General features: G+C 71.2%; 56 protein-coding genes, 1 tRNA gene and 1 pseudogene (2 of these 58 cut by a window edge). 34 read left to right on the forward strand and 24 right to left on the reverse strand.

Annotated features, from left to right (window positions below):
- The 10 genes from SOM13_RS04340 to SOM13_RS04385 all read left to right on the forward strand — a co-directional run.
- On the forward strand, nt 1-845 hold the 3' portion of the coding sequence (locus tag SOM13_RS04340) for a TadA family conjugal transfer-associated ATPase (RefSeq protein WP_320478973.1). 283 nt of this gene lie to the left of the window's left edge; only the last 845 of its 1,128 coding nucleotides appear in the window; the start codon falls outside the window, past its left edge; the stop codon is at nt 843-845.
- Nucleotides 835-1,827: a type II secretion system F family protein gene (locus tag SOM13_RS04345; RefSeq protein WP_320478974.1), complete on the forward strand. Its 993-nt coding sequence runs from the start codon at nt 835-837 to the stop codon at nt 1,825-1,827. Before SOM13_RS04340 ends, SOM13_RS04345 begins: the two co-directional genes overlap by 11 nt.
- Nucleotides 1,828-1,930: 103 nt before the next feature.
- Complete coding sequence (locus tag SOM13_RS04350) at nt 1,931-2,173, forward strand: DUF4244 domain-containing protein (protein ID WP_192058658.1); 243 nt, start codon at nt 1,931-1,933, stop codon at nt 2,171-2,173.
- A gap of 1 nt (nt 2,174) precedes the next feature.
- Entirely contained in the window at nt 2,175-2,534 is a 360-nt protein-coding gene (locus SOM13_RS04355) for a TadE family type IV pilus minor pilin (RefSeq protein WP_320478975.1), read from the forward strand.
- Nucleotides 2,531-2,923 carry an Rv3654c family TadE-like protein gene (locus SOM13_RS04360; RefSeq protein ID WP_320478976.1) on the forward strand — a complete coding sequence of 131 codons (393 nt, stop codon included), beginning with the start codon at nt 2,531-2,533 and terminating at the stop codon, nt 2,921-2,923. Before SOM13_RS04355 ends, SOM13_RS04360 begins: the two co-directional genes overlap by 4 nt.
- Before the next feature lie 138 nt (nt 2,924-3,061).
- Complete coding sequence (gene topA, locus SOM13_RS04365; RefSeq protein ID WP_320478977.1) at nt 3,062-5,974, forward strand: type I DNA topoisomerase; 2,913 nt, start codon at nt 3,062-3,064, stop codon at nt 5,972-5,974.
- The gene (tmk, locus tag SOM13_RS04370; protein ID WP_192058650.1) at nt 5,974-6,594 is read left to right on the forward strand and encodes a dTMP kinase; all 621 of its coding nucleotides are present in this window, start codon (nt 5,974-5,976) and stop codon (nt 6,592-6,594) included. Before topA ends, tmk begins: the two co-directional genes overlap by 1 nt.
- Nucleotides 6,591-7,754 (forward strand): DNA polymerase III subunit delta', encoded by a 1,164-nt coding sequence (locus tag SOM13_RS04375; protein WP_243213642.1) that lies wholly within the window; start codon nt 6,591-6,593, stop codon nt 7,752-7,754. Before tmk ends, SOM13_RS04375 begins: the two co-directional genes overlap by 4 nt.
- A 14-nt stretch (nt 7,755-7,768) precedes the next feature.
- On the forward strand, nt 7,769-8,449 hold the full coding sequence (locus tag SOM13_RS04380) for a TetR/AcrR family transcriptional regulator (RefSeq protein ID WP_192058647.1): 681 nt from the start codon (nt 7,769-7,771) through the stop codon (nt 8,447-8,449).
- Nucleotides 8,450-8,510: 61 nt separating this feature from the next.
- A tRNA-Thr gene (locus SOM13_RS04385) sits at nt 8,511-8,586 on the forward strand.
- Nucleotides 8,587-8,648: 62 nt separating this feature from the next.
- Here the strand turns inward: SOM13_RS04385 and SOM13_RS04390 are convergent.
- From SOM13_RS04390 to SOM13_RS04405, 4 genes are all read right to left on the reverse strand, one after another.
- Nucleotides 8,649-8,996: a hypothetical protein gene (locus SOM13_RS04390; RefSeq protein WP_192058646.1), complete on the reverse strand. Its 348-nt coding sequence runs from the start codon at nt 8,994-8,996 to the stop codon at nt 8,649-8,651.
- Nucleotides 8,993-9,673, reverse strand: a complete 681-nt coding sequence (locus tag SOM13_RS04395) for a hypothetical protein (protein ID WP_320478978.1) — start codon at nt 9,671-9,673, stop codon at nt 8,993-8,995. The genes SOM13_RS04390 and SOM13_RS04395 overlap by 4 nt, the downstream gene beginning before the upstream one ends.
- Nucleotides 9,674-9,737: 64 nt before the next feature.
- Complete coding sequence (locus SOM13_RS04400) at nt 9,738-10,550, reverse strand: M23 family metallopeptidase (protein ID WP_320479101.1); 813 nt, start codon at nt 10,548-10,550, stop codon at nt 9,738-9,740.
- A 101-nt stretch (nt 10,551-10,651) separates the two neighbouring features.
- Nucleotides 10,652-10,957 carry a hypothetical protein gene (locus SOM13_RS04405; RefSeq protein ID WP_192058640.1) on the reverse strand — a complete coding sequence of 102 codons (306 nt, stop codon included), beginning with the start codon at nt 10,955-10,957 and terminating at the stop codon, nt 10,652-10,654.
- Between the two features lie 145 nt (nt 10,958-11,102).
- On the opposite strand from SOM13_RS04405, the gene SOM13_RS04410 reads away from it, so the two are divergent.
- The 6 genes from SOM13_RS04410 to SOM13_RS04435 are packed head-to-tail and all read left to right on the forward strand — an operon-like array spanning nt 11,103 to nt 16,147.
- Complete coding sequence (locus SOM13_RS04410) at nt 11,103-11,576, forward strand: helix-turn-helix domain-containing protein (protein WP_192058638.1); 474 nt, start codon at nt 11,103-11,105, stop codon at nt 11,574-11,576.
- Nucleotides 11,573-11,986 carry an ImmA/IrrE family metallo-endopeptidase gene (locus SOM13_RS04415; RefSeq protein ID WP_192058635.1) on the forward strand — a complete coding sequence of 138 codons (414 nt, stop codon included), beginning with the start codon at nt 11,573-11,575 and terminating at the stop codon, nt 11,984-11,986. The genes SOM13_RS04410 and SOM13_RS04415 overlap by 4 nt, the downstream gene beginning before the upstream one ends.
- Nucleotides 11,983-12,963, forward strand: coding sequence for a Gfo/Idh/MocA family oxidoreductase (locus SOM13_RS04420; RefSeq protein WP_320476913.1), 981 nt, complete (start codon nt 11,983-11,985; stop codon nt 12,961-12,963). Before SOM13_RS04415 ends, SOM13_RS04420 begins: the two co-directional genes overlap by 4 nt.
- Nucleotides 12,964-13,009: 46 nt before the next feature.
- Entirely contained in the window at nt 13,010-14,524 is a 1,515-nt protein-coding gene (dacB, locus tag SOM13_RS04425) for a D-alanyl-D-alanine carboxypeptidase/D-alanyl-D-alanine endopeptidase (RefSeq protein ID WP_320478979.1), read from the forward strand.
- Between the two features lie 4 nt (nt 14,525-14,528).
- Complete coding sequence (locus tag SOM13_RS04430) at nt 14,529-15,122, forward strand: isochorismatase family protein (RefSeq protein ID WP_192058628.1); 594 nt, start codon at nt 14,529-14,531, stop codon at nt 15,120-15,122.
- Nucleotides 15,119-16,147 carry a Gfo/Idh/MocA family protein gene (locus tag SOM13_RS04435; protein WP_320478980.1) on the forward strand — a complete coding sequence of 343 codons (1,029 nt, stop codon included), beginning with the start codon at nt 15,119-15,121 and terminating at the stop codon, nt 16,145-16,147. The genes SOM13_RS04430 and SOM13_RS04435 overlap by 4 nt, the downstream gene beginning before the upstream one ends.
- A 48-nt stretch (nt 16,148-16,195) precedes the next feature.
- On the opposite strand, the gene SOM13_RS04440 is transcribed toward SOM13_RS04435, so the two are convergent.
- The 8 genes and pseudogenes from SOM13_RS04440 to SOM13_RS04475 form a co-directional block, all read right to left on the reverse strand.
- Nucleotides 16,196-18,073, reverse strand: a complete 1,878-nt coding sequence (locus SOM13_RS04440) for an ABC transporter ATP-binding protein (RefSeq protein ID WP_320478981.1) — start codon at nt 18,071-18,073, stop codon at nt 16,196-16,198.
- A gap of 114 nt (nt 18,074-18,187) precedes the next feature.
- Entirely contained in the window at nt 18,188-19,534 is a 1,347-nt protein-coding gene (locus SOM13_RS04445; RefSeq protein ID WP_192058621.1) for an MFS transporter, read from the reverse strand.
- Nucleotides 19,535-19,718: 184 nt separating this feature from the next.
- Nucleotides 19,719-20,381, reverse strand: a pseudogene (ribA, locus tag SOM13_RS04450) (GTP cyclohydrolase II); the annotation flags it as partial.
- Nucleotides 20,357-21,394, reverse strand: a complete 1,038-nt coding sequence (gene ribD / locus SOM13_RS04455; protein ID WP_320478982.1) for a bifunctional diaminohydroxyphosphoribosylaminopyrimidine deaminase/5-amino-6-(5-phosphoribosylamino)uracil reductase RibD — start codon at nt 21,392-21,394, stop codon at nt 20,357-20,359. The gene ribD and the pseudogene ribA, both read right to left, overlap by 25 nt.
- A complete protein-coding gene (locus SOM13_RS04460) occupies nt 21,391-22,035 on the reverse strand; it encodes a GNAT family N-acetyltransferase (protein ID WP_320478983.1) in 645 nt (214 codons plus the stop codon). The genes ribD and SOM13_RS04460 overlap by 4 nt, the downstream gene beginning before the upstream one ends.
- 2 nt (nt 22,036-22,037) lie before the next feature.
- The gene (trpS, locus tag SOM13_RS04465; RefSeq protein WP_320478984.1) at nt 22,038-23,105 is read right to left on the reverse strand and encodes a tryptophan--tRNA ligase; all 1,068 of its coding nucleotides are present in this window, start codon (nt 23,103-23,105) and stop codon (nt 22,038-22,040) included.
- 24 nt (nt 23,106-23,129) lie between these two features.
- Nucleotides 23,130-23,975 carry an exodeoxyribonuclease III gene (locus tag SOM13_RS04470; protein WP_320478985.1) on the reverse strand — a complete coding sequence of 282 codons (846 nt, stop codon included), beginning with the start codon at nt 23,973-23,975 and terminating at the stop codon, nt 23,130-23,132.
- A gap of 10 nt (nt 23,976-23,985) precedes the next feature.
- Nucleotides 23,986-25,089, reverse strand: coding sequence for a YihY/virulence factor BrkB family protein (locus tag SOM13_RS04475; RefSeq protein WP_320478986.1), 1,104 nt, complete (start codon nt 25,087-25,089; stop codon nt 23,986-23,988).
- 139 nt (nt 25,090-25,228) lie between these two features.
- On the opposite strand from SOM13_RS04475, the gene ptsP reads away from it, so the two are divergent.
- A complete protein-coding gene (gene ptsP, locus SOM13_RS04480; RefSeq protein WP_320478987.1) occupies nt 25,229-26,884 on the forward strand; it encodes a phosphoenolpyruvate--protein phosphotransferase in 1,656 nt (551 codons plus the stop codon).
- 115 nt (nt 26,885-26,999) lie between these two features.
- Here ptsP and SOM13_RS04485 read toward each other — a convergent pair whose 3' ends face one another.
- Nucleotides 27,000-27,452: a hypothetical protein gene (locus tag SOM13_RS04485; RefSeq protein WP_192058604.1), complete on the reverse strand. Its 453-nt coding sequence runs from the start codon at nt 27,450-27,452 to the stop codon at nt 27,000-27,002.
- Between the two features lie 202 nt (nt 27,453-27,654).
- On the opposite strand from SOM13_RS04485, the gene SOM13_RS04490 reads away from it, so the two are divergent.
- Nucleotides 27,655-28,806 carry a DUF6177 family protein gene (locus SOM13_RS04490; protein WP_320478988.1) on the forward strand — a complete coding sequence of 384 codons (1,152 nt, stop codon included), beginning with the start codon at nt 27,655-27,657 and terminating at the stop codon, nt 28,804-28,806.
- Nucleotides 28,787-29,143 (forward strand): hypothetical protein, encoded by a 357-nt coding sequence (locus tag SOM13_RS04495; RefSeq protein ID WP_192058600.1) that lies wholly within the window; start codon nt 28,787-28,789, stop codon nt 29,141-29,143. Before SOM13_RS04490 ends, SOM13_RS04495 begins: the two co-directional genes overlap by 20 nt.
- Before the next feature lie 102 nt (nt 29,144-29,245).
- Here SOM13_RS04495 and SOM13_RS04500 read toward each other — a convergent pair whose 3' ends face one another.
- The 5 genes from SOM13_RS04500 to SOM13_RS04520 all read right to left on the reverse strand — a co-directional run bounded on the left by SOM13_RS04500 (nt 29,246) and on the right by SOM13_RS04520 (nt 34,093).
- Nucleotides 29,246-30,001: a succinate dehydrogenase iron-sulfur subunit gene (locus SOM13_RS04500; RefSeq protein WP_192058597.1), complete on the reverse strand. Its 756-nt coding sequence runs from the start codon at nt 29,999-30,001 to the stop codon at nt 29,246-29,248.
- A gap of 1 nt (nt 30,002) precedes the next feature.
- Nucleotides 30,003-31,811, reverse strand: a complete 1,809-nt coding sequence (gene sdhA / locus SOM13_RS04505; protein WP_192058595.1) for a succinate dehydrogenase flavoprotein subunit — start codon at nt 31,809-31,811, stop codon at nt 30,003-30,005.
- Between the two features lie 63 nt (nt 31,812-31,874).
- Nucleotides 31,875-32,318, reverse strand: coding sequence for a succinate dehydrogenase, hydrophobic membrane anchor protein (gene sdhD / locus SOM13_RS04510; RefSeq protein WP_192058593.1), 444 nt, complete (start codon nt 32,316-32,318; stop codon nt 31,875-31,877).
- 4 nt (nt 32,319-32,322) lie between these two features.
- The gene (sdhC, locus tag SOM13_RS04515; RefSeq protein WP_192058591.1) at nt 32,323-32,775 is read right to left on the reverse strand and encodes a succinate dehydrogenase, cytochrome b556 subunit; all 453 of its coding nucleotides are present in this window, start codon (nt 32,773-32,775) and stop codon (nt 32,323-32,325) included.
- Between the two features lie 133 nt (nt 32,776-32,908).
- Nucleotides 32,909-34,093 carry a glycosyltransferase family 4 protein gene (locus tag SOM13_RS04520; RefSeq protein WP_243213626.1) on the reverse strand — a complete coding sequence of 395 codons (1,185 nt, stop codon included), beginning with the start codon at nt 34,091-34,093 and terminating at the stop codon, nt 32,909-32,911.
- Nucleotides 34,094-34,271: 178 nt separating this feature from the next.
- On the opposite strand from SOM13_RS04520, the gene SOM13_RS04525 reads away from it, so the two are divergent.
- From SOM13_RS04525 to SOM13_RS04570, 10 genes are all read left to right on the forward strand, one after another.
- Nucleotides 34,272-35,390, forward strand: a complete 1,119-nt coding sequence (locus SOM13_RS04525; RefSeq protein WP_320478989.1) for a mannose-1-phosphate guanylyltransferase — start codon at nt 34,272-34,274, stop codon at nt 35,388-35,390.
- Nucleotides 35,391-35,553: 163 nt separating this feature from the next.
- Nucleotides 35,554-36,642, forward strand: a complete 1,089-nt coding sequence (locus SOM13_RS04530) for a BMP family lipoprotein (RefSeq protein ID WP_192058586.1) — start codon at nt 35,554-35,556, stop codon at nt 36,640-36,642.
- A 155-nt stretch (nt 36,643-36,797) separates the two neighbouring features.
- The gene (locus SOM13_RS04535; protein WP_192058584.1) at nt 36,798-38,318 is read left to right on the forward strand and encodes an ABC transporter ATP-binding protein; all 1,521 of its coding nucleotides are present in this window, start codon (nt 36,798-36,800) and stop codon (nt 38,316-38,318) included.
- Nucleotides 38,315-39,604 (forward strand): ABC transporter permease, encoded by a 1,290-nt coding sequence (locus SOM13_RS04540; RefSeq protein ID WP_243213622.1) that lies wholly within the window; start codon nt 38,315-38,317, stop codon nt 39,602-39,604. The genes SOM13_RS04535 and SOM13_RS04540 overlap by 4 nt, the downstream gene beginning before the upstream one ends.
- Nucleotides 39,601-40,890: an ABC transporter permease gene (locus SOM13_RS04545; protein ID WP_192058579.1), complete on the forward strand. Its 1,290-nt coding sequence runs from the start codon at nt 39,601-39,603 to the stop codon at nt 40,888-40,890. The genes SOM13_RS04540 and SOM13_RS04545 overlap by 4 nt, the downstream gene beginning before the upstream one ends.
- Nucleotides 40,887-41,306 (forward strand): cytidine deaminase, encoded by a 420-nt coding sequence (locus SOM13_RS04550; RefSeq protein ID WP_308196149.1) that lies wholly within the window; start codon nt 40,887-40,889, stop codon nt 41,304-41,306. Before SOM13_RS04545 ends, SOM13_RS04550 begins: the two co-directional genes overlap by 4 nt.
- A gap of 115 nt (nt 41,307-41,421) precedes the next feature.
- Nucleotides 41,422-42,714 (forward strand): thymidine phosphorylase, encoded by a 1,293-nt coding sequence (locus tag SOM13_RS04555; RefSeq protein WP_192058577.1) that lies wholly within the window; start codon nt 41,422-41,424, stop codon nt 42,712-42,714.
- A gap of 48 nt (nt 42,715-42,762) precedes the next feature.
- The gene (locus tag SOM13_RS04560) at nt 42,763-43,887 is read left to right on the forward strand and encodes an adenosine deaminase (RefSeq protein WP_320478990.1); all 1,125 of its coding nucleotides are present in this window, start codon (nt 42,763-42,765) and stop codon (nt 43,885-43,887) included.
- Between the two features lies 1 nt (nt 43,888).
- Nucleotides 43,889-44,335 (forward strand): PTS sugar transporter subunit IIA, encoded by a 447-nt coding sequence (locus SOM13_RS04565; protein ID WP_243213615.1) that lies wholly within the window; start codon nt 43,889-43,891, stop codon nt 44,333-44,335.
- Nucleotides 44,336-44,378: 43 nt separating this feature from the next.
- Nucleotides 44,379-44,651 carry a PTS sugar transporter subunit IIB gene (locus tag SOM13_RS04570; RefSeq protein ID WP_192058570.1) on the forward strand — a complete coding sequence of 91 codons (273 nt, stop codon included), beginning with the start codon at nt 44,379-44,381 and terminating at the stop codon, nt 44,649-44,651.
- 29 nt (nt 44,652-44,680) lie between these two features.
- On the opposite strand, the gene SOM13_RS04575 is transcribed toward SOM13_RS04570, so the two are convergent.
- The 4 genes from SOM13_RS04575 to SOM13_RS04590 all read right to left on the reverse strand — a co-directional run bounded on the left by SOM13_RS04575 (nt 44,681) and on the right by SOM13_RS04590 (nt 49,839).
- Nucleotides 44,681-46,366: a phospho-sugar mutase gene (locus SOM13_RS04575; protein ID WP_320478991.1), complete on the reverse strand. Its 1,686-nt coding sequence runs from the start codon at nt 46,364-46,366 to the stop codon at nt 44,681-44,683.
- Nucleotides 46,363-47,196, reverse strand: a complete 834-nt coding sequence (locus SOM13_RS04580; RefSeq protein WP_320478992.1) for a purine-nucleoside phosphorylase — start codon at nt 47,194-47,196, stop codon at nt 46,363-46,365. Before SOM13_RS04580 ends, SOM13_RS04575 begins: the two co-directional genes overlap by 4 nt.
- A gap of 116 nt (nt 47,197-47,312) precedes the next feature.
- On the reverse strand, nt 47,313-49,070 hold the full coding sequence (locus SOM13_RS04585; RefSeq protein WP_320478993.1) for an acetyl/propionyl/methylcrotonyl-CoA carboxylase subunit alpha: 1,758 nt from the start codon (nt 49,068-49,070) through the stop codon (nt 47,313-47,315).
- 79 nt (nt 49,071-49,149) lie between these two features.
- Nucleotides 49,150-49,839: a Maf family protein gene (locus SOM13_RS04590; protein ID WP_320478994.1), complete on the reverse strand. Its 690-nt coding sequence runs from the start codon at nt 49,837-49,839 to the stop codon at nt 49,150-49,152.
- 26 nt (nt 49,840-49,865) lie between these two features.
- On the opposite strand from SOM13_RS04590, the gene SOM13_RS04595 reads away from it, so the two are divergent.
- The 4 genes from SOM13_RS04595 (at nt 49,866) to SOM13_RS04610 (ending at nt 54,226) form a co-directional block, all read left to right on the forward strand.
- Entirely contained in the window at nt 49,866-51,107 is a 1,242-nt protein-coding gene (locus SOM13_RS04595; RefSeq protein WP_192058560.1) for a class I SAM-dependent RNA methyltransferase, read from the forward strand.
- A 119-nt stretch (nt 51,108-51,226) separates the two neighbouring features.
- Nucleotides 51,227-51,931, forward strand: coding sequence for a response regulator transcription factor (locus SOM13_RS04600; RefSeq protein WP_192058558.1), 705 nt, complete (start codon nt 51,227-51,229; stop codon nt 51,929-51,931).
- Nucleotides 51,921-53,177, forward strand: a complete 1,257-nt coding sequence (locus SOM13_RS04605) for an ATP-binding protein (RefSeq protein WP_320478995.1) — start codon at nt 51,921-51,923, stop codon at nt 53,175-53,177. Before SOM13_RS04600 ends, SOM13_RS04605 begins: the two co-directional genes overlap by 11 nt.
- Before the next feature lie 8 nt (nt 53,178-53,185).
- Nucleotides 53,186-54,226: a hypothetical protein gene (locus tag SOM13_RS04610; protein WP_243213607.1), complete on the forward strand. Its 1,041-nt coding sequence runs from the start codon at nt 53,186-53,188 to the stop codon at nt 54,224-54,226.
- A gap of 343 nt (nt 54,227-54,569) precedes the next feature.
- On the opposite strand, the gene SOM13_RS04615 is transcribed toward SOM13_RS04610, so the two are convergent.
- Together SOM13_RS04615 and SOM13_RS04620 are read right to left on the reverse strand one after the other, a co-directional pair.
- Entirely contained in the window at nt 54,570-54,854 is a 285-nt protein-coding gene (locus tag SOM13_RS04615; RefSeq protein ID WP_243213606.1) for an acyl-CoA carboxylase subunit epsilon, read from the reverse strand.
- The gene (locus SOM13_RS04620; protein ID WP_192058550.1) at nt 54,851-56,476 is read right to left on the reverse strand and encodes an acyl-CoA carboxylase subunit beta; all 1,626 of its coding nucleotides are present in this window, start codon (nt 56,474-56,476) and stop codon (nt 54,851-54,853) included. The genes SOM13_RS04615 and SOM13_RS04620 overlap by 4 nt, the downstream gene beginning before the upstream one ends.
- Nucleotides 56,477-56,591: 115 nt before the next feature.
- Between SOM13_RS04620 and SOM13_RS04625 the strand changes: the two genes are divergently transcribed.
- A protein-coding gene (locus SOM13_RS04625; RefSeq protein WP_320478996.1) for a biotin--[acetyl-CoA-carboxylase] ligase crosses the window boundary here: on the forward strand, nt 56,592-56,597 show its 5' portion. 774 nt of this gene lie beyond the right edge of the window; the window shows 6 of its 780 coding nt (coding positions 1-6); its start codon is at nt 56,592-56,594; its stop codon lies off the right edge, out of view.

A 56,597-nucleotide genomic window follows, 5' to 3' on the forward strand; every position in this document is an offset into this window, starting at 1 on the left:
GCGGCCACGGCCTCCTGCCCGACGGTCGCATCCACCTGTCCGACGACATCGCACGGCATCTCGCGGTACGACTCGTGGCGGCGGGCGGTCGACACGTCGACGAGGCCAGCCCCTGCGTCGACGTGCGCCTCGACGCCGGCATCAGGGTCCATGTCGTCCTGCCGCCCGTGTCGACGGCGGGCACCCTCCTCTCCATCCGCCTGCCGCGCCGGACGCCCCTCACGCTCGACGGGCTCTCCGCGCAGGGGTTCTTCGACGACGTCGACGAGAGCGAGGTCAGGAGGTGCGTGGGCCGGCGCGCGAACATCCTCATCACAGGGGCGGGCGGGGCGGGGAAGACCACTTTCCTGTCGAGTCTCCTCGCCGAAGCGGATCCGACCGATCGGATCGTGACCATCGAGGACGTGGCCGAGCTCCGGATCGATCATCCGCACGTCGTCTCACTCGAGACGCGTCAGCCCAACCTCGAGGGCGTCGGTGGAGTCGATCTCGCCCGTCTGCTGCGCGAGGCGCTGCGCATGCGCCCGGACCGACTCGTGGTGGGGGAGTGCCGTGGAGTGGAGGTGCGCGATCTGCTGTCTGCCCTGAACACCGGGCACGACGGAGGCGCGGGCACTCTGCACGCGAACGGTCTGGCCGACGTCCCCGCCCGTCTCGAGGCGCTGGGCGCGGTCGCCGGGCTCAGCCCCGCGGCGCTGGCGCGACAGGCCGTCAGCGCGTTCGACGCCGTGTTCCATCTGGAGCGGACCGCCGAGGGTCGGCGTCTCGCCCAGATTGGGCACCTCGTGCTCGATGCGGACGGCGCCTTGACGGCTCGGGCGGGGCTCGCGCGTCGTGCCGCCTGAGCGGCGGCGCCGTCTCGTCACCGTCACCCCCGCCTCGACGGTCGTCGAGCGCGTCGCCGTGTTGCTGTCCGCCGGCGTCGTCCCGGCCTCGGCCTGGCGGCATATCGCCGAGTCGGAGCCTCCGGGGCCCGTCCGCGAGGTGACGTTCGCCGTCGCGACCGAGGCCGTGACCGGCATGCCGATCTCGGAGGCGCTCGCGGCCGCTCTGGGCGGACGACCCTTCGCACGCGCGCCCGACGGCCCGCGTCACGAGCTCGACTGGCGGCAGGTCGCCTGTGCGTGGTTCGTCGCGGAGCGCAGCGGTGCGCCCCTGGCCGACTGCCTGCGGACGTTCGTGGCGGGCCTTCGCGCAGCCGAGGCGGCGCGGCGCGACGTCGAGGTCGCCTTGAGCGGGCCTCGCTCGACGGGGCGCATCGTGCTGGCGCTGCCGCCGGTGGGTCTGCTGTTCTCCATGGGCATGGGCTTCGACACGGCGGGCGTGCTGGTCGGCACGCCCGTCGGCTGGGGCTGCCTCGCGGTCGGCGCGGGCCTCGTGGCCCTCGCTCGGGCCTGGAACGCACGACTCGTCCGCGGTGCCACGCCCGAGGGGCCCGTCCCCGGTCTGCGCCTGGAACTGCTGGCCGTCGCGGTCTCGGGCGGTGCGTCGTGGGACTCGGGGCTCGCGCTCGTGCGGTCCGCCCTCGAGATGCTCCCGTCGGCTGATGCGGACGGGTCCGGGGTCGCAGCGGAGGACGGCGCCGAGCGCGACTGCCTCGAGGTGCTCGATCTCTCGCGCCGGGCCGGTGCCCCCGCCGGTGAGCTGCTCCGGGCGACCGCCCGTGAACGGCGACTCCGCAGTGCCGCGGACTCCCAGTCGGCCGCCGCACGACTCGGGTCGACCCTCATGCTGCCGCTCGGCCTCTGCGTCCTGCCGGCGTTCCTGGTCGTCGCCGTCGTGCCGCTCGTCGTCTCGCTCGTCTCCTCCACAACGGCGAGCTGGTGAGACCGTTCCCCAGCGTCGCCGGTGCCGACGCCGGTCGGTCGCGGCGACGCCGGAGACTCGGACCACGCCACACCGAGTGGTCCTGCAGAGAGTAAGGAACCCCATGACACCGCATCCCGCCCTCGACACCCGGAACACGACCGTCCTCACCGGCCGGGACGGCAGTCGCCGCGCCGGCCCGCTCCGTCGCCTGCTCGCGGCCGACGACGGCGCGGCGACCGCCGAATACGCGATCGTCATCATGGCCGCGGTGGGGTTCGCCGGTCTCCTGGTCGTCATCATGCGTTCGGACGAGGTGCGGGGCACCCTGTCCGATCTCGTCCGGTCCGCCCTGACGGTGGGCTGACATGGCCTGCGTCGCACCGGGGCGCAGCCGGTTCCCGTCCGACGTCGGCAGCGTCACGGCCGAGTTCGCCGTGGTGGTGCCAGCGCTCCTGTCCGTCGTCGGTCTCGCCCTCGTGGGCGCCGGCGCGGGGATGCAGGCCATCCGCCTGTCGGACGCCGCGGCTGTGGTCGCGCGGCAGACGGCCCGAGGCGGCGGCGACGCCGTGCCGGCGACGCTCGCGGCTCTCGCACCGGGCGCGAGCGTCTCCACGTCGTCGGAGGGCGAGCTGGTCTGCATCCGGCTCACGCGGGTGGTGGCACTCGGGCCCGTCGAGGGTCTCGAGCTGACCGGTCGGAGCTGCGCCCCGAGGGCCGGCGGATGACCTCGACACCGCACCCGCGCCTCCTGCCCGGCGACGACGGGGGAGCGGCGTCCGTCGTCGCCGTGGGACTGCTGCTGATGATCGTCGCGCTGGTGCTCGCCGTGACGGGCACGGCGCGGGTCCTGGTCGAGCGCAGTCGGGTGGCGGGGGCCGCCGACGCCTCGGCCCTGGCGGGCGCCGACGTGGCCTCAGGGTTGACGGCCGGGGTCGTCTGCGATGCCGCGAGCCGGGCGGCCGAGGCCAACCGGGCCGCCCTCGTGGCCTGCGAGACGGACGGATCCATCGTCACCGTCAGGGTGTCGAGCACACTCGGTCTCCTGCCCGTGGCGGCGTCCGCGACGGCGGGTCCGCCACCCGCCGAGGCGGTCGGGTCACCGGCGACGCCGTGAGCGAGTCGCGCGTGCGGTGTGTGTATGGTGTGCCTGTCGGCAGCCACCACGTCGCCCTCGCCGGAGGGGACGTCGTCCCCGACGGCCTCGCCGATCGGTCTCGATCGGCCGTCTACGTTCCACAATCCAAGGAGTCCCGTGCCAGGCACGAAGAAACTGGTCATCGTCGAGTCGCCCGCGAAGGCCAAGACGATCGCCCAGTACCTCGGCAGCGGATACGAGGTCCTCGCATCCGTCGGCCACATCCGCGACCTCATCGAGCCGAAGAACCTGCCGCCCGAGCTGAAGAAGGGCTCGCTGGGCAAGTTCTCCGTCGACGTCGAGAACGGCTTCGAGCCCTACTACGTCGTGTCCGACGCCAAGAAGAAGACCGTCTCCGATCTGAAACGCGCCTTGAAGACGGCCGACGAGCTCTACCTCGCGACTGATGAGGACCGCGAGGGCGAGGCCATCGCGTGGCACCTGCTGCAGGAGCTCAAGCCCAAGGTCCCCGTCAAGCGGATGGTCTTCCACGAGATCACGAAGGACGCCATCCAGAAGGCGCAGGAGAACACCCGTGAGCTCGACACGGCGCTCGTCGACGCCCAGGAGACCCGCCGCATCCTCGACCGTCTCTACGGGTTCGAGGTGTCGCCCGTCCTCTGGCGGAAGGTCGGCCCCGGTCTCTCCGCCGGTCGCGTCCAGTCGGCTGCGACACGACTCGTGGTCGATCGCGAACGAGAGCGTCTCGCCTTCGTCTCCGCCACCTACTGGGACCTCACCGCGACCTTCGAGCCCTCGACCGAGTCGGTCCCGTTCTCGTCGAAGCTGGTGCGGATCAACGGCTCACGCGTCGCGAGCGGTCGCGACTACGACGACCGCGGGCAGCTGAAGAACGAGTCCGTCTCACTCGACGAGTCGACCGCGCTCGCCCTCTCACGGGCCCTCGAGTCCGCCGGCGTCACGATCGAGGTCACCTCCGTCGAGTCGAAGCCCTACACGCGTCGTCCGGCAGCGCCGTTCACGACGTCGACCCTGCAGCAGGAGGCGGCGCGGAAACTGCGTTTCTCGGCTCGTCAGACCATGAGCGTCGCGCAGTCGCTCTACGAGAACGGCCACATCACCTACATGCGCACCGACTCGCCGTCGCTCTCGCAGCAGGCGATCGATGCGGCCCGCAACCAGGCGTCGAAGCTCTACGGTGCCGAGACCGTTCCGGCCAAACCCCGCCTCTACACGGGCAAGAGCAAGAACGCCCAGGAGGCGCACGAGGCGATCCGCCCGTCGGGCGACACCTTCCGCACGCCGTCCGAGATGTCGACCACCCTCCGCGGCAACGACTGGAAGCTCTACGACCTCATCTGGAAGCGCACGGTCGCGTCGCAGATGGCCGATGCCAAGGGATCCACGGCGTCCGTCGTCGTGGCGGCCACGACCCCCGATGCGGTCGAGGGGATCACCCCGCGCAGCGGCGCGGGCACCCTGGCGGAGTTCACCGCATCGGGAACCGTCATCACGTTCCGCGGGTTCCTCAACGCGTATGAAGAGGGACGCGACGAGGACCGCCACGGCTCGGCCGAGCCAGCCGACGCCAAGCTCCCGCCCCTGACGGTCGGGCAGAACCTCGCCCTCGACGCGGTCGAGGCCAAGGGCCACGACACGAGCGCCCCTCCCCGCTACACGGAGGCGAGCCTCGTCAAGACGCTCGAAGAGCTGGGCATCGGTCGCCCGTCGACCTACGCCGCGATCATGTCGACCATCGTCGACCGCGGTTACGTGACCCCTCGGGGCACGGCGCTCGTGCCGAACTGGATCGCCTTCTCGGTCGTGAGACTGCTCGAGGACTACTTCGGCGACCTCGTCCAGTACGACTTCACCGCGAGCATGGAAGACGACCTGGACCTGATCGCCGGGGGCGGCGCCGATCGGGTCGACTGGCTCAACGGCTTCTACTTCGGCAACGAGCAGCACCGTGGTCTCCGCAAGGTGGTCGACAACCTCGGCGACATCGACGCACGGGACATCAACTCCATACCGCTCGGCGAGGGGCTCACCCTCCGCATCGGGCGGTACGGCCCCTACCTCGAGGCGCCGGGCTCGGACCCCGAGACTCCGCGTCGGGTGAACGTGCCGCAGGACCTCGCTCCCGACGAGTTGACCGCCGCGAAGGCTCGCGAGCTGATCGACGCGCCCGTCATCGGCGATCGCGTGCTCGGCGTCAATCCCGAGAGCGGCAAGGAGGTCATCGCGAAAGACGGCCGTTTCGGCCCCTACGTGACCGAGCGGACTCCCGAGGAGGTCGATGCGGATCCCGCCACCGGCGAGGTCGTCGAGGCCCCCGCGCCCGCTGCGACGGAAGGCACCGGGGCGAAGCCGAAGAAGGCGCCGGCGAAGAAGGCCGCTCCGAAGGAGCGGACCTCGTCGCTGTTCAAGAGCATGGACGTCGACACCGTCGATCTCGAGACCGCCCTCCGGCTTCTCGACCTGCCCCGTGTCGTGGGTGTCGACCCGGAGAGCGGCGAGGAGATCCAGGCGCAGAACGGCCGCTACGGCCCGTACCTGAAGAAGGGCGCCGACACGCGGTCGCTCACCAGCGAGGATCAGATCTTCGACATCGACCTGGCCGGTGCGATCGAGCTCTACGCTCAGCCGAAGTACGGTGCCAAGCGCGCCAGCAGCGCCCTGAAGGAGTTCGAGGCTGATCCGATCAGCGGCAAGCCCATCAAGGTCAAAGACGGTCGCTTCGGGCCCTATGTCACCGACGGCGAGACCAATGCGACCATCCCCCGCGGCGAGACCGTCGAGGAGGTCGACTTCGAGCGCGCCGTGCAGCTGATCGCCGACAAACGCGCCAAGGGGCCTGCGAAGAAGCCGGCGGCCAAGAAGCCCGCCGCCAAGAAGCCGGCTGCCAAGAAGCCGGCCGCGAAGAAGCCCGCGGCCGCCACCAAGGCGACCACGACCAAGGCCGCCACGACCAAGGCGACCGCGACCAAGGCCGCTGCTGCGAAGAAGCCCTCTGCGGCGAAGCCCGCTGCGGCCGAGAAGCCGGCAGCTGCGAAGAAGCCCGAGTAGTGGCGGGCCTCTTCATCACGCTCGAGGGCGGCGACGGATCGGGGAAGACCACGCAGGCCGGTCTGCTCGAGGCCTGGCTCGTCGAGAGCGGCAGGTCCGTCGTGCGGACGCGCGAGCCCGGGGGGACCGACCTCGGGCTCGAGCTCCGCGAGATCGTCCTGCATCGTCGGGGTCACATCGCCCCTCGTGCCGAGGCCCTGCTGTATGCCGCCGATCGGGCGCACCACGTCGAGACGCTGGTCCGGCCCGCCCTCGACCGGGGCGACGTCGTCTTGCAAGACCGGTACATCGACTCGTCGGTGGCCTACCAGGGTGCCGGCCGGGTCCTCGGCGGAGACGAGATCCGATCGCTGTCCGAATGGGCGGTCGACGGGTTGGCCCCCGACCTCACCGTCCTGCTCGACCTCGACGAGGCCGAGGGGCGACGTCGGCTCGACAGCGCCCGCACCGAGTACGACCGGCTCGAGTCCGAGAAGTCCGACTTCCACGCGCGCGTCCGTGCCGCGTACCTGGCTGTGGCCGAGTCCGAACCCGAGCGGTTCGTGGTCGTCGACGCGTCTCTGCCGCAGGCGGAGATCGCGTCGCTCATCCGCGACCGAGTCGCCGGCCTCCTGGAGTGACCGTGTCGACACCGTCGTTCTGGGACGGCCTGACCGGTCAGGCCGACGCCATCGAGTCGCTGCGTGCGGCGGCCTCGACCGAACCGGGCAACTCGTCGATGACCCACTCCTGGCTGATCACGGGCCCGCCCGGCTCGGGGCGGTCGAATCTCGCCTACGCGTTCGCTGCGGCGCTCCTGGCCCGCAGCGACGAGGATGCCGAGGCGACCATCCGTCAGGTCGGGGCCCGCTCGCACCCGGACCTCGCGGTGCTGAGCACCGAGCGCATCATCATCACCATCGACGAGGTCCGCACCCTGGTCGCGGCCTCCCAGTTCTCCCCGTCGGTGGGGCGCTACCGGGTGGTCGTCATCGAGGACGCCGACCGCATGACCGAGCGCACGTCGAACCTCCTGCTGAAGGCGCTGGAGGAGCCGCCGCCTCGCACGGTCTGGATCCTCTGCGCGCCCAGCGAGGCCGATCTCATCCCGACCATCCGGTCGCGGGTCCGTGGCGTGCGGTTGCGCGTCCCCTCGGTGGCCGACGTCGCGGCCCTCATCGAGCGTCGCGACGGAGTCGATCACGAGACGGCCGTCGTCGCGGCCCGCGAGGCTCAGAGTCACATCGGCATGGCGCACCGACTCGCCACCAACCCGGAGGCGCGCGACCGTCGCCGACGGACGCTCGAGACCGCGCTCGCCATCCGCTCGGTGTCCGACGCCGTGCAGGCGGCGGCGACGCTGCTCGCGGTGGCCGGCGACGACGCCAAGGCCATCACGACCGAACGCGACGCCGACGAGCGGGCCAGTGCGCTGCGTTCCCTCGGGGTCGAGCCGGGCGGGACGGTGCCTCCGGCGCTCCGCAGTCAGCTGCGGGCGCTCGACGACGACCAGAAGCGCCGTGCCACGCGCAGCCTCCGCGACGGCATCGACCGCATCATGGTCGACCTGCTCTCGCTCTACCGCGACGTCCTGCTCCTGCACCTCGGCGTCGGTGACGACCCCGTCAACCAGAGCATGCGCGGGCGTCTCGACGAGGCGACCCGCGCCTCCTCGCCGGCCAGCACCCTCGCCGTGATGGACGCGATCGCGGTCGCCCGCCGTCGCATCGAGTCGAACGTGTCGCCGGTCCTCGCACTCGAGGCCATGCTCGTCGCCATCAGCAGACACGCGGTCAGGTGAGGCAAGATGGCCGGATGAGCGACCCGACCGCCGCCCCTGGCCTCCGCGAGCGAAAGCGCCTGGCCACGCGGCGGGCGATCCAGGTCGCGGTGCTCGATCTCATCAACGAGCACGGGCTCGACGCCGTCACGGTCGACATGATCAGCCGACGCGCCGACGTGTCGCCCCGCACGTTCTTCAACTACTTCACCTCCAAGGAGGAGGCCGTGGTCGGAGATCCGCCGCAGCTCTCCGACGGGGCCGAGCTCGAGGCGTTCGTCTCCGATCACGACGGGTCGCTCCTCGACGGTCTGGTGCACCTCCTCGACCACGCCGCGACGACGGCGACCGGCGACCGAGAGCTCGTGCAGCGGCGCCGCGCCGTGCTGCGCGCGTACCCCGAGCTGTTCGCACGGCGGATGGCGTCGGTCCGCGTGTTCGAAGAACGGGTGACCGAGGTCGTCGCCCAGCGGCTCGCAGCCGACGCCGGCCTGGCGTCCACCATCGACGGCTCCGACGGGGTCGACGGTGCGGCGGCCGTAGCGAGCCGCGCCCACCTCGTCGCGCTCGTGGTCATCGCCACGCTGCGGCACGCCTGGGCCGAATGGATCGAAGACGACGACGTCGAGCACCTCGGCGACTACCGGTTCAGCCTCCGCGCCCGGATGGACGACAGCTTCGCCGACCTGCGGCGCCTCGTGTCACGCGAACTCTGAGAATCCGGTACAGTATCTATTCGTGCCGACAGGCACTGGTTGTCGGCCATGGCCGGTATCCGCCGCTTTAGCTCAGTCGGTAGAGCGTCTCACTCGTAATGAGAAGGTCTGGGGTTCGATTCCCCAAAGCGGCTCCACAGAAGCCCCGGTCGTCACCGACCGGGGCTTCCGTCGTCTGAGCCCGTGACGAGCGTCGTCGTCAATGCTCCGCCGGTCGCGTGTTCCGATCGGTCGGGCGAGGCACCGATCCGAGTCCGATCCGCATGAGCCAGCTGTTGACCGCCGGCACCGCCATCACCCGGGTGATCGCTCCCGCGACCGCTGTGGTGGTCGCGGCGAACCCGACGAGCCACCCGTAGAGCGCCGACGACACGGGCAGCCCCAATGCCTCGATGACCAGCGGCAGGACCAGGGCGAAGCTCAGGAAGACGGGTATGCCCACCGCGACGATGGTCCGCAGCACGCGCTGGGTCGTGAACCAGATGGCATGCACGGAGGGCGGCTGCGCCTCGGAGTCGGTCGCCGTCCGCTCGTCGGCCGGGGTCATGATCGGTCCTCCGGCGGCCTCCGAGTCGTGGCCATCCGGAAGACCTTCTGGCGGACGTCGCCCACGGCGACCTTGATCTTGACCACTGCGTCGACGATCACCACCTGGCGGCGTTCGACGCGTCCGACCGCGCTCTTCGTCGTGGTGACCGCGTCCAGGACGGCGGCGAGCTGCTTCTTCTCTTCTGGTGTCATGTCGACCTCCTCGGGATCGATGGGGTTGAGGGAGGCGGGATATCCGCCGGTGAAATGCCAGGATTCGGGCGTCGGTCGGAAGTCCCTTCCCGTATGGCGGATGCCTCGGAGGCGTCCGCGTGCGACGACCCACGCGTGGGCCGCCTCGTCGTCCTCGAGCGCCCGGTTCCGCCCGTCGGGCAGTGTGATGCCGAAGTCGAGGCCGGCGCCCTGCGCCTGGTCGTGCGACGACGTGTAGGGCACCGCCGCGAGCGGGGCCCAGGGGCCGCCGTCGACGAACGCCTCCCATGCGGCCCGCTTGATCTCCTGGTCGCGTCGTGAGCGGAGCCCCTCGTTCACCGACAGGATGCCGCCGTCCGCGAAGACGCCTGCGGACTCGGCGATGAGCGAATTGACCTGCGCTGCGACGGTCTCGTCCGTCACGTACTGGACGACACCCCGGAGCGAGCCGTAGCTCGAGGGGCCGACGGGGTGGAGGGTCACGGCTCCTCCCCGGAGAGGGAGGGGAGGCCCCCGCCGAAGCGGAGGCCTCCCTCGTCGTCGTCCGTCAGGCGCCGACCTTGGTCCGGATCGCTCCGACACCCGACTTCACGGCCTCGAGGTTGCTCGAGACGGTGTACTGGATGTTCGGGGTGGGGGAGTCCGCGTTCAGCGCGAGGCTGATGTTGCGGTAGCGGTCGAAGTCGTTGATCGACACGCTGCCCGAATCGGGGATGCTGTGCAGCGCGAGCACGCGACCCATCTCCGATGTCGTGACCTCGATGCCGTCCGAGAGCGCCAGGCCGACGAGGGCCAGATCGGCGGTCGACACGAGCCGGCTGCGTCCGTTCGAGATGAGGAACTTGCTGCCGGGAGCCCAGCGGCTCGTGGTTCCCTGAGTGATGATGTAGAGCTTGTCCATGTCTTCTTCTTCTTCTTTCGGTTGGTTGGGATAGCGGGGAGGGTTGGGGGCGAGGGCGTCCACTCGGATGAGCGGGGCCGGGTCCTGAGGGACTCCGTTCAGCTCCAGCTGCAGATGCAGGTGGGGGCCGGTCGAGTTGCCTGTCGTGCCGACAGGGCCGACGTACGATCCGGCGCCGACGCTCTGCCCGACCCGGAGGGGCGAGGCCGATGCCATGTGGCCGTAGAGGCTCGTCCAGCCCTCGCCATGAGTGATGACCACGTGGTTGCCGTAGCCGCTGATGAGACCCGATGCCGTGACGGTGCCCGCCGCCACGGCGTAGATCGGCGTGTCCGCACCGGGGGCGTAGTCGATGCCCTGGTGGTTCGTGCTCCCGCCATTGCCGGGGGAGACACGAGGTCCGAAGGGGGACGAGACGTCCGTCTCGGATCGGAATGGATAGAACCAGGAGATTGCGATGGTGTGCTCCGTTTCTTCTCTTTCTTCGGCTCAGCGGTCGCTGAGCCGCTCCCCGTGTGGGGAAGCAGGTGCTCGGTTGTCGTGGCGAGCGTGCACGGGACTCAGCGGTGGCGGAGTCCGAGTGGTGCCGACCCGACCTGATGGCGGGTGGCGAGCAGTCGTTCGACGACGAAGAGCCGGTCGAGCGGTGCCGAGGGGAAGAGCAGCTTGGTCCGGGCCATGAAGCCGTTGGACGGCGGACCGCCTGCTGCGACCCGGGCGAGGGTCGTCCGGTCGACGCCGATCATCCGGGCCAGCTCGGCGTCGGACTCGATCTGGTGAGTCCTTCGCAGCTCGTGCAGAGCGACGACGTCCAGAACCAGACGGTCGACCCTGGTCGGTGTTGCATGTGCGGATGGTTTGTTCATACGAGGAACACTACGGCGCATCTCCACATGTGCAACAGCGTCCCGTGGGCGGAACGCGGCGTGTCGCGACAGGATGCCCACAGGGCTGCTGCTCCGTATATGGAAATGCGTTGCACGTATGCAGCGAGACCTGTAGCGTCTCCTCGTGATCACCCAGACCTGGTCGGCCTTCCTCACTGCGATCGCCGGCCCCGAAGCCGGAGTACCCAACCAATCCGAGATCGCCCGTGTCGCGGGCGTCTCGACGGCCACCGTGAGTCGATGGGTCTCGGGCGAGGTGCAGCCCAAGGCGGAACAGGTCATCGGAGTGGCACGGGCCTACGGGGTCAGCCCCTTCCTGGCCCTCGTCGCCGCCGGCTACCTCCGGCCAGGCGACATCGAGGGCACGCTGAGCGTTCCGCGAGCCCTGCAGATCACGGACTTCACCGATCTCGAGATCGCCCGCGAGATGCTCCGCAGGGTCAGCTCGGCGGCGGACGCCTCCGCGACCTCCGCGCCCCCGGTCGATCACCCTGCGTGGGCCGTTGTCAGTGGCTCCAGTCAAGATGACATCGAGTCGCTGCCGAGTGCGGCCAAGAGCGACGCCCACGAAGTCGAGGAGGACGACCACACACCGTGACTCAGTACGTACCGCGGGAGCACGCGGCGGATCTGGGGGTCCCGATCATCGAGTACCCGCTTCGAGCGGACTTCGGCAGGTACGTACCCCAGCTCGGCGCCATCCTCATCAAGCCCCGGATGCGAGGCGCGCTCGAGCGGTCCGTCCTCGCGCACGAGCTCGTCCACGCCGAGCGAGACGAGTACGAGACGGGCGTCCCGCTCATCGACCTGCGGATGGAGCGCAATGCCGACAGGGTCGCCTCCCTCCGACTCATCGACGAGGACGAGCTGCTCGATCTGATGAGGTGGTCGTCCGACCCGGGGCGTTGGGCGGTCGAGCTGGCCGTCACGGCCGACCTGCTGGAGGCGCGCATCGCGCAGCTGAGGGTGTCGGAGTCCGACCGGGCGGCTGGTAGACAGGTGTCATGACGATTCGATGGGGAATACTCGGCGCGGGCGGCATCGCCCAGGCCTTCACCTCCGACCTGCTGGGGGCCGGCCTGGCCGTCTCGGCCGTCGGTTCGCGCGACCAGGCCAAGGCGGACGAGTTCGCCGGCCGGTTCGGCATCGACCACGCGCACGGCAGCTACGAAGACCTCGTGGCCGACCCGACCGTCGACGCCGTCTACGTCGCGACTCCGCACGTCTTCCACGCCGAGCAGGCCCTGCTCGCGATCGCCGCCGGCAAGCACGTGCTCGTCGAGAAGGCCTTCACCGTCAACGCCGCCGAGGCGCAGACGGTCCTCGACGCCGCGTCCGCCGCCGGCGTGGTCGCGATGGAGGCGATGTGGACCCGCTACCTCCCGCAGAGCGCGCGACTGCGGGCGATCGTGCGATCCGGCACCATCGGCGAGGTGCGCCTCCTGACGGCCGTGCACCTGCAGTCCCTGCCGACCGACCCGCGCCACCGCCTCAACGACCCGGCGCTCGGCGGCGGCGCGCTGCTCGACCTCGGCGTCTACCCGGTGTCGTTCGCCCACGATCTGCTCGGCGCCCCGACCGACATCGCGACCGTCGGGGTCCTCAGCGACCAGGGCGTCGACGCCCGCCATTCGGTGACCCTCGGCTATGCGAGCGGCGCTTCGGCGCAGCTGTACTCGGCGCTCGACTCGACGGGGCACAACGTCGCCGTCGTGCACGGCACGGCCGGTCGCGTCGAGATCGACGCGACCTGGTACACCCCCGTCGGCTTCACCGTGTACGACAGCGACGACGCCGTCATCGAGCGCTTCGACTCCGACGAGGGGTCCCTCCGCGGCATGCACCACCAGGCCATCGAACTCGACCGCGTCGTCTCGGCGGGCGAGACCGAGAGCCCCCTGCTCACGGCCGAGGGCATCGTCGACGTCATGCGCACCATGGACGAGATGCGGAAGCAGATCGGGGTCCGCTATCCCGGCGAGTAACAGGCACGGGTAGGAGGCGCGGCGACGGTTTCGTACACTGGCTGCGATGGACGACCACGCACCCCGAGAACGTCCGCGTGACCGACGCGGCGGTCCGCGGAGAACCCTCGCGCGCCTCCTCGACGAGCACCCCCGCGGTGTGCGCCTCACCGCGGTCGTGACCGCGATCGCCCTGCTGGCGGGGGGAGCGGTCGCGGCCGGGGCCATCACGACGCCGGGCGAGCCGACCGTCTCGACCTCGTCGCCGACCGACTCGCCCCGTGCGACACCTGAGCCCACCGCGGACGACACCCCGACGGCGGCACCCGACGTGGCCCCGACGACCCCGACGCCGACGCCGACCGCGACTCCGACGGCGGCCCCGGTGCGCTCCTGCTCGGTCGCCGCCGCGGCCGCCGACCCCCGCCTCGCGCAGTTCGAGGGCACCGTCGTCGACGCCGCGACCGGCGAGGTTCTGTTCGACCGAGACGGATCGACGCCCGCCCGCACGGGCAGCGTCCTCAAGACCCTGACGAGCGCGGTCGCCCTCGCGGTGCTCGGGCCCGACCATCGTCTGACCACCAGGGTGACGGGCGACGTCGGCAGCGGCGCGATCGCCCTCGTCGGCGGTGGCGACGCCACGCTCAGCGCCGTCCCCTCCGGCGGCAGCGTGTACGCCGGGGCGCCGACGCTCGCCGACCTCGCCGCGCAGGTGAAGACCCGGCTGGGCGACGCCCCCGTCTCGCGGATCACTCTCGACGCCACCTACTGGAGTCAGGCCGACGAGTGGGACCCCTCCTGGAAGCGCTCCGAGCAGACCATCGGCTACCACTCCGAGGTGACGGCGCTGATGGTCGACGGCGACCGGGCCGACCCCGCCGCGCAGACCAGCCCGCGCAGCACCGACCCCGTCGCTCGCGCCGGCGACGCCTTCCGGGCCGCGCTGGTCTCCGCGGGGGTCGCGGGGGCCGACACCGCGGCGATGTCGCAGGGCGCCTCGAGCAGCGCCACCGTGCTGGGCGAGGTCGCGTCGCAGCCCGTCTCCACCCTGATCTCGCAGCTGCTGCCCACCTCCGACAACACGCTCGCCGAGATGCTCGCACGGACCTCGTCGCGTGCGTCGGGCGCCGACGGGTCGTCCGCCTCGCTGACGCCCCTCTACCGTTCGGTGCTGTCGTCGACGTACGGGCTCGACACCTCGACCACGACGATCATCGACGGGTCGGGGCTGAGCGAGAACGACGCGGTCCCCTCGACGGTCGTGGCGAGGCTGATGATCGCCGTGGCCGACCGCCGCGACGGCCTCGGCGTCGTCTACGACGCGCTGCCGATCTCGGGGCGCACGGGCACCCTCGCGAGTCGCTTCACCGGCGACAACGCGGTCGCGGCCGGCTCCGTGCACGCGAAGACGGGCTGGATCGACACGGCCTACACGCTGGCGGGCAGCATCGACTCCGCCGACGGCACCCGACTCGCCTTCGCGTTCTACGCGATCGGCGACGTGCGCGACGACGCCCGCGCCGCACTCGACACGCTGACGGCGGCCGTGTACCGCTGCGGCACCGATCTGTCAGGAGAATGAGCGCATGGTCAGAGCACTCCTCGTCATCGACGTCCAGAACGACTTCACCGAAGGAGGCGCGCTCGGCGTGGCAGGTGGCACCCGCGTCGCCGAGGGGGTCGCCGAGCACCTGGCGCTCGCGGCAGGCGACTACGCCCTCGTGCTGGCCAGCCGCGACTGGCACGAGGCCGAGAGCGACAACGGCGGGCACTTCTCCGAGCAGCCCGACTACGTCGACTCGTGGCCGGTGCACTGCGTCCGCGGCACGACCGGCGCCGACTACCATCCGGCGCTCGACGCGTCGTCGATCGACGTGCATCTCACGAAGGGCACGGGCAGCCCGTCGTATTCGGCGTTCGAGGGCGTGACGGCCGACGGCGAGAGCGCCGCCGAGGTGCTCCGGGCTCGGGGCGTCGACTCGCTCGACGTCGTCGGGCTGGCCACCGACCACTGCGTGCGGGCGTCGGTGCTCGACGCCGTGGCCGCCGGGCTCGCCGTCCGGGTCGTGACCGATCTCGTCGCCGGTGTCGCCCCCGTCTCGAGCGAAGCCGCACTGGCCGAGATGTCGGAGGCGGGCGCGACGCTCGTCACCCGCTCCGATCTCGGGGTCGAGTCGTGAGCGGGGCGCCGATCCGGGTCGGCATCGTCGGTTTCGGGCTCGCCGGGCGGGTGTTCCACGGCGCCCTCCTCGCCGCCGACCCCGAGTACGACGTGGCGGCCGTCGTCACGCGAGACGCCGATCGCGCGGCCGACGCTGCGCATCGGCACCCCGCCGCAGCGGTCGTGGCCTCCAGCGCGGACCTCGCGGGCATGGGGCTCGACCTCGTCGTCGTCGCGACCCCGAACGCGACGCACGCCGACGTGGCCGCCGAGGCGCTCCGTGCCGGGTCGGCCGTCGTGGTCGACAAGCCGGTGGCGACCTCCGCCGCCGAGGCTCGCGCGCTGATCGCGCAGGCCGAGAGCTCCGACCGACTGCTCACCGTCTACCAGAACCGCCGATGGGACGGCGACTACCTGACGGCGTCGCGGCTGATCGCCGACGGGGCGCTCGGCGACGTGCACACCTTCGAGTCCCGCTTCGAGCCGTGGAAGACCGCGAACCGCGCGGGCTGGAAGTCCTCCGCCACGGTCGCCGACGGCGGCGGCATCCTCTTCGACCTCGGCCCGCATCTCGTCGACCAGGCGCTGCGGCTCTTCGGCCCGGTCTCCGACGTGCACGCCGAGATCGCGACGCGTCGGCCCACCGCGACGGCCGACGACGACGTCCTGCTGTCGCTGCGCCACGAGAGCGGCGTCCGTTCGCGTCTCTGGATGAGTCACGTGGCCGCGCAGCCCGGCCCGCGCCTCCGGGTGCTCGGATCGGAGGGCGCCTACGTCGTCTCGGGTCTCGACCCGCAGGAGGCGCAGCTCGCGGACGGTCTGTCGCCTGCGGACGACGCCTACGGACTCGTCGACCCGGCACGGCACGGCACGATCGGCGTCGGAGACGACGCCCGGGTGGTGCCCACCGAGCGGGGCCGCTACCCGCTGTTCTACGGCCGACTCGCCGCAGCGCTGCGGGGCGAGGCCGAGGTGCCCGTCGACCCGCGAGACGCGGTCGCAGCGCTCGAGGTCATCGAGGAGGCGCGGCGCGGCACCCGCTGACCCTCGCGCCCCAGCGGCCCCAGCGGCCCCGGCGGCCCCGGCTCGCCGCTAGACGAGCAGCTGGTGCTTCGCGAGGTCGCGGTAGAGCGGCGTGCTGACCACCAGCTCGGAGTGCGTGCCGACCCCGACGACGCGCCCGCCGTCGACGACGACGATCTGGTCGCTGTCGACGACGGTCGATAGTCGGTGGGCGATGACGATCAGCGTGCGGTCCTCCGCCACGGCGTCGATCGCGCCGCGCAGACGCTGCTCGTTGACGCCGTCGAGGCTCGACGTCGACTCGTCGAGCAGGAGGATGGGCGGGGCGGAGAGCAGGGTGCGGGCGATCGCGAGACGCTGGCGCTCGCCGCCCGAGAGCATGACGCCGTCTTCGCCGACCTGCGCGTCGAGGCCCTCGTCGCCGCGATCGAGCACCGCGGTGAGGTTCACGGCCTCGAGCACCCGTCGGCAGTCGTCGTCGGTGGCGCCCGGCGAGCCGAGGGTCAGGTTGTCGCGGATGGTGCCGGCGAGCACGGGGGCGTCCTGTTCGACGTACCCGATGCGCGAGCGCAGCTCGTCGCGGTCGAGGGCGCGCAGGTCGACCCCGTCGATACGCACGACTCCCGACGTCGGGTCGTAGAAGCGCTCGATGAGCGCCAGCATGGTGCTCTTGCCCGCGCCCGACGGCCCGACCAGAGCGGTGCGCCCGCCGGCGGGGACGGAGAAGCTGACCCCGCGGAGCACAGTGAGGTCGTCGTCCGGCACGACGCCGTCGACCCCGCCGGCCGCTGCGTCCGGTGCCGCGGGGTAGCGGAAGTGCACGTCGTCGAAGGTCACGGCGTCGGTGGTCTCGACGCGGGCGACACCGGCGAGGTCCGCGGCCGTGCGGCGGTCGTCGTGGTCCTCCGACGGGAGGTCGAGGATCTCCTGGATGCGACCGAGGGCGCCCAGCGCCTGGTTCACGCTGAGGACGGCGCCGAGCGCCTGGCCGAGCGGCATGATCATCAGGAAGAGGAAGAGCACGAACGACACCAGCGACGCGATCTCGATGGCGCCGCTGGCGACACGGAAGCCCCCGACTCCGAGCACGACCAGGAACGAGGCCTGCAGAGCGATCGACGAGATGGGCACGACGAGCGCCGAGATCCGGGCGACCTGCAGCCCCCGCTCGTAGGCCCCGACGGCGTCGAGCTCGACCGCGGCGACCTCGCGTTCGGTGGCCCCCGACGCCCGGATGGTGCGGACCGAGCTGATGGCCCGTTCGACGGCCGCCGTGAGGTCTCCGACCTTCTCCTGCGCCTGTCGGCTCGCGACCCGGATCCGTCCCGAGAGCAGCACGACGACGAGCACCGAGACGGCGACGACCAGCACGGTGAGTCCGAGCAGCACGGGGTCGATCAGGAACATGCCGACCAGGGCGCCGATGAAGGTGAGGCTGCCGCCGATCGCCTCGACGAGACCCTGCGTCAGGACGGCGCGCAGCAGCGTGGTGTCCGATCCGACCCGCGAGACGAGGTCGCCCGTGCGGCGGGAGTCGAACTCGCTGACCGGCAGTCGCAGCATGCGCCCGACGAGCCGGCGCCGGCTGGAGAGCACGACGCCCTCGCCGGTGCGCTGCAGCAGGTAGTGCTGGAACCCGCTCAGCAGACCGGCCACGACCACGAGCCCCACGAGGGCCCAGACGAGCGAGCCCAGGGCCCCGCCCTGCTCGACGACGGCGATCACCCGTTGTACGAGCAGCGGCTGACCGAGCGAGGCCGCGGCGCCCAGCACGCTGAGCACGATGATCACCGTCATGACCTTCTTGTGCTCGAAGAGGTACGGCAGCAGCTGACGGAACGTGGCACGGGGCCCCTCGGGAGGGCGACGGCGTCCGAGACCGCGACGCGCCCTCGGGGGGTCGACCCGCGCCTCCTCGGCGGGGTTCGTCGGGGTGCGCGCGCTCATGTCGGAGCTCATGGTGCCTCTCGTGCCTGGAGGCCGCGCGGTGCGCGGCAGGTGACCGGGGCGGCCGACGGACCGCCTGAGACGACCGTACTTCGTCGGCGGCCCCGGCACCTGTCAGTCGACGGCCTCGTAGTCGACGTCGCGGGTCTCGCGGCTGAGGATCAACGCGACGAGCGTCAGAGCGGCCATCGACGAGAGGTAGAGCCCGACGAGCCAGGTGCTGCCGCCTGCAGCCGTCCAGAGCCACACGGCGATGAACGGGGCCACGGCCGCGCCGAGGATGCTCGCGACGTTGTAGCTGATCGCCGAGCCGGTGTACCGGACGCTGGTCGGGAACAGCTCGGGCAGCACCGCGCCCATGGGGCCGAAGGTGAGCCCCATCAGCACGAAGCCGATGATCAGCAGTGCCTGCGCGCCGAGCACGCCGCCGGCGAACAGCGGGGCGAACAGGAACCCGAACACCAGGATGCCGGCCGTGACGCAGATGAGCATCGCCCGTCGCCCGTACCTCTCGGCGAGCGGCCCGGAGACGAGGGTGAAGACGCCGAAGAAGACGACCCCGAGGATGAGCATCCACAGGAACTGCGTGCGGGGGATGCCGAGACCCGCCGGGTCGCCGGCGGCATCGGCCGTGCCGAAGGTCAGGGTGAAGGTCGTCATCAGGTAGAACAGCGTGTACGTGGCCAGCATGATGAACGTGCCGAGGATCAGCGGGCGCCAGCTCGTCGTGAAGACGCGGGCCAGGGGCAGCTTCGCGACCGAACCCGAGTCGACGACCTTCTGGAACGCCGGGGTCTCGATCAGCTTGAAGCGGACGTAGAGCCCGATGATCACCAGCAGGGCGCTCGCCAGGAACGGCAGCCGCCAGCCCCAGGCCATGAACTGCTCTTCGGTCAGGGTGGTGTTCAGCAGCACGAACAGCAGGTTGGCGATGATGAAGCCGATCGGCGCGCCCAGCTGGGGGAACGTGCCGTAGATCGCCCGTCGGTTCTTCGGGGCGTTCTCGGTCGCCAGCAGCGCCGCGCCGCTCCACTCGCCGCCGAGGCCGAGACCCTGGCAGAAGCGCAGCACGACGAGGCACGCGGGGCCCGCGACGGCCCAGCCGGGCGTCGTGCCGGCGGGGATGCAGCCGATCAGCACCGTCGCGATGCCCATCGTGAGGAGGGAGGCGACGAGGGTGCCCTTGCGGCCGATGCGGTCGCCGAAGTGGCCGAACACGATCGAGCCGACGGGTCGGGCGATGAAGGCGACGCCGAAGACGGCGAACGAGGCGAGGCGCGCGACGGCGGGGTCGTCGTTCGCGAAGAAGACGGTCGGGAAGACGAGGACGGCGGCCGTCGCGTAGACGTAGAAGTCGTAGAACTCGATGGACGTGCCGACGAGGCTCGCGATGATGACGCGCGAGCGCTTGTTGGCAGGAGGTGCGGGCTGCGTCGACGAGGCGACGGCTGATGACGACATGGGGGGACTCCGGAGCGGCGGGGAGGACGATGCCGGCGACGACGGCGGAGCGGGGCCGGGTGGGGCACGCAGGGGCTCGGTCGTGGACGTGCGTCGGCCGGGGATCAGCAGGGGCGCACGACGCCGGTGGGGTGTGGCCGCTCGTGACAGCCGTCGTTCAGTTTAGCGCCTTCGTGAGTGGTGCTCAGCCGTCGGTGGGGAGGTGCCCGGGCAGCTGGTGGCCCATGCGGTCGCGTTTCGTGTCGAGGTAGCCCTCGTTGAACGTGCCGACGCCGACCACGAGGGGCACGAGCTCGGAGACGGCGATGCCGTGCTCGACGAGCTGGCGGCTCTTCTCCGGGTTGTTGCTGAGCAGCCGGATCTCGTGGATGCCGAGGTCGCGCAGCACATCGGCCGCCGCGCCGTACTGCCGGGAGTCGGCCGGCAGCCCGAGGGCGAGGTTCGCGTCGAGGGTGTCGAGACCGTCTTCCTGCAGCCGGTAGGCGCGGAGCTTGTCGATCAGACCGATGCCGCGGCCCTCGTGGCCCCGCAGATAGACGACCACGCCGCCATGCTCGTGGATCGTGTCGAGGGCGGCGTCGAGCTGCGGACCGCACTCGCACTTCAGCGACCCGAAGGCCTCGCCGGTCAGGCACTCGGAGTGCACCCGCACGAGCGCGCCGTCGCCGGGAGCACGACCGTCGGGGCCGGTCGCGACGACGGCGACGTGGTCGGCCCCCGTGACGAGGTCGCGGTACGCGCGGAAGGCGAACGTGCCGTGCCGGGTCGGCACGGTGGTCTCGACCTCGAAGGTGATCTGGGGCGAGGCGGCGGGCGAGGCGGTCATGGTGTTCTCCGGGGCTGGGCACGGGCGACGATCAGGACGTCGTCGCCGAGGGGGGTCACGCGGGTCGTCACGAGACGGACCTGACCGTCGATGCTCGCCACACCGAGATCGCCGAGGGCCGTGCGCGGTCCGCCGAGGAGCGTCGGGGCGAGGTAGACGAGGTAGTCGTCGACGAGGCCTCGTCGCACGAACTCGCTGGCGACGGTCGGGCCGCCCTCGACGAACACGCTGCGGACGCCGCGCCCGTAGAGGTCGGCGAGCACGGCCTCGAGGTCTCGGCTGCCGGTCTCGACGAGAGCCCTCGGGTGTCTCCGGAGTTCGGCGTCGGCCGGGACGGGCCGGTGGCCGACCACGACGGGCAGCGGCTGGTCGGCGAGCAGCTCGCCGCCGTCGCCGCGCGCGGTGAGCCCGGGGTCGTCGGCCAGGACGGTGCCGGTGCCGACGAGGATGGCGTCGTGCGCGGCCCGCTGCTCGTGCACGTGCTGTCGGGCGGCCGTGCCCGTGATCCACCGGCTGGTGCCGTCGGCCGCGGCGGCGCGTCCGTCGAGACTGGAGGCCCACTTGAGGGTGACGAACGGGCGACCCGCACGGGTCGCCACGAGCCAGGGGCGGATGGTCTCTTCGGCGTCGTCGCGGAGGACGCCCGCCACGACCTCGACCCCGGCCCGCCGGAGGCGCTCGGCACCACCCGAGGACGACTCGCCGGGATCGGAGACGGCGTAGACGACCCTCGACACCCCGGCGCCGATCAGGGCCTCGCTGCAGGGGCCCGTCCGGCCGGTGTGATCGCAGGGCTCGAGACTGACGACGGCCGTGAGGCCGACGGTGGACTCGCCCGGCGCGAGCCTCGAGAGCGCGTCGACCTCGGCGTGCGGTGTCCCGGCGCCGCGGTGCCATCCCTCGGCCGCCACCGTCAGATCGGGGCGGAGGAGGACGCACCCGACCTGGGGGTTGGGGCCGAGGGACGTGCCGCGGAGAGCCAGCTCGAGCGCTCGCCGCATGGCGTCGTCGTACGCGCTCGAGGGGGTGGTCATGGTCTCTCCGGTTCGGTCTCGCCGATCGGTTCGTCGAGGCCACGGGTGTCAACCGCAGGGTCGCGCGAGTATTCCGAGGGGGAGACGCCGACGGGCCACCCGGGCTTCACCGTCCGGTCGTCGCTCGAACGGAGTCGAGCCGTCCGGCAGAGCGGATGGGAGCCGTCCCGTGCCGGATGCAGACCCGGGGCGTCGCCGGTGTACCGGAACCCCGTCGACCGGGCGACGCCGGCGCTGCCGTCGTTGTCGACGAACCCCTCCCAGTAGAGCTCGTCGACCCCACCGTGCGCGAACGCCCAGTCGGCCACGAGAGCGACCGCGGCCGTCATGAGACCGCGACCCCGATGGGCGGGTGACGTCCAGAAGCCGATGTCGTCGTCCGCGAAGCGCAGGCTGATCATGCCGACGAGCAGCGACGAGCCGGGAGACCGGAGCCCCCAGGTGCACTCGCGCCCGGCCGACCAGCCGTGGTCGACGATCCGTCGGAGGAAGAACTCGGCGTCGGACTCGTCGTAGGGCACGGGGACGGTCGTGAACCTCTGCAGCTCGGGGTCGCGGCACGCGTCGACGATGGCGGCGACGTCGGCCCGCTCGGGCACCGCCAGACGCACGGCGTCGGACTCGAGGACGAAGGGCTGCACGATCAGGCCTTGCGGAGGAAGCCGATGCGGTCGTACACCGTGTCGAGGGTGGACTGGGCGAGCTCGTTCGCGCGATCGGCGTTGCCGGCCAGCACGCGGTCGAGCTCGGCGGGGTCGTCGAGCAGCTCGAGCGCGCGCGCCCGGATCGGCGTGAACGTCTCGACGACCACCTCGGCGACGTCCTTCTTGAGGTCGCCGTAGCCGCGGCCGGTGTAGTCGTGCTCGAGATCTGCGATGGCGCGCCCGGTGAACGCCGACTGGATCGTCAGCAGGTTCGACACCCCGGGCTTGGCACCCCGATCGAAGCGGATCTCGCGCTCGGTGTCGGTGACGGCCGACTTGATCTTCTTCGCCGTGCGCGACGGCTCGTCGAGCATCCAGACCACACCCGACTCGGTGGCCGCCGACTTGCTCATCTTCGATTCGGGGTTCTGCAGGTCGTAGACCCGCGCCGACTCCTTTTGGATGGTGGCCTCGGGCACCACGAACGTCGTGCCGAACCGGGAGTTGAAGCGGGTGGCGAGGTCTCGTGTCAGCTCGACGTGCTGACGCTGGTCGTCGCCGACGGGCACCACCTCGGCGCCGTAGAGAAGGATGTCGGCCGCCATGAGCGTGGGGTAGGCAAACAGGCCGAGTGAGGCCGAGTCGGCGCCCTGCTTGGCCGCCTTGTCTTTGAACTGCGTCATGCGGCTGGCCTCGCCGAAGCCGGTGAGGGTGTTCAGCACCCAGGCGAGCTGCGCGTGCGCCGGCACGTGCGACTGGATGAACAGCGTCGACAGCGACGGGTCGATGCCCGCGGCGATGTACTGGGCGGCCGTCCGCCGGGTGGACTCGCGGAGCGTCGCGGGATCCTGGGCGACGGTGATGGCGTGCTGGTCGACGACGCAGAAGAGGGCGTCGTGGGTCGACTGCTGCTCGCGCCACTGCAGCAGGGCCCCGACGTAGTTGCCGATGTGCAGCGAATCGGCGGAGGGCTGCATGCCGGAGAAGAGCCGGGGGCGGCCGGCGCCGCGAGGGGGCTCGACCGTCTCGGAGGCGGCGGATGCGGGGGAGGGGGTGGTGCCGGTCATGACGTCCTCAGGGGGTCGGAGAGATCAGATGTCGTAGTCGACGACGACGGGTGCGTGGTCGGACCAGCGCTCGGCGTACGACGGCGCTCGATCGATGGTGTGGTTCTCGGCCTTGGCCGCGAGAGCGGGCGTCGCCAGGTGGTAGTCGATGCGCCAACCGGTGTCGTTGTCGAAGGCCTGGCCGCGCCACGACCACCACGAGTACGGCCCCTCGACCTCGCCCGCGAGCCGGCGCCCGACGTCGACCCAGCCGAGTCCGCTGCCGCCGGTGCCGTCCACCGTCTCGATCTCGGTCCCGGCCTCGCCGAGGAACCGGTCGAAGTACGAGCGCTCGCGCGGGAGGAAGCCGGCCCGCTTGACGTTGCCCTTCCAGTTCTTGATGTCGAGCTCGCGATGACCGACGTTCAGGTCGCCCGTCACGACCGAGAGCGCGTTGTGCGCCGCCAGCTGCGGCAGCCGGGCGGTCATCGCGTCGAGGAATCTCCACTTCTCGTCCTGCTTGGGGGTGTCGACCTCGCCCGAGTGCACGTAGGTGCTGACGACCGTGACGATCGTGCCGGCGACGTCGTAATCGGCCTCGATCCACCGCCCGGCGCTGTCGAAGTCGTCGTCGCCGAGCTCGACGCGGTGCACGGAGGCCGCCCCGCGGGAGGCGATGGCCACACCCGCGCGGCCCTTCGCCGTCGCGGGGTGGTGGACGACGTTCCATTCGGGGCCGAGCAGGCCCTCGAGGTCGTCGGTCGAGGCGCGCACCTCTTGGAGCGTGAGGATGTCGATGTCGCGCTCGGCGAGCCAGTCGCCCATGCCCCTGCGGTACGCGGCCCGGATGCCATTGACGTTGACGGAGGCGAGGCGGAGACGTGTTCCCATGCGCAGAACACTACCGGCGGCCACCGTCGCCGTCGCCGCGCGGTCGGGAGGGACGGGGCAGGCGGGAGACGAGGCCCCGCACGGCCGCGACGGCACGCCGGGAGCGGGTGGCGACCCGCGCCTCCTGGGCCAGCCGCTCCTCCTCGAGCAGGCGCAGGCGCTCGGCCTCCTGGTGCGGGTCGGCGAGCACCCCGATGTCGTCCATGCCGACCGCGATCCAGGCCGCGGCGAGCAGCAGCACCTGGCAGAGCAGATCGATGACGATCAGCAGGCCGATGACCGCCGCGAACGACGCCAGGAGGGGGTTGGCGCCCGTTGCGCGCAGCAGGGTCCCGCCGACGACCGTCAGACCGACGAAGCCGGCGGCGCCGAGCGCGGACCCCACGAGGAGGCGCGGGCCGGGGATGTGCAGACCCGCCAGCACCCGGAACAGCGCGGCGAGCACGAGAGCGTCGAAGACGAAGACGAGCAGGAGCGCCGTGACGCGGAGCAGCAGGACGGACGCGGCCGACGTGGTCGACAGATCGAGCAGGTGCAGGGCCCAGCGCACCGCCGTGGTGCTGAGCAGCGAGACCGTGGCCGAGACGACCACGGCGGCGCCGAAGGCGAGGGCGAGGGCCAGGTCGCGCAGCACCAGTCGGAGGAAGGGGGTGGCCGGCGATGGCGCACGGAAGATCGTGCGGACGGAGTCGCGCATCCCGCCGAAGAGGGTGATGGCGGAGAAGAGCAGACCCACGAACGCGATCGCGCCGGTCCAGCCGAAGACGGTGGCGTCGAGGAGGGCGTCGGGGTCGACCACGCCCGCCCCCGAGTCGTCCTGGATCAGGCCGGGGACGGCCGAGCGGATGAAGACGACCAGCTGGTCGCGGAGGGCCTCGTCGCCCGAGACGACGAAGCCCGCGACGGAGAAGCCGACCCAGAGGCCCGCGAACAGTGCGAAGAGGGCCTGGTACGTGAGACCGGCGGCGAGCAGCGGGCCCTTCGCTCCGACGTAGCGGCCAACCACTCGCACGGGCCGTGCCGTCGTGACGCGGCCGACCCTCGACCGGGCGTCGGCTTCGTCTCCGGGCACGGGGTCGTCGATCGACCGCTCGTCGTCCGGTCGTCGTCGCATCGCACCAGGGTAGGGGTGCGCGACGCTCGCGTCCGGACCACGCACCCGTGCGCCTCGCGTACGATGGCACGCGACCGCGCGGCACAGGGTCACCACCCGTGCCCGGCATCCGAACTCACCGAAACGAAGAGGTCTCACAGTGGCACTACAGGGCGTTGGCGTCGGACGCGGAGTGGCCGTCGGCCCGATCCTCCGGATGCCGGATCCGCTGCCCGAGCCGAGCAGCGACAAGCGGACCGCCGAGGCGGACGCCGAGTTCGCCGACGTCACCCGGGCGCTCCGCTCGGTCGCCGCCGATCTGTCGGCACGGGGCGAGAAGGCCGGCGGCGAGGCGAAGGACGTCCTCGACGCCCAGGCGCTCATGGCCGAAGACCCCACGCTCTCCGACGACGTCCAGCAGCGCATCGCCGACGGCGCGACGGGCGAGCGGGCCGTGTTCGAGGCCTTCGCGGCCTTCCAGGAGATGCTCGTCGGCATGGGCGGCTACATGGCCGAGCGCGCCACCGACCTCGGCGACGTCGCCCAGCGCGTCATCGCATCCCTCCGCGGAGTCGCGGCGCCCGGCGTCCCCGAGAGCGACACCCCCTTCGTGCTCGTCGCGCCCGACCTCGCGCCCGCCGACACCGCCCTCCTCGACCTCGACAAGGTGCTCGCCCTGATCACCCGCGACGGCGGACCGACCTCGCACACGGCCATCCTGGCCCGCTCGAAGTCGATCCCCGCCATCGTCGGCGTCACCGGAGCCCTCGACCTCGTCGACGGCACCGTGGTGGTCGCCGACGCGGCCACGGGCGTCGTGACCGTCGACCCCGCAGCCGACGAGATCGCCGCGGCGGAGCAGCGCATCGCCGACCGCCGCGCCGCGGCAGCCGCCCCGCTGACGGACGGCGCCCTCGCCGACGGCCACGCCGTGCCCCTGCTGGCCAACCTCGGTTCGCCCGACGAGGCCGCCGGCGCCGTCGAGCTCGGGGCCGAGGGCGTCGGCCTGTTCCGCACCGAGTTCCTCTTCCTCGGGTCGTCCACCGCCCCGACCGTCGAGAGTCAGACCGCCAGCTACACGGCGCTGCTCGAGGCGTTCCCCGGCAAGAAGGTCGTCGTCCGCGCGCTCGACGCCGGTGCCGACAAGCCGCTGAGCTTCTTGAACGACGCCCACGAGGAGAACCCCGCCCTCGGGCTCCGGGGGCTCCGCGCCCTCCGCGTGAAGGAGCAGATCCTCCGCGATCAGCTCACCGCGCTCGCCGAGGCCCAGGCGGCCACGACGGCCGACCTCTGGGTCATGGCGCCGATGGTGAGCGACGCCGAAGAGACCGAGTACTTCGTCTCCCTCGGTCGCGAGCTCGGACTCAAGACCGTCGGGGTCATGGCCGAGGTGCCCTCGCTCGCGGTGCTGGCCGACCAGGTGCTCCGCACGGCCGACTTCGTCAGCATCGGGACCAACGACCTGACGCAGTACACGCTCGCAGCCGACCGCATGCTCGGCTCGGTCGCGTCGTATCAGGATCCGTGGCACCCCGCCGTGCTCCGCCTGGTCCGGGCTCTCGGCGACGCCGGGGCGACCGCGGGCAAGCCCGTGGGCATCTGCGGCGAGGCGGCGGCCGACCCGCTGCTCGCCGTCGTGCTCGTCGGACTGGGGGCCACGACGCTGTCGATGACCCCGGCCGCCCTGGCCGACGTCCGCCTCGAGCTGTCGAAGTACACGATCGAGCAGGCGCGCGCCCTTGCGGCGGCTGCGATCGATGCGACGACGGCGCCGGGAGCGCGCGAGGCCGCCGAGGCGGTCGCCGCAGGCCTGTAGTCGATCGGGCCGGTCGGGCCGGGGTCCGATCGGCTCACGGCTCGTCCGGTTGCCGTCCGCCGGACTGCGCACCGCCCCGCCGCGAACCCACCGGCCCCGTGCCGAGGTCGTCCGCTCAGCTGCCTGCGACGGCGGGTGCCCACGTCGGACGGTACTTCGCGCTGCGGGGGAAGCGCTCGAGGTCGGCCGCGTAGTCGGCGTCGGTCGGCACCTCGCCGGCCGGACCCGGCTCGAACGGGGACGCCGGGTTGTCGTAGACGCGACGGTCGAGGGTGAAGCGTGCCGTGAACGACCCGTCGCTGGTCAGCGTCAGGGCGAAGGAGAACCATGCGCCCTTCTCGGGGTCGGCCATCACCTCGCGGAGGCGCGAGCCCGCGGCGGCGACGTCGGGGATGCTCAGGCCCTGCTTCGCGCCGCCGGCGGCGTCGAGCGCGTCGACCCACACGCGCGACGTCGAGCCGACCTCGAGCAGGAACAACGTCGCCTCCGCCCAGTCGTGACCGGCGAGCGACTCGGCGAATGTCGCGGCGATGTCGTTCTGCAACTGCTGCTGGCGGGTGACGTCCATGGGTCGCGGCCTCTCGTTCGGGGTCGTGGTCGGCGCCGACGCGGGAGTCGACGACGTCCCGTGAGGAGCTCTCACCAGCTTAGGTGCCCACCGTCGCCGCGAGGCCCCTCGCACGGGGGGACTTCCCGTCCGCTGCATGGACGCCGCCTGCGAGTCCGGGTCCGAACGGACCCGACCGGCGCCCGCGGAGCACACTGGATGGGTGGGCACCCCTATTCGACATCCGCTCGTCGACGCCGTCACGGCGCGCGTCGTCCGAGTCGACGGTCGGGGCCGGGTCCTCCGCCTCAGCCCTCCCATGGCCGATCTGCTCCGGCGTCGCAGGCACCGACGGCGGGTCGTGCTCGTATCGAGCGAGCGCTCCCGTCTGACGGTCGGTCTCCGGTCGGCCCTCGTCGAGGCGGGTGCCGCCTGGGTCGTCCACGACGACCGAGGAGATCTGCGGGACGGCCTGACCGGTCGTCCGTACGACGCCGTCGACGACGCCGGCATCCCCGTGGAGGAGCTCGGCGTCGAGAAGGTGGAGTTCCCCGAGATCGGTCCGGCCGTCGACACGAGGGTGCAGCTGACGATCGATCTCACCGTCCTCCACCTCCCCGCCCACGACATGAGCCTGGGAGGCGCGCTCGAGACCATCTCGCTGGCTGTGTCCGGTTCGCTCCCCGTCTCGTGGGGCGTCACCGAGCCGATGCTGTCCGCCTGGGATCGATGGGCTCTCACCCAGCACGCCCGCCATGCCGCGCCGGAGCCCCTCCGCATGCTCGTCGAGGGCCCGCATCTGTCGGCCACCGTCACCGCCCGGGTCACCGAGCACGGGACGGAGGAGACGATGTCGATCACGGTCGACGTCGTCCACCCCGCCGACGGAGAATCCCTCGACGCGGGCATCGACCGGCTGACCGGCGCCCTCGCCGACATCGCCCGGGACAGCCTGCCGACCTTCGCCCTCGTGGTCGCACGGGAGGGCGAGGTGGATCGCTGCGTCTGCGCCGTCACCTACCCGCCGCCCAACCCGGTCGCACTGCTCATCGGAGCGCCGTCCGTCAAGCGTCTCGGGCTCGACCTGACCGCGTTGCCGACCGGCGAGACGGTCCGGGTCGTAGGCCGCCCGAGCCTGCCGGCCTTCGTGGTGCCGCTCGGTGACGCCAGCACGCCCGGGTGGGACGCACTGCATCAGACCCTCGAGGCCGTGGGACCGGAGCGTCTCGCCACCCTGGTCTCGCCGCCCCTCCTGCAGGCGTGGGAGGAGGACCTCGACGAGTTCGACCTCCTCGACGAGAGCAGGGTGCAGGGCGAGGCGAGCGGTTCCGAAGCTGGCGACATGGAGGAGGGGCGTGACGACAGTGCCTCGTGAGATCACCATCCTGAGTCCTCAGGCTCCCGACGGGCTCGATCTCGCGAGCGCCGCGCACGCGGTCGACGAGTCGTACGGGGTCCGCCCCATCGACGGCGCGACCGCCCATCAGGTCTTCGCCCGCGGAGGCCGCGCTCTGCTGACCGTCTACGGCGCCCAGGAGCTGAACACGTCGGGTGAGATCGAGCGCCTGCTGACCGATCCGCCGGAGGTGCGCCTCCCGGTGTTCTGGGTCGATGCCATCGCGCCGCTCGGTGAGGACGGCGAAGCCGGTGTGTCGGTCGCGCTCCGGCTGGCTCTCGCTCTGGACGCCGTCTGCATCGTCGAAGACGACTGAACGGCCCCGCACCGTGCGCCCGCCGACCGACGGCGCTTCTCGGATGCACGAGAGGCGCCGGGCTCGACAGCCCGGCGCCTCTAATCTGCATGTCTTCGGCGACTAGGCGCGACCTCGCAGCACGGCCTGCTTGACCTCGGCGATCGCCTGGGTCACCTGGATGCCGCGGGGGCATGCCTCGGTGCAGTTGAAGGTCGTGCGGCACCGCCACACGCCCTCCTTGTCGTTGAGGATGTCGAGTCGGACCTGAGCGCCCTCGTCGCGGGAGTCGAAGATGAACCGGTGCGCGTTCACGATCGCGGCGGGGCCGAAGTACTGCCCGTCCGTCCAGAAGACGGGACAGCTCGACGTGCAGGCGGCGCAGAGGATGCACTTGGTGGTGTCATCGAAGCGCGCACGCTGGGTGGCGCTCTGGATGCGCTCCTTCTCGGGCTTCGACGAAGCCATCAGGAACGGCTGGATCTCGCGGTACGACTGGAAGAACGGCTCCATGTCGACGACGAGGTCCTTCTCGAGGGGCAGACCCTTGATGGCCTCGACGTAGATCGGCTGCGTCACGTCGAGGTCCTTGATCAGGGTCTTGCAGGCGAGACGGTTGCGGCCGTTGATCCGCATGGCGTCCGAGCCGCAGATGCCGTGGGCGCACGAGCGGCGGAAGGTCAGCGAGCCGTCCTGCTCCCACTTGATCTGGTGCAGGGCGTCGAGCACCCGGTCGGTGGGCAGCACCTCGACGTCGAAGTCCTGCCAGCGCGGCTCGGAGTCGACCTCGGGGTCGAAGCGTCGGATGATGAGCGTGGCGGTGAACGTCGGGATCGCGTCGGCCCCTGCGGGGGAGTTCTCGAGGACTGCGGTGCTCATGTCAGTACTTCCGTTCCATCGGCTGGTAGTTCGTGATCACGACGGGCTTCGTGTCGAGGCGGATGTGGTCGCCGGCGAGCGACGAGTGGGGGTCGCCCGTCAGATAGGCCATGGTGTGCACGAGCCAGTTCTCGTCGTCGCGCGTCGGGTAGTCCTCTCGGAAGTGCCCGCCGCGGCTCTCCTGTCGCGACCGGGCCGAGTAGACGACGACCTCGGCGAGGTCGAGCAGGAACCCGAGCTCGATCGCCTCGAGCAGGTCGGTGTTGAACCGCTTGCCCTTGTCTTGCACGCTGATGTTCTTGAACCGCTCACGCAGATCGGCGATGACGTGGGTCACCTCGTCGAGGGTCTCTTCGGTGCGGAACACCTGGGCGTTGCGGTCCATGCTGTCTTGCAGCTCTTTCCGCAGCGTGGCGATGCGCTCGGTGCCGGTCGCGGCGCGGACGTCGGCGACGAGCCCGCGGACGAAGCCCGCCGGGTCGTCGGGGAGCGGCACGAACGGCGCGTCCTTCACGAACTCGACGGCGTTGTTCCCGGCGCGCTTGCCGAAGACGTTGATGTCGAGCAGGGAGTTGGTGCCGAGTCGGTTCGAGCCGTGGACGCTGACGCAGGCGCATTCGCCCGCGGCGTAGAGACCGGGCACGACGGTGGTGTTGTCGCGCAGCACCTCCGCCTTGACGTTGGTGGGGATGCCACCCATCGCGTAGTGCGCCGTGGGCAGCACGGGCACGGGCTCGGTGTACGGCTCGACACCGAGGTAGGTGCGGGCGAACTCGGTGATGTCGGGCAGCTTCGCATCGATCACCGCGGGGTCGAGGTGGGTGATGTCGAGGTAGACGTAGTCCTTGTGCGGGCCGCCGCCGCGTCCTTCGCGGATCTCGGTGGCCATGCACCGGGCGACGATGTCGCGCGGTGCGAGGTCTTTGATCGTCGGTGCGTAGCGCTCCATGAAGCGCTCGCCCTCGCTGTTGCGGAGGATGGCGCCCTCGCCTCGGGCCGCCTCGCTGAGCAGGATGCCGAGCCCGGCGAGACCGGTCGGGTGGAACTGGAAGAACTCCATGTCCTCCAGGGGGAGGCCCTTGCGCCAGATGATGCCGACGCCGTCGCCGGTGAGAGTGTGGGCGTTCGACGTCGTCTTGTAGATCTTGCCGAAGCCGCCGGTCGCGAAGATGACGGCCTTGCCCTGGAACACGTGCAGGTCACCCGTCGCCAGCTCGTAGGCGATGACGCCGGCGGGGCGCTCCTCGCCGTCGATCTCGCCCATGATCAGGTCGAGCACGTAGAACTCGTTGAAGAAGTTGATGCCGTGCTTGACGCAGTTCTGGTACAGCGTCTGGAGGATCATGTGACCCGTGCGGTCGGCGGCGTAGCAGGCCCGACGGACGGGATTCTTGCCGTGCTCGGCCGTGTGGCCGCCGAAACGACGCTGGTCGATCTTGCCCTCGGGGGTCCGGTTGAAGGGCAGACCCATGTTCTCGAGGTCGAGGACGGCGTCGATGGCCTCCTTCGCCAGGATCTCCGCGGCGTCCTGGTCGACGAGGTAGTCGCCGCCCTTGACGGTGTCGAAGGTGTGCCACTCCCAGTTGTCGTCCTCGACGTTGGCGAGGGCCGCGGCCATTCCGCCCTGAGCGGCGCCCGTGTGCGACCGCGTCGGGTAGAGCTTCGAGATGACGGCGGTGCTGGCGTTCGGACCGGCCTCGATGGCCGCTCGCATCCCCGCGCCTCCTGCTCCGACGATGACGATGTCGTGCTGGTGGTAGTGGATGCCGTCGACGACGGTGCTCTCAGGAGCGGGAGAAGGTGTGGTCACGGTGCTTTCCGTCGGTATGTGGTGCGGGCGTGGGGCTGAGGAGGCGCGGGTCGGGCCGGTCGCCTACGAGCAGATCGAGGGCAGCAGGTCGGCGGGGGCGCCGGCCGGGCACGGATCGAACGTGTAGATGACGAGGGTGCCGAGGGTCAGCAGCACCACGGCCGAGACGAGCAGGGCGCCCAGCAGCACCTTGCGGACGGCGGGTTTCGACACGTAGTCGTTGACGATCGTCCGCATGCCGTTCGAACCGTGGATCAGGGCCAGCCAGAGCAGGAGGGTGTCGTAGACCTGCCAGAACGGCGACGCCCACTTGCCGGCGACGAAGGCGAAGTCGATGGCCTTGATGCCGCCCTCGGCCGCCAGCAGGTTGATGAAGAGGTGGCCGAAGATCAGGACGACGAGGACGACGCCGCTCGCCCGCATGTAGATCCAGCCCCACTTCTCCAGGTTGCTGCTGCGCGAGGCGGGTCGGGCCGAGCGGGGGGCCTCGATGGTTTCGGTGGTCATCGTGCTACTCCGAGAAGACGTTCATGAGGTGGCGGGGGGCGAAGCCCGCGAAGAGGACGACGGCCACGCCGATGACGATCCAGAAGAGGAGTCGCTGGTGCTTGGTGCCGGGTCCCCAGAAGTCGATGAGGATGATGCGGAGGCCGTTCAGCGCATGGAACAGGATCGCCGCCACGAGCGCCGTCTCGCCGAGCCCCATGATCGGGTTCTTGTATGTGCCGATGACGGCGTTGTACGCCTCGGGGCTGATCCGCACGAGGGCCGTGTCGAGGATGTGCACCAGCAGGAAGAAGTAGATGCTGACACCGGTGATGCGGTGAAGGACCCACGACCACATGCCCTCGCGACCACGGTAGAGCGTGCCCGCCAGCCGGTTCTTGCCGCGTGGCGCGCCGATCTCGGGTGCTCCCCGTCGGCCTGCCGGTGGGGGCAGGGTCTCCGTCGACTGCTCGGCCATGAGCGGCCCTCCTCGCGGACTGGGGCGGGTCGGGCTGTCATCGGGAGAGGACAGCCGTGTCCGCCGTGTGTGTTCTCAGAACGCCCTCAGTCTATGTTCGAGGCCCGTCGCGGCGCCGCCAAGGCCCGCCTAACTAGTTCGATGTCGAGACACCGCGATCACGGTCGGGAGCGGCGCGTCGGAGGGCCGCGGGCAGGGGCGCGTGCACCGATCGGCGGGCGTCGGCGTAGTGCTCCAGCAGCTCGTCGCCGAGGCGCTCCCAGGTGCGGCCGACGACGGCGCGCCTCCCCGCCTCGCCGAATCGGGCGCGCAGCTCGGGCTCCTCGACGAGGCGGCGCACGGCTCGGCGGAGCGAGTGGTCGTGTCGGGGGTCGACGAGGTAGCCGTCCACACCGTGCCGCACCAGGTCGAGGGGCCCGCCCGCGGCCGGTGCGACGACCGGCAGTCCGCTGGCGTGCGCCTCCTGCACCGTCTGACCGAAGGTCTCGGTCGTGCCCGTGTGCACGAAGACGTCGAGCGCGGCGTAGGCCGTGGCGAGCTCGGAGCCGTGCAGCGGTCCCGTGAAGACCGGGTCGAGGTGGCGGAGGCGACGGCGCAGCCCGGGGAGGCTCGGGCCTCCGCCGATGACGGCCAGACGCATTCCGTCGACGCCGCGCAGGGCGGCGAGCCGGTCGAGCTCCTTCTCGGCCGCGAGGCGCCCGACGTAGCCGACGACGACTTCGTCGGGGCGGGCCAGCCCGGCCCGGAACGCCGCGGCCTCGGGCGAGTGCCGGTTGTTGGGGTGGTACCGGACCGAGTCGACGCCTCGTCCCCAGGTCGCCAGGCGGCGGACGCCCACGGCCTCGAGGTCTCGCCGGGAGGCGGTCGACGGCACGAGGGTCAGCGTCGCCTGCTCGTGGATCCGTCGGACGAGACGCCAGGCCAAGGAGGCGGCGGTCGCCCCGAGCCCGGAGGTCGAGGCGTACCGCGCCACGTCGGTCTGGAAGACGGCGACGCTGGGGACGCCGAGACGCGCTGCCGCGGAGATGGCCTGGGCCCCGAGGAGGAACGGCGACGCAGCGTGCACCACGTCGGGTGCGAAGGCCGCGATGGCGCCGGCGACGAGGGGGTTGGGCAGCCCCACCGGGAACTGCCGGTAGGCCACCGACGGCACCCGGTGGACGGGGAACCCGGCGTACGAGTCGTGCCCGCGACCGGCGGGGGCGATGATCAGGGCCTCGTGACCCCGGGCGGCGAGATGGTCGAGCACGCGGAGCACGCTGGTCGTGACCCCGTTCACGGTCGGGAGGAAGCTCTCGGTCACGACGACGACTCTCAAACGGTGCTCCTCGGCTCGCGGTGAGCCCAGGCTGACGCCGCGACGTGTCGTCCTCGTCTCGACGCCGTGGCCGACGGATGGCGGCTGCGTGAACGCCCGGGTGAGCGGACGGGTGACCGCGTCGTCCACCGGCGGCCGACGGCGCGACCCGAAGCGGTGCCCTCAGTAGGGTGGGGGGATGACGACCCAGAGCAGCCTCGACCGGTTCTACAGCATCATTCCGGCCGGCGGGATCGGCTCACGGCTCTGGCCCCTGAGCCGCGCCGACGCGCCGAAGTTCCTGCACGACCTCACCGGCAGCGGCTCGACCCTGCTGCGCGGCACCTGGGACCGCCTCGCGCCGCTCAACGGCGAGCAGCGCATCATGGTCGTCACCGGCCGGGCGCACCGCGCCGCGGTCGAGCGCCAGCTGCCCGACCTCGAAGACCACAACGTCGTGCTCGAGAGCGAGCCGAAGGACAGCACGGCCGCCATCGGACTCGCGGCCGCCATCCTCCGACGCCGCGAGCCCGACGTGATCGTCGGCTCGTTCGCCGCCGATCACGTGATCGCCGACACCCGCGGCTTCGCGCGCGCCGTCCGCGAGGCCATCGTCGTCGCCGACGAGGGGTACATCGCCACGATCGGCATCACGCCGACCGAGCCGGCCATCGGCTTCGGCTACATCCACGTCGGCGGGCCGCTCGCCGTCGAGGGCGCGCCGTCCGCGCGCATGGTCGAGTCGTTCGTCGAGAAGCCCGACCTCGAGACCGCCGAGGCGTACGTCGCCGGGGGCGACTACCTCTGGAACGGGGGCATGTTCATCGCACGCGCCGACCGCCTCCTCGAGCAGCTCGGTCAGACGGATCCCGCTCTGCTCGCCGGCATCGAAGAGCTCGCCGAGGCCTGGGACACCCCGCGGCGCGGCGCCGTCGTCGACGCCGTCTGGCCCGCCCTCGAGAAGATCGCGATCGACTACACGGTGGCCGAGCCCGCCGCGGCGGCCGGGCGGCTGGCGGTCGTGCCCGGCGACTTCGACTGGGACGACGTGGGCGACTTCGCCTCGATCGCCAAGCTGCACTCCGGCGGGCGCAAGAGCGACCTGGCGATCCTGGGCGAGAACGCCCGGGTGCTCGCCGACGCGTCGAGCGGCATCGTCGTCGCCGGCAGCGATCGGCTGATCTCGCTGATCGGCGTGAACGACATCATCGTCGTCGACACCCCCGACGCCCTGCTCGTCACGACGACGGCCAACGCCCAGCGGGTCAAGTCCGTCGTCGACGCCCTGAAGCTCAGCGGTCGCAGCGACGTCCTCTGACCCATCGCGGCGTCGCTTCGTTTCGTCTTCGTTTCGCGCCGGTCCCGCTTGTGTAACGGGACGGCATCACTCCACCGGGACGGCCGTGAGCGCTCGTCGCAATGAGTAACCTGACAGCCATACGTGCCCGGCTCAGCTGCCGGGCTGCATCTTGGAGGACAACTTGACTACAACTGCGCGCAAGGCCGTGCTCAGCGGTATCGCCCTGTTCGGCACCGCGGCGATCCTGGCCGGCTGTGCCTCGGCTCCCGAAGAGTCCGAGGGCGGCTCGTCGAACGGCGCCTCGAGCGACTTCGTCCCCTGCATGGTGTCCGACGCCGGCGGGTTCGACGACAAGTCGTTCAACCAGCTCGGCTTCGAGGGCCTGACCGAGGCCGCGGAGGAGATCGGTGCGACCCCGAAGACCGTCGAGTCCGCCGACGAGACCGTCTACGACGCCAACCTCACCAACCTCGCCTCGCAGGGCTGCAACCTGATCGTCACGGTCGGCTTCGCGCTCTCCGACGCGACCGGCACGGCGGCGGCGGCGAACCCCGACATCGACTACGCGACGATCGACGACGCGGCGAACGACGCCGAGAACGTCCGTCCCATCACCTTCAACACCTCGGAGGCGGCGTTCCTCGCGGGCTACGCGGCGGCCAGCTTCACGAAGACCGGCACCGTCGGCACCTTCGGCGGCATGCAGTTCCCGACCGTCACCATCTTCATGGACGGCTTCGCGGACGGCGTCGAGTACTACAACGAGCAGAAGGACGCCGACGTCAAGACGGTCGGCTGGGACGTCGCGAGCCAGACCGGCACCTTCACGGGCGGGTTCGAGGCCGGCACGGTCGCGAAGCAGAGCGCCCAGACGCTGATCGAGCAGGGCGCCGATGTGATCCTGCCCGTCGGCGGACCGATCTACCAGAGCGCCGCCGAGGCGATCCGCGATTCGGGCGACGAGATCGTGCTGATCGGCGCCGACAGCGACACCTACGAGACGGACAGCGCCAACAGCGACCTGTTCCTGACCTCCGTGCTCAAGGGCATCAAGCAGGCGACCGACGACGTCACCAGCCAGGCCGCCTCCGGCGACTTCACGAACGAGCCCTACGTCGGCACGCTCGAGAACGACGGCGTCGGCATCGCGCCGTTCCACGACTACGAGGACCAGGTCGACTCCGGCCTGCAGGACGAGCTGGACGACATCGAGGCCGGCATCATCGACGGTTCGATCGAGGTCGAGTCGCCTTCCGCCCTCACCGAGTAACGACGCACCACCCGTCATCGATTAGCATCGACTGACCCAGGGCCGGGAGCGACGGTCACCCCGTCGCTCCCGGCCCTCGCAACGCCTCCGGCCGCACGCCGACCCGACGTGCACCGGCGCCCTACCCATCACCCGACCCGAGGTAGACACCTGAGATGAAGCTCGAACTGCGGGGCATCACGAAGCGCTTCGGCGCACTCACCGCCAACGACCACATCAGCCTGACGGTCGAGCCGGGTGAGATCCACTGCCTGCTCGGCGAGAACGGCGCCGGCAAGTCGACTCTGATGAACGTCCTCTACGGCCTGTACCAGGCCGACGAGGGCGACATCCTCCTGGACGACGTCGTCCAGGACTTCGCAGGCCCCGGCGACGCGATGGCCGCGGGCATCGGCATGGTCCACCAGCACTTCATGCTCGTCCCCGTGTTCACCGTGGCCGAGAACGTCATGCTCGGCCACGAGCAGACGAAGGCCGGCGGTCTGCTCGACCTGGCAGCCGCCCGGGCGAAGGTCCGCGAGATCAGCAGCCGCTTCGGCTTCGACGTCGACCCCGACGCGCTCGTCGAGGAGCTCCCCGTCGGCGTGCAGCAGCGGGTCGAGATCATCAAGGCCCTGTCGCGCGACGCCAAGGTGCTCGTCTTCGACGAGCCGACCGCAGTGCTCACCCCGCAGGAGACCGACGAGCTCATGGTCATCATGCGTCAGCTGCGCGACGCGGGCACGGCCATCGTCTTCATCACCCACAAGCTGCGCGAGGTCCGCGAGGTCGCGACCCGCATCACGGTCATCCGTCTCGGCCAGGTCGTCGGCGAGGCCGAGCCGAGCGCCTCGAACGCCGAGCTGGCCTCGCTCATGGTCGGTCGCGCCGTCGAGCTGACCGTGCAGAAGTCCCCGGCCGAGCCCGGCGACGCGGCTCTCGTGGTCGAGAACCTCCGTGTCGTCGACCCCATCGGGCAGGTCGTCGTCGACGACGTCTCGTTCGAGGTCCGCCGCGGCGAGATCCTCGCGATCGCCGGCGTGCAGGGCAACGGCCAGACCGAGCTGACCGAGGCCATCCTCGGTCTGCAGCCCCGGGTCGAGGGCCGCGTGTCGCTCGACGGCAACGACATCACGGGGCGCAGCGTCCGCCAGGTGCTCGACGCCGGCGTCGGCTTCGTCCCGGAGGATCGCAACCAGGACGGACTCGTCGGCGAGTTCACCGTCGCCGAGAACCTCATGCTCGACCGCTCGCAGTCCGGTCCGTTCGTGAAGCGCGGCTCGCTGAAGCTCGCGCAGCTCGCCGCCTTCGCGGTCGAGAAGGTGCGCGAGTTCGACATCCGCACCCAGGGCATCGCGACTCCCGCGGGTCGCCTCTCGGGCGGCAACCAGCAGAAGGTCGTCCTGGCGCGCGAACTCAGCCGCGATCTGCGACTGTTCGTCGCCGCGCAGCCCACCCGGGGGATCGACGTCGGTTCGATCGAGTTCGTCCACAAGCGCATCGTCGAGACGCGCGATCGCGGCGTCCCCGTGATCGTCGTCTCGACCGAGCTCGACGAGGTCGCCGCTCTGGCCGACCGCATCGCGGTGATGTACCGCGGAACGATCGTCGGCATCGTGCCGGCGAACACGCCCCGCGAGGTGCTGGGGCTCATGATGGCCGGCGAGATGCCGCACGGAACGGAGCAGGCAGCGTGAGCGACGCCACCACCACGACGTCGGGCACGACGCCCCCGAGCACGCCTGGCGCCACGCCCGGTGCCGGCGCCGAGGGCGGCGACTCGCGCGGGTCGCGCCTCCTGAGGGAGCTCACGACCGGCAACGCCGCGATCTCGGTGCTCGCCGTCGTGCTCGCCCTGATCGTCTCGGGTCTCCTGATCGGCTTCACCGATCAGGACGTCCAGAGCACGATGGGCTACTTCTTCTCGCGCCCGACGGACTTCCTCCAGGCCTTCGGGTCGGCGGTCGGCGGGTCGTACTCGTCGCTGTTCCAGGGTGCGGTGTACAACTTCCGGGTCGACGGCTTCGCCAACGGGATCCGGCCGCTGACCGAGACCCTGAACTACGCCGTGCCCCTGATCGCCGCCGGGCTCGGGGTCGCCGTCGCGTTCCGGGTCGGGCTGTTCAACATCGGCGCCCGCGGTCAGATGCTGATGGCGTCCGCCGCGGCCGGCTGGGTGGGCTTCTCGTTCCACCTCCCGCTCGCTCTGCACCTGCCCCTGGCCCTGGCGGCGGGCATCGCCGCCGGTGCGCTGTGGGGCGGCATCGTCGGTCTCCTCAAGGCCCGCACCGGCGCCCACGAGGTGATCCTGACGATCATGCTGAACTACATCGCCTTCTACCTGCTGGCGTTCATGCTCCGCACGCAGGGTCTGCTCCAGGCCCCCGGCAGCAACAACCCGAAGTCGCCCGCGACCCTCGAGACGGCGATCCTGCCCGATCTGTTCGGTCCGAGCTACGGGCTGAACTGGGGTTTCATCCTCGTGATCGTGATCACGGCCGCCGTCTGGTGGCTGATCAACCGGTCGACGCTCGGATTCCGGTTCCGGGCGGTGGGCGAGAACCCGCACGCGGCCCGCACCGCCGGCATGAACGTCAAGAACATCTACCTCTACGCGATGCTCATCTCGGGTGCGCTGGCCGGTGTCGCCGGGTCGACGCAGGTGCTCGGCACGCTCACCTCGGGCTTCACGTCGGGAATCGACGCCGGGATCGGCTTCGACGCCATCACCGTCGCGCTCCTCGGTCGTTCGCGCCCCTGGGGCGTCTTCGCGGCCGGCATCCTGTTCGGCGCCCTCAAGGCGGGCGGCTACTCGATGCAGGCGGCCAACGGCGTGCCGATCGACATCGTGCTCGTCGTGCAGTCCCTCATCGTGCTGTTCGTGGCGGCCCCGCCGCTCGTCCGCAGCATCTTCCGTCTGCCGGCCCCGGGCGCCCGTCCCGTGCGCAAGGCCTCGACCAAGGAGGCGGTGGTCACCAAGTGAGCACCCTCAGTCCCGACACCGCGGCACCCGCCGCCGCGTCGCCCGATCTCGCCCGTGCGGTGAGCCGCAGCTACAAGGCCCCCATCGCGTTCGCCATCTTCACGGTGATCGCCTTCGTCCTCTTCGTCGGCTTCGGACGCGACGGTTCGAGCACGTTCCGACTCGCCACGGCGCGCGACTTCTTCGCCCTGCCCGACGCGGTTCTGCCCTCGGCCGCCACCGGTCTCGTGCTCTCGATCGTGCTCGCGCTCCTCACGGCGGCGTCGGTCGCCCTGGTCGTCCGGGCGCAGCGCGTGCCGATCTGGCTGGTGGCCGTCTTCGGCGTGCTCTTCCTGGTCGCCTTCCTCACCTGGACGAGCGCCGGCGCGACGATCCCCGTGCCCGGCCTGCTGCTCGGCGCACTGGCGCTCAGCACCCCGCTCATCTTCGGAGCCCTCGGCGGAGTCATCTCCGAGCGGGTGGGCGTCGTGAACGTCGCCATCGAGGGCCAGCTGCTGGCCGGCGCCTTCGTGTCGGCCCTCGTCGCCTCGGCGACCGGATCGGCGTACGTCGGTCTCGTCGGCGCCATGGTCGCCGGCGTGCTCGTCTCGATGGTGCTGGCCGTCTTCAGCATCCGCTACATCGTCGACCAGGTCATCGTCGGCGTCGTGCTGAACGTCCTGGTGACGGGTCTGACGAGCTTCCTGTACTCGCAGGTGCTGGCGCGCTCCGAGTCGCTGAGCCGCGGTGTGCGGTTCCCGCAGCTGGACATCCCGGTGCTCAGTCAGATCCCGATCGTCGGGCCGGTGTTCTTCCGCCAGACGATCATCGTGTACCTGATGTACATCGCCATCGCGCTGGTGTTCTACGGTCTGTTCCGCACCCGCTGGGGTCTGCGCCTCCGCTCGGTCGGCGAGCACCCGCAGGCCGCCGACACCGTCGGCATCAAGGTCAACGCGACGCGGTTCTGGAACGTCTCGCTGGCAGGGGCCATCGCGGGGCTCGGCGGCGCGTACTTCACGCTCGGCTCGCTCGGCAACTTCCAGAAGGAGATGACGGCGGGCGCCGGCTTCATCGCGCTGGCCGCGGTCATCTTCGGTCGCTGGGATCCGATCCGGGCCACTCTCGCCGCCCTCCTCTTCGGCTTCGCGAGCAATCTGCAGAACGTGCTCGGCGCCATCGGCTCGCCGGTCCCGAGCGAGTTCATGCTGATGCTGCCGTACATCGTGACCATCTTCGCCGTCGCCGGTCTCGTCGGGCAGTCCAGGGGTCCGGCGGCGTCCGGCAAGCCCTACATCAAGTCGTGAGCGTCGTCGAGAGCACCGACTGGGCCGCGCTCCGCGACGCCGCCCGTTCGGCGATGGCCAAGGCGTACGTCCCGTACTCGAAGTTCCCGGTGGGGGCGGCCGCGCTGACCACCGACGGGCGACTCGTGTCGGGCTGCAACGTCGAGAACGCCTCGTACGGCATCACGCTCTGCGCCGAGTGCTCGCTGGTCAGCGATCTGATCATGTCGGGCGGCGGGCGCCTCGTGGCCTTCGCCTGCGTCGACGGGAACGGCGACGTGCTCATGCCGTGCGGTAGATGCCGTCAGCTGCTCTACGAGCACTCCGACGCCTCGATGGTGCTCGACACCGTCTCGGGCTTCAAGACCATCGACGAGGTCATCCCCGACGCGTTCGGGCCCCGCCAGCTCGACGAGTTCAGGGACTCGCGACCGTAACAAGACCGCGCGGGGCGACCCGCGCCTCCTCGGTGCCCTGCTCCTCCCGTCGTTCTGACATCATTCCGGAGGCGCGCCACCGGATCCGGGGAGCCGCCAGCACCGAAGGAGAATCATGGCCAGCATCGTCGAACCGTTCGACACCGTCGACCTCATCCGCGTCAAGCGCGGGTCGGGCGAGCTCAGCACCGCCCAGATCGACTGGCTGATCGACGCGTACACCCGGGGCTACGTCGGCGACGAGCAGATGGCCGCGATGACGATGGCGATCTTCCTGAACGGGATGGAGCGCCGCGAGATCCGCGACATGACCCTCGCCATGATCCGCAGCGGCGAGACCATGGACTTCGCGGGTCTGGGCAAGACCACCGTCGACAAGCACTCGACCGGGGGAGTGGGCGACAAGATCACGCTGCCGCTCGCTCCGCTCGTGGCCTCGTTCGGCGTCGCCGTGCCGCAGCTCTCGGGTCGCGGTCTCGGTCACACGGGCGGCACCCTGGACAAGCTCGAGTCGATTCCCGGCTGGCAGGCGTCGATCTCGAACGACCGGATGCGCGAGATCATGGCCGACAGCGGCGCGGTCGTCTGCGCGGCCGGTTCGGGGCTCGCGCCCGCCGACGGAAAGCTCTACGCCCTGCGCGACATCACGGGCACGGTCGAGGCCATCCCGCTGATCGCGTCGTCGATCATGAGCAAGAAGATCGCCGAGGGCACCGCCGCGCTCGTGCTCGACGTGAAGTTCGGCTCGGGGGCGTTCATCCAGGACATCGACCAGTCGCGTCTGCTCGCCCGCACCATGGTCGACCTCGGGACGGACGCCGGCGTGGCCACGACCGCGCTGCTCACCGACATGAACGTCCCGCTCGGTCTCACCATCGGGAACGCGCTCGAGGTGCGCGAATCGGTCGAGACCCTCGCCGGCGGGGGACCCGCCGACATCCGCGAGTTGACGGTCGCCCTCGCTCGCGAGATGCTCGCGTCGGCGGGTCTGCCCGACGCCGACGTCGAGGCCGCCCTCGACGACGGGCGCGCCATGGACGCCTGGAACCGCATGATCCGAGCACAGGGCGGCGACCCCGATGCCGACCTGCCGACGGCCCGCGAGACCCAGGTCGTGACCGCCGAGCGCTCCGGGTTCCTCACCGAGCAGCACGCCCTGCCGTTCGGCATCGCGGCCTGGCGGCTCGGTGCGGGGCGGGCGCGCAAGCAGGACCCGGTGCAGGCCGCGGCCGGCATCGAGCTGCACGCCAAGCCCGGCGACGCCGTCGTGGCGGGGCAGCCGCTCTTCACCCTGCACACCGACGAGCCGGAGCGGTTCGACCGCGCCCTCGAGGCCGTCCAGGGCGGCTGGGCGATCGGCGACGAGGCGCCGGCTGCGCGCCGCATCGTCGCGGAGCGCATCGCGTAGCAGGCGGCGTCCAGATCCGCGGTCGCGGGCGCGAGTAGATTGAGCCGTATGAGCGCACCGGACAAGGACTACCGCATGCCCGACGGGGGGCCGAGGCTCGCCTCGTTGCCGAAGGTGTCGTTGCACGACCACCTCGACGGCGGCCTCCGCCCCGAGACCGTCGTCGAGCTGGCCGCCGAGGCGGGTCTCGATCTGCCGGTGCAGGGCGGGGCGCAGGCTCTCGGACGCTGGTTCGTCGAGTCGGCGTCGGCCGGCAACCTGCCCGACTACCTCGCCACGTTCGACGTGACCGTCGGGGTCATGCAGACCACCGCCGCGCTCGAGCGCGTGGCCCGCGAGTTCGTGCTCGACCTCGCAGCCGACGGCGTCGTCCACGCCGAGATCCGCTGGGCGCCCGAGCAGCACCTCCGCGTTGGTCTCTCCCTCGACGACGCCGTCGCCGCCGTCCAGTCGGGGATCGACGACGCGGTCGACGAACTCGCCGACGGCGGGCACGAGCTGTCGGTCGGTCAGATCCTGACCGCCCTGCGGCACGGCGACCGCTCGCTCGAGATCGCCACGCTGGCGGTCCGTCACCGCGAGACGGGGGTCGTCGGCTTCGATATCGCCGGGCCCGAAGAGGGGCACCCGGCCGGGGCGCATCGAGCCGCGTTCGACCTCCTGGCCCGCGAGTTCTTCCCCGTCACCGTGCACGCCGGCGAGGCCGACGGCCTCGACAGCATCCGCGGGGCCCTCCTCGACGGCCGGGCGCTGCGTCTCGGTCACGGGGTCCGCCTCGCAGAGGACATCCGGGTCGTCCGCAACCGCGGCGACCAGACGACCGTCGAACTGGGGCCGATCGCGGCGTGGGTCCGCGACCGCGAGATCGCACTCGAGCTGTCGCCGCAGTCGAACCTCCAGACCGGGGCGATCTCGGCCTGGGGCGCCGACCTCGACGACCACCCGTTCGATCTGCTCTACCAGCTCGGCTACCGGGTGACGGTCAACACCGACAACCGCCTCATGAGCGGCACGAGCCTCAGTCGCGAGCTCGCCCTGCTGACGCAGGCGTTCGACTACTCGCTGTCCGACCTGCAGGCGTTCCAGCTGAACGCCGCCGCGGCGTCGTTCCTGCCGTTGGAGGACCGCGACGACCTCGCCGACCGCATCGTGCGCGGCTTCGAGGCGGTCTGACGTGGCGCTCCCACCGCTGCCCGACAGCGCCATCGTCATCGCGACCCGGGTCGACGACTGGCGCCAGGCCGTCCACGTCGCCGGAGCGGCGCTCGTCGCCTCGGGCGCGGCCCTCGAGGGTTACGGCGACGAGATGGAGCGGATGATCGACGAGCACGGCCCGTACGTCGTCATCGCCCCAGGGCTCGCCCTCGCCCATGCGCGACCGGGTGACAGCGTCGTCCGCGACGGCCTCGCCGTCGTCACCCTCGCCGAGCCGGTGCCCTTCGGGCATCCGCACAACGACCCCGTCTCGGTCGTGCTGGGTCTCGCTCTCCCGACCGTCGGCGCTCACCTCGAGTCCGTCGCCGATCTCGCGAACGTCTTCAACGACGAGACGGTGATCCCCGCTCTGGCCGCGGCCACGACCGCGGACGAGATCAGACGCCTGATGGGCGTCCCGGCCTGAGCGCCGGCCCCTGCCCCCGCTGCACCGAGACGGAAGCCATGTCATGAAGATCGTCACCATCTGCGGGGCCGGCATCGGCAGCAGCGGAATCCTCAAGGTCAACGCCGAGCGCGTGCTCGCCCGTCTCGACATCGAGGCCGACGTGGTGGCCGCCGACATCGGCTCCATCTCGACGGTCGCCGACGACGCGCAGGTCATCCTGACCTCGGCCGAGTTCGTGGAGGCGATCGGCAGCACGTTCGCCGACGTGATCGTCATCCAGAACCACTTCGACCAGCAGGAGCTCACCGAGAAGCTGCAGAAGTCGCTCGGCTGAGCGACGCCCGGGCTGCGCGCCCCCGACCCTCAGGCCAGGAGCGCGCGCATCCCCGCCTCCAGGTCGGCGACCGCGGCCTCGGCGGCTGCGCGTCTGGTGATCGCAGCGCCCTCGGTGCTCGAGGCGTCGATGTAGACCTTGAGCTTCGGCTCGGTGCCGCTCGGGCGCACGATGACCCTCGAGCCGTCGGTGAGCCAGTACCGCAGGATGTCGCCGGCGGGGAACGCACCGAACCCGTCGCGGAAGTCGTCGACGCGGTCGACGCGTCGTGAGCCGATCGTCGACGGCGGCGACTGCCGGAGGCGCGATGTGAGGGCGCGGATCGTCGCGAGGTCGTCGACGCGGAGGGAGACCTGCGCCGAGGCGTAGGCCCCGAACCGCTCGTCGAACGCGACGAGGTGCTCGGCCAGGCTGGAGCCCGCCGTGTGCAGCTCGGTGGCGAGGGCGAGCAGGTCGACGGCTGCCGAGATGCCGTCCTTGTCGCGGACGACCTCGGGGTCGACGAGGTAGCCGAGCGCCTCCTCGTAGCCGTAGAGGAGCCCGCCGACCCGCGACACCCACTTGAAGCCGGTGAGGGTGTCGACGTAGTCGAGGTCGTAGACCCGGGCGATCTCGCGGAGCGCCGGCGACGAGACGATGCTCGCCGCGAGCGTGCCGTCGGCGTCGGCGCGCCGCGCGCGTTCCGCAGCTCGCCAGCCGAGGATCGCTCCGACCTCGTTGCCGCTCAGTCGACGCCAGCCGCCCTCGGACGGCACGGCGACGGCGAGACGGTCGGCGTCGGGGTCGTTCGCGATGATCAGGTCGGCGCCGACCCGGTCGGCCGTGGCGAAGGAGAGGTCCATCGCGCCGGGCTCCTCCGGGTTGGGGAACGCGACCGTGGGGAACGCCGCGTCGGGGGCGCTCTGCTCGCTGACGGGGATCGGCTCGGCGAACCCGGCGGTCGCGAACACCCGGCGCGCGACCTCCCATCCGACGCCGTGCAGGGCCGTGTAGACCACCCTCGGCTGGCGGCCCGTCGACGAGGTGCCGGCGACGGCGGCCGTCCGTCGGACGTACTCCATGACGAGGTCGTCACCCGCCACGCTGTAGTCGTCGGATCGGGCGATGTCGGCGACCGACGATCGCGCGGCCTCGTCGATGCGGGCGGCGATCTCGCCGTCGACGGGCGACACGATCTGCGATCCGTCGTCGACGCCGCCGAGGTAGACCTTGTAGCCGTTGTCCTGCGGCGGGTTGTGACTCGCCGTGACCATCACGCCGGCGCTGACGTCGAGCTGACGGACGGCGAAGGCGAGCACGGGGGTGGGGAGCGCCCGCGGGAGGATCGTGGCGCGGACGCCCGCCGCGGCCATGATCTCGGCGGTGTCGCGGGCGAACACGTCGGAGTTCTTGCGCCCGTCGTAGCCGATGACGATCGACGGCTCGCTCTCGCGCCCGGTCAGGAACGCCGCGAAACCAGCGGCGGCCTGGGCGACCAGCACGCGGTTCATACGCTGCGGACCGGCCCCGAGGGCCCCGCGCAGCCCGGCCGTGCCGAACTGGAGGCGCCCGGTGAAGCGGTCGCCGAGGTCGTCGGCCGCGTCGGCGTCGCCGTCGCGGGCCCGCGTGATCAGGGCGTCGAGCTCGTCGCGGGTCTCGACGTCGGGGTCCTGGTCGCGCCAGGCGACGGCGAGGGCGAGCAGTGCGTCGCCGTCGGTCTGCGCGGTACGGCTCACAGCGCGGCCACGATGCGGGCGAGGAGGTCGCTGATCACGGGCTCGGCCTCGCGGCCGGCCTCGAGCACCTCCTGGTGGCTGAGCGGCGTGGTCTGGATGCCCGCCGCGAGGTTGGTGATGAGCGACATGCCGAGGATCTCCATGCCGGCCTGACGGGCCGCGATCGCCTCGAGCGCCGTCGACATGCCGACGATGTGACCACCGATGGCCTTGGCCATCTGCACCTCTGCGGGGGTCTCGTAGTGCGGCCCGCGGAACTGCGTGTACACGCCCTCGTCGAGCGAGGGATCGATCGACCGGGCGACGTCGCGCAGCCGCTTCGAGTACAGATCGGTCAGATCGATGAACGTCGCGCCCTCGAGGGGCGAGTCGGCCGTGAGGTTGATGTGATCGCTGATCAGGACGGGAGTGCCGGGCTTCCACGTCTCGCGGATGCCGCCGGCGCCGTTCGTGAGGATCATCGTGGTGGCCCCCGTCGCTGCGGCGGTGCGGACGCTGTGCACCACCCGGCGGACGCCGTGGTTCTCGTAGTAGTGCGTGCGGGCGCCGATCACGAGAGCGTGCTTGCCCGACGGCAGCAGGATGCTGCGGATCGAACCCGTGTGACCCACGACCGCGGACGCGCTGAAGCCGGTGATCTCGGTGGCGGGGACCTCGGCGACGGTCTCGCCGATCAGGTCGGCGGCCTTGGCCCAGCCGCTGCCCAGGGTCAGGGCGATGTCGTGGTGGGCGACGCCGGTCTTGTCGGCGATCTCGGCGGCGGCGGTGCGGGCGACCTCGAAGGGGTCTGCGGCGCGGTCGTCGAGCGGGTGCATGGTGGTCTCGGACATGCCCACCACTCTAGAGTCTGCGGCCGTCCTGACCTGCTCGACCCGCGCCTCCTCGGCGCTCCTCCCCGAGTCGGGATGCGCTGCACCGGATCGGGGGAGGAGGGCGCCGGGGGCGATCAGTCGATGCTGAGCAGCACGTGACCCGACGAGACGGTCTGGCCGACCGTGGCGTCGATCCCCGAGACGACGCCGTCGCGGTGGGCGGCGACGGGCTGCTCCATCTTCATGGCCTCGAGCACGAGCACGAGGTCGCCCTTGACGACCTGCTGACCCTCGGTCACGGCGAGCTTCACGACGGTGGCCTGCATCGGCGACGTGACCGACGAGCCTGTCGCCGTCACGACACCCGAGCGGGAGGCCCCGCGGCGCTTCGGGGCGACCGAAGGAGGCGCGGTGCGGGCACCGAGACCGGCCGGCAGCGAGACCTCGACCCGCTTGCCACCCACCTCGACGACGACGGTCGTGCGCTCGTCGTCGGGTCGGGGGGCCTCGGCCTCGCCGCTCCAGGCGGGGATGGTGTTGTCGAACTCGGTCTCGATCCAGCGGGTGTAGATCGAGAACGGGGCGCCGTCGGTCGGCGCGAAGGCCGGGTCGTCGACGATGGCACGGTGGAACGGGAGGACGGTGGGGAGCCCGGCGACCTCGAACTCGGCCAGGGCCCGGCGCGAACGCTCGAGCGCGACCTCACGCGTGGGGCCGGTGACGATCAGCTTGGCGAGCAGCGAGTCGAACGAGCCGCTGATCTCGTCGCCGGCCTGAACGCCGCTGTCGACGCGCACGCCCGGCCCGCCCGGGGCCTTGAAGACGTGGATGGGGCCGGGGGCGGGCATGAAGCCGCGACCGGCGTCCTCGCCGTTCACCCGGAACTCGAACGAGTGCCCGCGGGCGATGGGGTCGTCGTAGTCGAGCACGCCGCCCTCGGCCAGACGGAACTGCTCGCGGACGAGGTCGATGCCGGTGACCTCCTCGGAGACGGGGTGCTCGACCTGCAGGCGCGTGTTCACCTCGAGGAACGACACCGTGCCGTCCTTGCCGATGAGGAACTCGCAGGTGCCGGCGCCGACGTAGCCCACCTCGCGGAGGATGGCCTTCGACGACTCGTACAGCGCGGCGGTCTGCTCGTCCGTCAGGAACGGCGCGGGGGCCTCCTCGACGAGCTTCTGGTGCCGACGCTGCAGCGAGCAGTCGCGCGTCGAGACGACGACGACGTTGCCGTGCTCGTCGGCGAGGCACTGGGTCTCGACGTGACGCGGCTGATCGAGGTACTTCTCGACGAAGCACTCGCCCCGGCCGAACGCCGCGACGGCCTCGCGGGTCGCCGAGTCGAACATCTCGGGGACCTCGTCGCGGGTCCGGGCGACCTTGAGGCCGCGACCCCCGCCGCCGAAGGCCGCCTTGATGGCGACGGGGAGTCCGTGCTGGTCGACGAACGCGAGCACCTCGTCGGCACCCGAGACGGGGTTGAGCGTGCCGGGGGCGAGGGGTGCGCCAACGCGCTCGGCGATGTGCCTCGCGGAGACCTTGTCGCCGAGCTGCTCGATGGCCTCGGGCGACGGCCCGATCCAGACGAGGCCGGCCGCCTGGACGGCGCGGGCGAAGTCGGCGTTCTCGGCCAGGAAGCCGTAGCCGGGGTGCACGGCGTCGGCGCCCGAACGACGGGCCACCGAGAGGATCTTCTCGATGACGAGGTAGGTCTCGGCGCTCGTCGAGCCGTCGAGCGCGTAGGCCTCGTCGGCGAGGCGGGCGTGCTGGGCGTCGCGATCCTGGTCGGCGTAGACGGCGACGGAGCCGATGCCGCTGTCACGCGCGGCCCGGATCACCCGGACGGCGATCTCTCCACGGTTGGCGATGAGGACCTTGCTGATACGCGGCATAGTCCCTCAGCCTATTGGGCACCTCTCACCGGTCTTTGGCTGACGTGCACAAAAAGGCGTGGGAGGCGCGTGACGAGTCCTACAAGAGACCCGCGGTCGAAGAGTTCCAGAGCTCGTGCCACGGCACGCCGAACCCGCGCACCATGGCTCGGAGCTCCGGCAGCGACAGGCCGACGACGGCACTCGGCGTCCCGTCGATGCGGGTGATGAAGGCGGCCGCTCGCCCGTCGATGGTGAAGGCCCCGGCCACCTCGAGGGGCTCGCCCGTGGCGACGTAGGCGGCGAGCTCGTCGGGGTCGAGATCGTCGGCGAAGGTGAGCGTCGCGCTCGCGACCCGACCCGCGCCTCCTTCGGGGTGCTCGCGGCTTCGACGGGGCGCCCCGCCCCGATGGTCGATCAGCCAGTGACCCGACCAGAGGGTGCCGTGACCGATCTCGGCCATCCGCCGCCAGCGCTCGAGGGCGATCTCGGGCTCGTGGGGCTTGCCGTGCACCTCGCCGTCGAACTCGAAGGCGGAGTCGCCGCCGAGGACGAGCCCGTCGAGGGGGAGGCCGTCGCGCCGGGTGTCGAGCACGGCCTCGGCCTTCGCCCTCGCCAGCAGCGCCACCGTCTCGGCCGCCGTCAGCGCCCGACCCGCGGCCGCCTCGGCGACGGCGACCGCCGCCTCCTCGTCGACCCCGGGGCTGATCAGGACGGGTTCGATGCCAGCCGACCGGAGCAGCGACAGACGGGCCGGGGAGGTGCTCGCCAGGAAGAGGGGAACGGTCATGTCGACCAGCCTGTCAGACTCGTCGTATGGGAGACATGCAGGGCCGAGAGGTCGAACTGGACGTGACGGGCATCGCACACGGGGGGATCTCGGTGGCGCGACTGGACGGCCGCGTCGTCTTCGTCTCGGACACGCTGCCGGGCGAGCGGGTCGTGGCGCGCATCACGGAAGACCGCAAGAAGTCGTTCTGGCGTGCCGAGACCGTGTCGGTCGTCGAGGCGAGCGAGCACCGCAGGCCTCACGTCTGGTCGGCCGCCGCGGTCGAGGTCGACCCCTCGGCGCGGGCCGGCGGCGCCGAGTTCGGACACATCGACCTGGCCCATCAGCGCGAGCTCAAGAGGCAGGTTCTCCGCGATGCGCTGACCCGCACCGGCGGTCTCGACGCCGAGCGGTCCGACGTCGAGGTCGCGGCCCTGCCGGGCGACGACGAGCGCGGCGGCACCGGCTGGCGCACGCGCGTGCGACTGCACGTCGACGCCGACGGACGCACGGGGCCGTACGCGGCACGGTCGCACACGGTCGTGCAGGTCGACGACCTCCCGCTCGCGACTCCCGAGCTCGTCGAGGCGGCGCCGCTCGGCGACGTCTTCCCGGGTGAGGCCCACATCGACGTGCTGGCCCCGAGCGTCGGCGGCGCCCGTCTCGTCATCGGCGACCAGTCGCGCACCACGATCTACGAGACGGTCGGCGACCGCGAGTTCCGACTCGACGACCGGGGCTTCTGGCAGGTGCACCGCGAGGCCGCCACGACGCTGACGGAGGCCGTCCAGCAGTCGATCCGACCCGACCTGTTCGACCCGAAGGCCGCGAACCTCGACCTCTACGGCGGCGTCGGCCTGCTCGCCGCGGCCGTCGGCGACGCCTTCGGCGCGGGGACCCGCATCACCAGCGTCGAGAGCGACGAACGCGCCACCGAGCACGCGTCCGAGAACCTCGCCGACTGGCTCGGCGCCTCGGCGGTGACCGGGCGGGTCGAGCGTTGGATCCGCCAGACCGCCGCCCAGGCGGGATCCCTCGACCGTGGTCGCTACGCCGCCTCGACCGTGGTGCTCGACCCGCCGCGGTCGGGCGCCGGTCGAGACGTCGTCACGGAGATCGCCGGGCTCGCACCGGCCCAGATCGTGTACGTCGCGTGCGACCCGGTCGCCCTGGCCCGCGACATCGCCCTGTTCCGCGACCTCGGGTACGACGTCGACGCGCTCGCCGCGTACGACCTCTTCCCCAACACCCACCACGTCGAGACGGTCGCGCGGCTCGTCCGGGCCTGACCCGTCGACGCGGACCCCGAGCCCCGGACCCCGAGCCCCGACCGATATGCCGATACGATGGGGCCCGTGCACGCCCGGGGTTTCCAGGGGCCCGGACGCACGCCGAGCGAAGGAACACCGTGTCTGAGACATCGACTGATCCGAACAAGCCCGCCCCGACGACCGCGCCCGTGCGCGTCGCGATCGTCGACGATCACGAGTCGGTGCGGTTGGGCATCCAGGCGGCGTGCCAGAACGAGGGCTTCGAGGTCGTGCTGACGGCCGCCGGCGTGCAGGAGCTCGTCGAGAACCTCTCGGGCCGTGAGGTCGACGTCGTCGTGCTCGATCTGTCGCTCGGCGACGGCTCGACGGTGACGGAGAACGTCAAGCGCGTCCAGGCGACCGGCTCGGCCGTCCTGGTGCACAGCATCGCCGACCGCGTCGCGTCCGTCCGCGAGGCGCTCGCCGCCGGCGCGGCCGGCGTGATCCCGAAGTCGTCCGCCACGAAGACGGTCATGGCCGCGGTCGCGACGGTGGCCCGCGGCGACGTGCTGAACAACCTCGAGTGGGCGAGCGCGATCGACGCCGACCGCGACTTCGCCAAGGCGCAGCTCGGACGACGCGAGCGCGAGATCCTGCACCTCTACGCCTCGGGGCTGCCGCTCAAGCTCGCCGCGCAGCAGCTCGGCATCGGGTACTCGACCGCGCGCGAGTACCTCGACCGCATCCGCGTCAAGTACGTCGAGGTGGGTCGTCCCGCTCCGACCAAGGTCGACCTCCTGCGCCGTGCCGTCGAGGACGGAATCCTCCCCGGGCTCGACGCGGACGGCGGGGATGGTCGCTGACCAGGCCTCCGTGGGGCCGACGGCGCCACCGCGTCCGTCACGGAACCCGATCAGTCGGGCGCTCCTCGAGAAGGTCGTGGGCAGGGTCGTCGGGGCCGGCGGCATCGTCTTCGGCGTGCAGACCATCCCGTCGATGGTCGACCAGATCGGGTCCATGCAAGAGGCATGGGCGTGGTTCATCGGCATCTCGATCTTCGGCGGGTTCGTCGCCGTCGCCGTCGCGAGCATCGTCGTCCGCGGTGCCGAGACCGCTGCGGCCTTCGTCGCCATCTCCTATCTGATCGCGCTGATCACCTGGCCGCTGGCGGTGAACGACCCCAGCGCGGTGCAGACGTCGGTGCCGTGGCTCTGGTACCTCTGCACCGTCGCGACGGCTGCGGCCGCGTACGCGTTCACGGCGTGGATCGCGGTCGGGTACCTGTTCGTCGCCCCGCTGGTCTACGGGCTCATCCGTCTGACCCCCTCAGGAGGCGCGGTGTCGCTGGCGCACGCCGCCCTCGACTCGATCTACGCCGTGCTGCTCGGTGGCGCCGTGCTCATCCTGGTCGTGATCCTGCGGCAGGCGGCCGCCAACGTCGATGCGGCGCAGGCTCTCGCCGTCGCGCGCTACTCGAACGCCATCCGCGAGCACGCCACGGAGCTCGAGCGGGTGCAGGTGGACGCGATCGTGCACGACAGCGTCCTCACGACGTTCATCCAGGCCGCGCGGGCCTACTCGCCCGACGAGCGCGTCCTGGCGACCAACATGGCCCGGAACGCCGTGGCGCACCTCGCCTCCGCTGCGGCCGCGACGCCGTTCGACGAATCGACGACGACCCTCGAGTCCCTGCGTGAGCGGCTCGCCGTCGTGAGCTCCGAGATGGGGGTGTCGGTCGATCTCAAGGCCGGCGATCTCGCGGGGTGCAAAATCCCGTCCGCGGCGGCCGAGGCCCTGTACAGCGCCGCCGTGCAGGCCCTCGTCAACAGCTCGCAGCACGCCGGCCACGGGGTCGAGGTCCGACGCTGGGTCGGCATCGACGCGGGTCCGGACGGCGGGGCGCTGATCGAGGTCGGCGACACCGGGCACGGCTTCGATCCCGCCGTCGTCCCCGGGGAGCGCCTCGGCGTCCGGGTCTCCATCGTCGAGCGCCTGCGGAACGCCGGCGGACGTGCCTGCATCGACTCGCGGCCGGGCGACGGCACGGTCGTCCGTCTGCTGTGGCCGAGCGGCGACATCACCCCGCCGATGCCGGGGCGGCTCTCGTGAGGGTCTCCGTGCCGCGGTGGCTCATCGTGCTGCTCGCCGCCGTCTTCTCCTGCTACCACCTCGTGCTGGCCTCGGTCTCGCTCGACCGGTTCGACGATCCCTGGCCCGTCGTGGCCTGCATGGTCGCGTACGCGGCGGCGACCGTCGCGGCGCTCTGGCCGGGCAGGGGGCCGGCGATGCCCGTCTGGATCGCGGCCTTCGCGCTGGCGGTGAGCATCGTCATCCCGTTGCAGATCACGTCGCAGCTCGACTCGGCGGGGAGGAACGGCTACGCCACCTGGTACGTGGCCGCGATCGGCACCTTGATGGTCATCGTCGCCACGCGTCGCCGGCAGGCGTTCGCCTGGCTCGGGGTGGGCTTCATGGCGCTGCACGGTGCTGCCTGGAGCGGAGCCGACACCCTCGCCGATCTCGGCGTGATCGGCAGCGTGACCTGGGTCGCGTTCGCCACCGCCATGTCGTCGTCGTTGACGAGGGCGAGTCGCGAGACGCGCGAGTTCATCCTCGCCGAGCACGAGGCGGCCGACTGGCAGGCGGCGCAAGAGGCCCATGTCAACGAGCGTCAGTACCGCCTGCTGCAGACCGGACGGACGGCCCGTCCGATGCTGCTCGCCATCGTCTCTCAGGACGGCGATCTGAGCGCCGAGCAGCGGCGCGAGTGCTTGAACCTCGAGGGCGCCATCCGAGACGAGATCCGCGGTCGACGTCTGCTCGACGACGACGTGCGGCGCGAGGTGATGGCGGCTCGTCGGCGCGGGGCGGTCGTGAGCCTGCTCGACGAGGGCGGCCTCGATGACGTCGACGGTGCGGATCTGGCGCGCATCCATCGGACTCTGGCCGATGCGCTGCACGGTTCGGTCGCCGATCGCATCGTCATCAGGACGGTGCCGGGCGGGGGCGACCACGCCGTGACCGTGGTCGGGCTCGGATCGCCGGATCCGAGTTCGAGCGCCCTGGGGCGCGGCTTCTCGAGCACGTCGGACGACGACGAGGGCGACGACGACGAGGTCCAGCTCTGGCTGCAGATCCCGAGGACCCTTTCGGCCTGAACGCCCGAAAAGAAGAAGGGCCGGACGATGTCCGGCCCTTCTGGAAGATTTCGGATCAGGGCGGCAACCCGAATGCCGCCCTGACCCGCCCCCGATTGAGAACCCGCTTACCCTAGTTGATTCTCAAACGGTGGTGCGACTCGAAGAGTTACACCTAGCAAGAACAATGATGCCCGTCGTCGCACCGAGTGCAAAGTCGACATTTAGGGGGACAACCAGGGGACGATAACCTCGTCTACCCCTGTTCGGGTGGCCGGAACGGTGCCGGTGTGCCGGGTTGTAGACCTGGAGCCGCACGATCGCGCGGGGGACAACGGCGCCGAGGAGGCGCGGGTCGGGTCGATCAGCCCGAGAACGAGCGCCAGTGGCCCGGTCCGACGGTCAACGGCCCTCGGGGGCGACGTCTCGAGCGCGTCCACGCCGATTCGGGCTGCGGCACGAGGAGGGTGGCCTGCTCCGCGGCCGCCGCGGCCTCGCCGGCCGCCAGGACGGCCGTGATGGCCGCGAGCTCGTCGTCGGTGGGACGCCCCGAGACGACGGTCAGCATGACGGGCAGGGCGGGCGCGGGATCGGCGAGGACCTCGCGCGGGTCTCCGTCGACCGGGAGCGCGGCGTGCCGTCCGCTCACAGGGGGATGTTCCCGTGCTTCTTCGCGGGCTGTGCGGCCCGCTTCGTGCGGAGGGCCCGCAGGGCCTTGATGACGGCGACGCGGGTGGCGGACGGCTCGATGACCCCGTCGAGCTCGCCGCGCTCGGCTGCGAGGAACGGACTCGCGACGTTGTAGGTGTACTCCTTCGCCAGGCGGCTGCGCACGGCCGCGACGTCCTCGCCCGCGGCCTCCGCGGCCTTGATCTCGTTGCGGTAGAGGATGTTCACGGCGCCCTGGCCGCCCATCACGGCGATCTCGGCCGTCGGCCAGGCGAGGTTGATGTCGGCGCCGAGCTGCTTCGAACCCATCACGATGTAGGCCCCGCCGTACGCCTTGCGGGTGATCACGGTCACCAGGGGCACCGTCGCCTCGGCGTAGGCGTAGAGCAGCTTCGCCCCGCGGCGGATCACGCCGGTCCACTCCTGATCGGTGCCCGGCAGGTAGCCGGGGACGTCGACCAGCGTGAGGATGGGGATGCCGAAGGCGTCGCAGAACCGCACGAAGCGGCTGGCCTTCTCGCCGGCCTCGATGTTGAGGGTGCCGGCCATCGCCGAGGGCTGGTTCGCGATGATGCCGACCGAGCGACCCTCGACGCGGCCGAAGCCGATCACGATGTTCGGCGCGAACAGCGGCTGGACCTCGAGGAACTCGCCGTCGTCGACGACGTGCTCGATGACGGTCATCACGTCGTAGGGCTGGTTCGGGCTGTCGGGGATGATCGTGTCGAGCGCACGGTCGTGGTCGGTGGTCTCGAGTTCGACGGCCCGGTCGAAGACCTGCGGTTCGGACAGGTTGTTGTCGGGCAGGTACGACAGCAGCGAGCGCGCGTAGTCGAGCGCGTCGTCCTCGTCGCTGGCGAGGTAGTGCGACACCCCGCTGATCTTGTTGTGCGTCAGCGCGCCGCCGAGCTCCTCGAAGCCGACGTCCTCTCCGGTGACCGTCTTGATGACGTCGGGGCCGGTGACGAACATGTGGCTCGTCTTGTCGACCATGATGACGAAGTCGGTCAACGCGGGGGAGTACACCGCGCCTCCGGCGGCCGGGCCCATGATCAGCGAGATCTGCGGGATGACACCCGACGCGGCCGTGTTCAGACGGAAGATCTCGCCGTACTTGCCGAGGGCGACGACCCCCTCCTGGATGCGGGCGCCGCCCGAGTCGAGGATGCCGAGGATCGGGACGCCGGTCTTCAGAGCGAGCTCCATCACCTTGATGATCTTCTCGCCGGCGACCTCGCCGAGGGACCCGCCGAAGATGGTGAAGTCCTGACTGTAGACGGCCACCTGACGACCGTGGATCGTGCCGGTGCCGGTCACCACGGCGTCACCGTAGGGGCGCTTCGCCTCCATGCCGAAGGCGTGCGTGCGGTGGCGGACGAACTCGTCGAGCTCGACGAACGAGCCGGGGTCGAGCAGCTGGTCGATGCGCTCGCGAGCGGTCTTCTTGCCCTTGGCGTGCTGCTTGGCGACGGCCGCCTCGCCGCTGGCCGTCACGGCCTCGTGGTACCTCGCCCGGAGGTCGGCCAGCTTGCCCGCGGTGGTGTGCAGGTCGGGCTCGGTGCCGGCGGTGGTCTCGGGGGAGGGCGTCGTGTCGGAGGTCACCCGCCTCACTCTACTGACCACGTCGTCCGACACCGTTGGAGGTTTCCACGCGTGGGGAGCATCGTCCGTGGTGGGTTCCGTGAACACCCGGCGCCGTCCGGCCTAGGCTGACGCGATGACC

Origin of the sequence: Frigoribacterium sp. CFBP9030, assembly GCF_034045195.1 — a bacterium.
Taxonomy (GTDB): domain Bacteria; phylum Actinomycetota; class Actinomycetes; order Actinomycetales; family Microbacteriaceae; genus Frigoribacterium.

Excerpts from the sequence above, each read along its gene's own strand:
- dacB (WP_320478979.1), top strand. The coding sequence starts at position 13,010 with ATGGACGACCACGCACCCCGAGAACGTCCGCGTGACCGACGCGGCGGT.
- SOM13_RS04420 (WP_320476913.1), top strand. The coding sequence starts at position 11,983 with ATGACGATTCGATGGGGAATACTCGGCGCGGGCGGCATCGCCCAGGCC.
- SOM13_RS04405 (WP_192058640.1), bottom strand. The coding sequence starts at position 10,957 with ATGAACAAACCATCCGCACATGCAACACCGACCAGGGTCGACCGTCTG.
- SOM13_RS04350 (WP_192058658.1), top strand. The coding sequence starts at position 1,931 with ATGACACCGCATCCCGCCCTCGACACCCGGAACACGACCGTCCTCACC.
- SOM13_RS04570 (WP_192058570.1), top strand. The coding sequence starts at position 44,379 with ATGAAGATCGTCACCATCTGCGGGGCCGGCATCGGCAGCAGCGGAATC.
- SOM13_RS04355 (WP_320478975.1), top strand. The coding sequence starts at position 2,175 with ATGGCCTGCGTCGCACCGGGGCGCAGCCGGTTCCCGTCCGACGTCGGC.
- sdhD (WP_192058593.1), bottom strand. The coding sequence starts at position 32,318 with ATGACCACCGAAACCATCGAGGCCCCCCGCTCGGCCCGACCCGCCTCG.
- SOM13_RS04440 (WP_320478981.1), bottom strand. The coding sequence starts at position 18,073 with ATGAGCGCGCGCACCCCGACGAACCCCGCCGAGGAGGCGCGGGTCGAC.
- SOM13_RS04585 (WP_320478993.1), bottom strand. The coding sequence starts at position 49,070 with ATGCCGCGTATCAGCAAGGTCCTCATCGCCAACCGTGGAGAGATCGCC.
- SOM13_RS04360 (WP_320478976.1), top strand. The coding sequence starts at position 2,531 with ATGACCTCGACACCGCACCCGCGCCTCCTGCCCGGCGACGACGGGGGA.
- SOM13_RS04535 (WP_192058584.1), top strand. The coding sequence starts at position 36,798 with ATGAAGCTCGAACTGCGGGGCATCACGAAGCGCTTCGGCGCACTCACC.
- SOM13_RS04605 (WP_320478995.1), top strand. The coding sequence starts at position 51,921 with ATGGTCGCTGACCAGGCCTCCGTGGGGCCGACGGCGCCACCGCGTCCG.
- SOM13_RS04445 (WP_192058621.1), bottom strand. The coding sequence starts at position 19,534 with ATGTCGTCATCAGCCGTCGCCTCGTCGACGCAGCCCGCACCTCCTGCC.
- SOM13_RS04595 (WP_192058560.1), top strand. The coding sequence starts at position 49,866 with ATGGGAGACATGCAGGGCCGAGAGGTCGAACTGGACGTGACGGGCATC.
- SOM13_RS04380 (WP_192058647.1), top strand. The coding sequence starts at position 7,769 with ATGAGCGACCCGACCGCCGCCCCTGGCCTCCGCGAGCGAAAGCGCCTG.
- SOM13_RS04560 (WP_320478990.1), top strand. The coding sequence starts at position 42,763 with ATGAGCGCACCGGACAAGGACTACCGCATGCCCGACGGGGGGCCGAGG.
- SOM13_RS04590 (WP_320478994.1), bottom strand. The coding sequence starts at position 49,839 with ATGACCGTTCCCCTCTTCCTGGCGAGCACCTCCCCGGCCCGTCTGTCG.
- SOM13_RS04475 (WP_320478986.1), bottom strand. The coding sequence starts at position 25,089 with ATGCGACGACGACCGGACGACGAGCGGTCGATCGACGACCCCGTGCCC.
- SOM13_RS04500 (WP_192058597.1), bottom strand. The coding sequence starts at position 30,001 with ATGAGCACCGCAGTCCTCGAGAACTCCCCCGCAGGGGCCGACGCGATC.
- SOM13_RS04580 (WP_320478992.1), bottom strand. The coding sequence starts at position 47,196 with ATGTCCGAGACCACCATGCACCCGCTCGACGACCGCGCCGCAGACCCC.
- SOM13_RS04525 (WP_320478989.1), top strand. The coding sequence starts at position 34,272 with ATGACGACCCAGAGCAGCCTCGACCGGTTCTACAGCATCATTCCGGCC.
- SOM13_RS04390 (WP_192058646.1), bottom strand. The coding sequence starts at position 8,996 with ATGACCCCGGCCGACGAGCGGACGGCGACCGACTCCGAGGCGCAGCCG.
- SOM13_RS04555 (WP_192058577.1), top strand. The coding sequence starts at position 41,422 with ATGGCCAGCATCGTCGAACCGTTCGACACCGTCGACCTCATCCGCGTC.
- sdhC (WP_192058591.1), bottom strand. The coding sequence starts at position 32,775 with ATGGCCGAGCAGTCGACGGAGACCCTGCCCCCACCGGCAGGCCGACGG.
- ribD (WP_320478982.1), bottom strand. The coding sequence starts at position 21,394 with ATGACCACCCCCTCGAGCGCGTACGACGACGCCATGCGGCGAGCGCTC.
- SOM13_RS04485 (WP_192058604.1), bottom strand. The coding sequence starts at position 27,452 with ATGGACGTCACCCGCCAGCAGCAGTTGCAGAACGACATCGCCGCGACA.
- SOM13_RS04470 (WP_320478985.1), bottom strand. The coding sequence starts at position 23,975 with ATGGGAACACGTCTCCGCCTCGCCTCCGTCAACGTCAATGGCATCCGG.
- trpS (WP_320478984.1), bottom strand. The coding sequence starts at position 23,105 with ATGACCGGCACCACCCCCTCCCCCGCATCCGCCGCCTCCGAGACGGTC.
- SOM13_RS04430 (WP_192058628.1), top strand. The coding sequence starts at position 14,529 with ATGGTCAGAGCACTCCTCGTCATCGACGTCCAGAACGACTTCACCGAA.